This window comes from Neosynechococcus sphagnicola sy1, assembly GCF_000775285.1.
Taxonomy (GTDB): domain Bacteria; phylum Cyanobacteriota; class Cyanobacteriia; order Neosynechococcales; family Neosynechococcaceae; genus Neosynechococcus; species Neosynechococcus sphagnicola.
Map to the genome: position 1 here is coordinate 1 of NZ_JJML01000018.1, position 57,671 is coordinate 57,671.

Annotated in this window: 45 protein-coding genes and 7 pseudogenes (1 of these 52 running past the window's edge); 30 read left to right on the plus strand and 22 right to left on the minus strand. The window is 51.0% G+C overall.

Going from position 1 to position 57,671, the window contains the following annotated elements:
• The 3 genes and pseudogenes from DO97_RS09340 to DO97_RS09350 form a co-directional block, all read right to left on the minus strand.
• Positions 1-217, minus strand: a pseudogene (locus DO97_RS09340) (adenylate/guanylate cyclase domain-containing protein); the annotation flags it as partial.
• A gap of 399 nt (positions 218-616) precedes the next feature.
• The gene (locus DO97_RS09345) at positions 617-862 is read right to left on the minus strand and encodes a ferredoxin-thioredoxin reductase variable chain (protein ID WP_036532798.1); all 246 of its coding nucleotides are present in this window, start codon (positions 860-862) and stop codon (positions 617-619) included.
• A gap of 74 nt (positions 863-936) precedes the next feature.
• Positions 937-2,940, minus strand: a complete 2,004-nt coding sequence (locus DO97_RS09350; protein ID WP_081980693.1) for a protein phosphatase 2C domain-containing protein — start codon at positions 2,938-2,940, stop codon at positions 937-939.
• Positions 2,941-3,317: 377 nt separating this feature from the next.
• Here DO97_RS09350 and DO97_RS09355 point away from each other — a divergent pair, with 377 nt between their 5' ends.
• The 4 genes and pseudogenes from DO97_RS09355 to DO97_RS09370 all read left to right on the plus strand — a co-directional run bounded on the left by DO97_RS09355 (position 3,318) and on the right by DO97_RS09370 (position 6,750).
• A complete protein-coding gene (locus tag DO97_RS09355; RefSeq protein ID WP_036532800.1) occupies positions 3,318-3,755 on the plus strand; it encodes an NfeD family protein in 438 nt (145 codons plus the stop codon).
• A gap of 112 nt (positions 3,756-3,867) precedes the next feature.
• Positions 3,868-4,800, plus strand: coding sequence for an SPFH domain-containing protein (locus DO97_RS09360; RefSeq protein ID WP_036532803.1), 933 nt, complete (start codon positions 3,868-3,870; stop codon positions 4,798-4,800).
• A gap of 237 nt (positions 4,801-5,037) precedes the next feature.
• Positions 5,038-5,142 (plus strand): cytochrome b6-f complex subunit PetM, encoded by a 105-nt coding sequence (gene petM / locus DO97_RS09365; RefSeq protein ID WP_036532805.1) that lies wholly within the window; start codon positions 5,038-5,040, stop codon positions 5,140-5,142.
• Positions 5,139-6,750: pseudogene (locus DO97_RS09370) on the plus strand (DUF2079 domain-containing protein). The gene petM and the pseudogene DO97_RS09370 overlap by 4 nt, the downstream one beginning before the upstream one ends.
• A gap of 7 nt (positions 6,751-6,757) precedes the next feature.
• Here the strand turns inward: DO97_RS09370 and DO97_RS09375 are convergent.
• Positions 6,758-7,201 carry a secondary thiamine-phosphate synthase enzyme YjbQ gene (locus DO97_RS09375; protein ID WP_036532809.1) on the minus strand — a complete coding sequence of 148 codons (444 nt, stop codon included), beginning with the start codon at positions 7,199-7,201 and terminating at the stop codon, positions 6,758-6,760.
• A 27-nt stretch (positions 7,202-7,228) separates the two neighbouring features.
• On the opposite strand from DO97_RS09375, the gene rnc reads away from it, so the two are divergent.
• Positions 7,229-7,909 carry a ribonuclease III gene (gene rnc / locus DO97_RS09380; protein WP_036532811.1) on the plus strand — a complete coding sequence of 227 codons (681 nt, stop codon included), beginning with the start codon at positions 7,229-7,231 and terminating at the stop codon, positions 7,907-7,909.
• A gap of 23 nt (positions 7,910-7,932) precedes the next feature.
• Here rnc and upp read toward each other — a convergent pair.
• Positions 7,933-8,587: pseudogene (gene upp, locus DO97_RS09385) on the minus strand (uracil phosphoribosyltransferase).
• A 154-nt stretch (positions 8,588-8,741) separates the two neighbouring features.
• Between upp and DO97_RS26270 the strand changes: the two are divergent.
• From DO97_RS26270 to DO97_RS09395, 3 genes are all read left to right on the plus strand, one after another.
• Positions 8,742-9,104: a hypothetical protein gene (locus tag DO97_RS26270; RefSeq protein WP_239651604.1), complete on the plus strand. Its 363-nt coding sequence runs from the start codon at positions 8,742-8,744 to the stop codon at positions 9,102-9,104.
• Positions 9,028-9,687, plus strand: a complete 660-nt coding sequence (locus DO97_RS09390; RefSeq protein ID WP_239651610.1) for a DUF4349 domain-containing protein — start codon at positions 9,028-9,030, stop codon at positions 9,685-9,687. The genes DO97_RS26270 and DO97_RS09390 overlap by 77 nt, the downstream gene beginning before the upstream one ends.
• A 147-nt stretch (positions 9,688-9,834) precedes the next feature.
• Positions 9,835-11,922, plus strand: coding sequence for a M3 family metallopeptidase (locus DO97_RS09395; RefSeq protein ID WP_036532813.1), 2,088 nt, complete (start codon positions 9,835-9,837; stop codon positions 11,920-11,922).
• Positions 11,923-11,950: 28 nt separating this feature from the next.
• Here DO97_RS09395 and DO97_RS09400 read toward each other — a convergent pair whose 3' ends face one another.
• Both DO97_RS09400 and DO97_RS09405 read right to left on the minus strand, forming a co-directional pair.
• Positions 11,951-12,385, minus strand: a complete 435-nt coding sequence (locus DO97_RS09400; RefSeq protein WP_036532815.1) for a DUF4079 domain-containing protein — start codon at positions 12,383-12,385, stop codon at positions 11,951-11,953.
• 246 nt (positions 12,386-12,631) lie between these two features.
• Positions 12,632-13,012 carry a DUF1830 domain-containing protein gene (locus DO97_RS09405; RefSeq protein ID WP_036532819.1) on the minus strand — a complete coding sequence of 127 codons (381 nt, stop codon included), beginning with the start codon at positions 13,010-13,012 and terminating at the stop codon, positions 12,632-12,634.
• A 489-nt stretch (positions 13,013-13,501) separates the two neighbouring features.
• On the opposite strand from DO97_RS09405, the gene DO97_RS09410 reads away from it, so the two are divergent.
• Genes DO97_RS09410 through DO97_RS09420 form a run of 4 tightly spaced genes read left to right on the plus strand, consistent with a single transcriptional unit; the run spans position 13,502 to position 17,150 of the window.
• Positions 13,502-15,082 carry a photosystem II high light acclimation radical SAM protein gene (locus tag DO97_RS09410; RefSeq protein ID WP_036532822.1) on the plus strand — a complete coding sequence of 527 codons (1,581 nt, stop codon included), beginning with the start codon at positions 13,502-13,504 and terminating at the stop codon, positions 15,080-15,082.
• 6 nt (positions 15,083-15,088) lie between these two features.
• Positions 15,089-16,504: a DICT sensory domain-containing protein gene (locus DO97_RS09415; protein WP_052128572.1), complete on the plus strand. Its 1,416-nt coding sequence runs from the start codon at positions 15,089-15,091 to the stop codon at positions 16,502-16,504.
• Complete coding sequence (locus tag DO97_RS26275) at positions 16,501-16,620, plus strand: pentapeptide repeat-containing protein (protein WP_239651605.1); 120 nt, start codon at positions 16,501-16,503, stop codon at positions 16,618-16,620. Before DO97_RS09415 ends, DO97_RS26275 begins: the two co-directional genes overlap by 4 nt.
• A gap of 59 nt (positions 16,621-16,679) precedes the next feature.
• Positions 16,680-17,150 carry a pentapeptide repeat-containing protein gene (locus DO97_RS09420; protein ID WP_239651606.1) on the plus strand — a complete coding sequence of 157 codons (471 nt, stop codon included), beginning with the start codon at positions 16,680-16,682 and terminating at the stop codon, positions 17,148-17,150.
• A 161-nt stretch (positions 17,151-17,311) separates the two neighbouring features.
• On the opposite strand, the pseudogene DO97_RS09425 reads toward DO97_RS09420, so the two are convergent.
• A pseudogene (locus tag DO97_RS09425) lies at positions 17,312-18,860 on the minus strand (cation:proton antiporter).
• 15 nt (positions 18,861-18,875) lie between these two features.
• A complete protein-coding gene (locus DO97_RS09430) occupies positions 18,876-19,115 on the minus strand; it encodes a hypothetical protein (protein ID WP_036532824.1) in 240 nt (79 codons plus the stop codon).
• A 297-nt stretch (positions 19,116-19,412) separates the two neighbouring features.
• Between DO97_RS09430 and DO97_RS09435 the strand changes: the two genes are divergently transcribed.
• The 5 genes from DO97_RS09435 (at position 19,413) to DO97_RS09455 (ending at position 26,454) form a co-directional block, all read left to right on the plus strand.
• A complete protein-coding gene (locus DO97_RS09435; protein WP_036532826.1) occupies positions 19,413-20,663 on the plus strand; it encodes an efflux RND transporter periplasmic adaptor subunit in 1,251 nt (416 codons plus the stop codon).
• Between the two features lie 12 nt (positions 20,664-20,675).
• Positions 20,676-23,870 (plus strand): efflux RND transporter permease subunit, encoded by a 3,195-nt coding sequence (locus tag DO97_RS09440; protein ID WP_072016410.1) that lies wholly within the window; start codon positions 20,676-20,678, stop codon positions 23,868-23,870.
• Positions 23,871-24,048: 178 nt separating this feature from the next.
• The gene (locus DO97_RS09445; protein WP_052128573.1) at positions 24,049-24,375 is read left to right on the plus strand and encodes a hypothetical protein; all 327 of its coding nucleotides are present in this window, start codon (positions 24,049-24,051) and stop codon (positions 24,373-24,375) included.
• Positions 24,376-24,430: 55 nt separating this feature from the next.
• The gene (locus DO97_RS09450; protein WP_036532828.1) at positions 24,431-25,789 is read left to right on the plus strand and encodes a hypothetical protein; all 1,359 of its coding nucleotides are present in this window, start codon (positions 24,431-24,433) and stop codon (positions 25,787-25,789) included.
• Positions 25,786-26,454, plus strand: coding sequence for a potassium channel family protein (locus DO97_RS09455; protein WP_036532830.1), 669 nt, complete (start codon positions 25,786-25,788; stop codon positions 26,452-26,454). Before DO97_RS09450 ends, DO97_RS09455 begins: the two co-directional genes overlap by 4 nt.
• 82 nt (positions 26,455-26,536) lie before the next feature.
• Here the strand turns inward: DO97_RS09455 and DO97_RS09460 are convergent.
• Positions 26,537-26,842: pseudogene (locus DO97_RS09460) on the minus strand (alpha-hydroxy-acid oxidizing protein); the annotation flags it as partial.
• A gap of 332 nt (positions 26,843-27,174) precedes the next feature.
• Between DO97_RS09460 and secA the strand changes: the two are divergent.
• Positions 27,175-29,943 carry a preprotein translocase subunit SecA gene (gene secA, locus DO97_RS09465; protein WP_036532835.1) on the plus strand — a complete coding sequence of 923 codons (2,769 nt, stop codon included), beginning with the start codon at positions 27,175-27,177 and terminating at the stop codon, positions 29,941-29,943.
• Positions 29,944-29,956: 13 nt separating this feature from the next.
• On the opposite strand, the gene DO97_RS20905 is transcribed toward secA, so the two are convergent.
• Positions 29,957-33,340 carry a PAS domain S-box protein gene (locus DO97_RS20905; protein ID WP_052128574.1) on the minus strand — a complete coding sequence of 1,128 codons (3,384 nt, stop codon included), beginning with the start codon at positions 33,338-33,340 and terminating at the stop codon, positions 29,957-29,959.
• A 510-nt stretch (positions 33,341-33,850) separates the two neighbouring features.
• On the opposite strand from DO97_RS20905, the gene DO97_RS20910 reads away from it, so the two are divergent.
• Complete coding sequence (locus tag DO97_RS20910) at positions 33,851-35,521, plus strand: glycosyltransferase family protein (RefSeq protein ID WP_052128575.1); 1,671 nt, start codon at positions 33,851-33,853, stop codon at positions 35,519-35,521.
• 12 nt (positions 35,522-35,533) lie between these two features.
• Here DO97_RS20910 and dcd read toward each other — a convergent pair whose 3' ends face one another.
• On the minus strand, positions 35,534-36,133 hold the full coding sequence (gene dcd, locus DO97_RS09485) for a dCTP deaminase (protein WP_036532871.1): 600 nt from the start codon (positions 36,131-36,133) through the stop codon (positions 35,534-35,536).
• Between the two features lie 352 nt (positions 36,134-36,485).
• Here dcd and DO97_RS22125 point away from each other — a divergent pair, with 352 nt between their 5' ends.
• The 4 genes from DO97_RS22125 (at position 36,486) to DO97_RS09500 (ending at position 42,364) form a co-directional block, all read left to right on the plus strand.
• Positions 36,486-36,635, plus strand: a complete 150-nt coding sequence (locus DO97_RS22125) for an isochorismate synthase (RefSeq protein ID WP_072016411.1) — start codon at positions 36,486-36,488, stop codon at positions 36,633-36,635.
• A 165-nt stretch (positions 36,636-36,800) separates the two neighbouring features.
• A complete protein-coding gene (locus DO97_RS09490) occupies positions 36,801-39,461 on the plus strand; it encodes an O-antigen ligase family protein (RefSeq protein WP_052128576.1) in 2,661 nt (886 codons plus the stop codon).
• Between the two features lie 99 nt (positions 39,462-39,560).
• Positions 39,561-40,265: a class I SAM-dependent methyltransferase gene (locus DO97_RS20915; protein ID WP_052128577.1), complete on the plus strand. Its 705-nt coding sequence runs from the start codon at positions 39,561-39,563 to the stop codon at positions 40,263-40,265.
• 239 nt (positions 40,266-40,504) lie between these two features.
• Positions 40,505-42,364 carry an O-linked N-acetylglucosamine transferase, SPINDLY family protein gene (locus tag DO97_RS09500; RefSeq protein ID WP_156120508.1) on the plus strand — a complete coding sequence of 620 codons (1,860 nt, stop codon included), beginning with the start codon at positions 40,505-40,507 and terminating at the stop codon, positions 42,362-42,364.
• A gap of 133 nt (positions 42,365-42,497) precedes the next feature.
• On the opposite strand, the gene bioD is transcribed toward DO97_RS09500, so the two are convergent.
• The 5 genes from bioD to DO97_RS09525 form a co-directional block, all read right to left on the minus strand.
• Positions 42,498-43,184, minus strand: a complete 687-nt coding sequence (gene bioD, locus DO97_RS09505) for a dethiobiotin synthase (RefSeq protein ID WP_036532837.1) — start codon at positions 43,182-43,184, stop codon at positions 42,498-42,500.
• An 18-nt stretch (positions 43,185-43,202) separates the two neighbouring features.
• Positions 43,203-45,116 (minus strand): serine/threonine-protein kinase, encoded by a 1,914-nt coding sequence (locus DO97_RS09510; RefSeq protein ID WP_036532839.1) that lies wholly within the window; start codon positions 45,114-45,116, stop codon positions 43,203-43,205.
• Between the two features lie 135 nt (positions 45,117-45,251).
• The gene (locus tag DO97_RS09515; protein ID WP_052128579.1) at positions 45,252-46,736 is read right to left on the minus strand and encodes a serine/threonine-protein kinase; all 1,485 of its coding nucleotides are present in this window, start codon (positions 46,734-46,736) and stop codon (positions 45,252-45,254) included.
• A gap of 4 nt (positions 46,737-46,740) precedes the next feature.
• Positions 46,741-46,971 carry a GatB/YqeY domain-containing protein gene (locus tag DO97_RS09520; RefSeq protein WP_052128580.1) on the minus strand — a complete coding sequence of 77 codons (231 nt, stop codon included), beginning with the start codon at positions 46,969-46,971 and terminating at the stop codon, positions 46,741-46,743.
• A 276-nt stretch (positions 46,972-47,247) separates the two neighbouring features.
• Positions 47,248-48,633: a metal-dependent hydrolase family protein gene (locus DO97_RS09525; RefSeq protein ID WP_036532841.1), complete on the minus strand. Its 1,386-nt coding sequence runs from the start codon at positions 48,631-48,633 to the stop codon at positions 47,248-47,250.
• Between the two features lie 358 nt (positions 48,634-48,991).
• On the opposite strand from DO97_RS09525, the gene DO97_RS30195 reads away from it, so the two are divergent.
• Entirely contained in the window at positions 48,992-49,288 is a 297-nt protein-coding gene (locus tag DO97_RS30195) for a transposase (protein WP_420805867.1), read from the plus strand.
• Positions 49,289-49,365: 77 nt separating this feature from the next.
• Positions 49,366-49,542: pseudogene (locus DO97_RS27575) on the plus strand (transposase); the annotation flags it as partial.
• A 21-nt stretch (positions 49,543-49,563) separates the two neighbouring features.
• On the opposite strand, the gene DO97_RS09535 reads toward DO97_RS27575, so the two are convergent.
• Entirely contained in the window at positions 49,564-50,442 is an 879-nt protein-coding gene (locus DO97_RS09535; protein ID WP_036532846.1) for a DUF6473 family protein, read from the minus strand.
• A 422-nt stretch (positions 50,443-50,864) separates the two neighbouring features.
• On the opposite strand from DO97_RS09535, the gene DO97_RS09540 reads away from it, so the two are divergent.
• The 4 genes from DO97_RS09540 to DO97_RS23840 are packed head-to-tail and all read left to right on the plus strand — an operon-like array spanning position 50,865 to position 53,496.
• Positions 50,865-51,842, plus strand: a complete 978-nt coding sequence (locus DO97_RS09540; RefSeq protein WP_204368556.1) for a hypothetical protein — start codon at positions 50,865-50,867, stop codon at positions 51,840-51,842.
• Positions 51,842-52,783 (plus strand): sulfotransferase family protein, encoded by a 942-nt coding sequence (locus DO97_RS09545; protein ID WP_036532851.1) that lies wholly within the window; start codon positions 51,842-51,844, stop codon positions 52,781-52,783. Before DO97_RS09540 ends, DO97_RS09545 begins: the two co-directional genes overlap by 1 nt.
• Positions 52,773-53,162, plus strand: a complete 390-nt coding sequence (locus DO97_RS23835) for a hypothetical protein (protein WP_156120510.1) — start codon at positions 52,773-52,775, stop codon at positions 53,160-53,162. Before DO97_RS09545 ends, DO97_RS23835 begins: the two co-directional genes overlap by 11 nt.
• A 37-nt stretch (positions 53,163-53,199) precedes the next feature.
• The gene (locus tag DO97_RS23840) at positions 53,200-53,496 is read left to right on the plus strand and encodes a hypothetical protein (RefSeq protein WP_156120511.1); all 297 of its coding nucleotides are present in this window, start codon (positions 53,200-53,202) and stop codon (positions 53,494-53,496) included.
• A 468-nt stretch (positions 53,497-53,964) separates the two neighbouring features.
• Here the strand turns inward: DO97_RS23840 and DO97_RS30200 are convergent.
• The 3 genes and pseudogenes from DO97_RS30200 to DO97_RS09560 form a co-directional block, all read right to left on the minus strand.
• Positions 53,965-54,049 (minus strand): annotated as a pseudogene (locus tag DO97_RS30200) (hypothetical protein); the annotation flags it as partial.
• A gap of 562 nt (positions 54,050-54,611) precedes the next feature.
• Complete coding sequence (locus DO97_RS09555) at positions 54,612-55,400, minus strand: ABC transporter permease (protein WP_036532884.1); 789 nt, start codon at positions 55,398-55,400, stop codon at positions 54,612-54,614.
• 59 nt (positions 55,401-55,459) lie between these two features.
• Complete coding sequence (locus DO97_RS09560; protein ID WP_036532855.1) at positions 55,460-56,443, minus strand: ABC transporter ATP-binding protein; 984 nt, start codon at positions 56,441-56,443, stop codon at positions 55,460-55,462.
• A gap of 396 nt (positions 56,444-56,839) precedes the next feature.
• Here DO97_RS09560 and DO97_RS09565 point away from each other — a divergent pair, with 396 nt between their 5' ends.
• Positions 56,840-57,058, plus strand: a complete 219-nt coding sequence (locus tag DO97_RS09565; protein WP_036532857.1) for a hypothetical protein — start codon at positions 56,840-56,842, stop codon at positions 57,056-57,058.
• A 22-nt stretch (positions 57,059-57,080) separates the two neighbouring features.
• On the opposite strand, the gene DO97_RS09570 is transcribed toward DO97_RS09565, so the two are convergent.
• Positions 57,081-57,671, minus strand: partial view of a zinc-dependent dehydrogenase gene (locus DO97_RS09570; RefSeq protein WP_036532887.1) — the 3' portion only. 486 nt of this gene lie beyond the right edge of the window; only the last 591 of its 1,077 coding nucleotides appear in the window; its start codon lies beyond the right edge, outside the window; its stop codon occupies positions 57,081-57,083.

Here is a 57,671-nt window from a genome sequence, read left to right on the forward strand (position 1 = left end):
TGTCATCCCAAGCCGAATAATCGGTGGAAGTCACTTGGAGGGTCTCCAGCTCATTTTGCAAAGCTTCCAATGTCCGGATGACATTCAGCCGCATTTCCTGCTCCTCAACCTGTTGATAACGATTGAGAACAATGGCAAATGAGGTGGCATAGAGCACGGCTGTTAAGCTCATCAGTGCTCCGCCAACAATCAGAAGTGTCTTCTGACGCAGCTTCACAGAATTGACACCTTAGGGGAATGAATTAACCTGATTTTTAAAGTGATTATCCATTAATTCAACGTTAGTTTGGCAGGCAGCTCCGCAAATGAGGCGGAACTTCACACCAGCTTTAAATAACAAGGTGAAAAGGCGACGATGCCGTGGAAATACGCAGCCTTAAAGCTGCGGAAACCTGAGGAAAAGCCATAGGAATTGTAGTAAAGCGCCACGAATTTATGGCCAAAAAAACAAATACTTGGGGCACCAGCACTACCGCAAATGGGTCAATGCAACCCAAGTTGTCATGGCGAATCTAGCCGGACAAAAACACGGGGTGAGGAGGTGCTAGTTAGGAGGGTTCCATCAGCGAACGGCTTAGCGCTTCCTCTGCCAATGCTGCCTGACAAGTACTTTAACTTAGGGCAACGTCTCTAACTCGCTGGCTTGGAAATGCCCCTTAAACTTGGGATAAAATTTCACCTGGTACGGTAAATTGGCACTGACAGGTCTCCCTTCCCATTCCTGAACTACCGCTTCCACCGTCCCCTCTAGACCCAGCACATCGAAGGGTTGATTGCGATGTTCTGGGTGATGGTAAACAACAACAGACTTCTTGACACGGACGCGCGTCCCTACCGGAAAAGCTTCAGCATCGTCACTCATAACCTTCAGGCTCTCTCCAAGGCAGCCTGCAACCCAAAAGGGTGCAGGAAATTTTTAGATATTCCAACAATTTTTTATCTTTGCATAGAAGCTGCCGTAAAATTCATGCTGCCAGCTCCAGCTATCTGTTTGAGAAAGGCAGGAACTTTAGACCGGGGGGATGAAAACCTCTGACGCAGGGGGTCGGATGGCTCCGGATGATTGGCCGCCAGTTGCCACCAGCCGATCAAGCCAACTACACTGCCAAGGACTAAGAGCGCTAAGAGCCGGAAGCTGCTGTTCCAGGTTGTCACCAGGGATCGAACTCTGCGAGGGGGTAAACCTGTGAGTTTCACCGCACCCCTATCCGTTGGAACAAGTATGTCTGTCCCCCAAGGCTTTGCCTCTCCTGCGGCAGGTGGGGGTGTCATGCTGGGTGAGGGAGGGGAATGGTTGGCAGAGGAAAAAACGGGGTCAGAAGTAGCCCGCCTACTAGAGGATAGGCTCACCCGCAGCAATACAGCCGAGATATTGTCGTGGCCATTTTTCTGGTTGGCTAAGGTGACTAAACGGGTCATGGCAGTTTCCAGGCTGATCTGATCTTTGAGGACGGGGCTCAAGTATTCAACTCCAAACTGCTCGACCAGATCATCCTCACTCAGACCATCGGAACAGAGGAGCAACAACCCTTCTTCCTCCAGAATGAAACGTTGGAGGCAAGGGCGGAGGAATTCAGCATCTTGCAGCCCCAGAACCTGGGTGAGTTCACCTGCCTCGGGGTGATCGAGGGCTTGACGGTAGGTACCTTGCCCCCATCGCACTGCCTGCACTGCTTGATCATCATCAACGGTTAACCGTTGACAGTTTTCAGGGGTAATCCAGTAACAGCGGCTATCTCCAATATTGATCAGATAGAGTTCATGGGAGTTCTCAATGCCGAGGCTGGGTATTTTCTGTGGCAGTTGCAAGGCCATCAACAGGGTCGTGCCCATGCGTTGTTGAGCCTGTCGTTGCTGGGCATCATTCTGAGCCGCAATGAGATTGTTTACTACCCGCACGATTGCCTCTAACTGCTCCATCACCAGTTCAGGCCGCAGCAGGTCAGGCTGGGCTGCCATCTCAGTTAAGAATGCCCGCACCTGAGGTTTGAGCGCCTGCATTGCCAGAAAGCTGGCAACCTCACCCCGTTCATGGCCTCCGACGCCATCACACACCAGCGCCAGGTGGGGGGTCAGATCCGTTCCTTTGAGTTGCCAGGACTGCCCTCCTGAACGGGACAGTGTCTCTGGGTAGCAACAATCTTCATTATGGGAGCAGTGGCGGCCTGTATCCGTAATGCCCACCACCTCTAAGTGGAGTGGCAATTGAGATGCTTGCTGGATCAACAGTCGGTTGAGGGAGGTACTGAGGGTTTCCAGGGACAGATCGGGATCTTGAAGTTTCCAGGAGAGAGGGGATAAGACTGCTGATGTCATTCCCTCTGGGAAGAGTCCCCGCAGCCATGTACTAGCAAGATCTGATAATCCTAGAGGCACTCCTTGATCTGGGAATAATTCTCGCAGGCGCACCCTCCACCCCTCGACGCGGACATTCTCTAGGTCAAGTAGGCTAGCCGTGACGCCCTGGCGACGTAGGGGGAGCCACAGTTGGAGCACTTGCCAGAGCCAGTATAGCTGCCGTGTTGGGGTGCCCAATTTCCAGGCACTGGCGATCGCTGGATAGAGCTGGCCCTTGGGGGTAATGGGGACATTTTCCAGCAACAACACTGAAGTCTCTCCGACCTGATAACCACCATAGACTTCCGGGACGTGCAGTTGCTGGGGGTAGAGGTAGAGATAGGGCAGCCAAGTCTGGGGTAGGGGTTGGGGCACCTGGGGCGCGATCGCAGGTTGGGTATCGAGCCAGATACGCGGAGCCACAACAGCGTAGCGATCGCCTACCAGTTCCCCGGCAGGTAACTTCGGGACTTCCCCCACGACCCAGAGATAGCGGTAGATCAGGGGGGATTGACAACCCTGGCACATCAGTTGACCTAAGGCATTCAAGGGGCTGGGGCAGACCGAATTCGGACAGTACATCAGCGGTTGAGAACTGCTCATGAGGTCAAACAGAAGGAAATAAAACAGAATTTGGGGCTGATGGCAAAACTCAGATCCACTGGGTCAAACTACGATGGTCATTGGCGTAGTGGCTCCTCGGTCGCTAGACTCACCTCCGGTGATCGTTCCCTCACTTGATCGGCTGTAATTCAGAGGCACTCCGCCTCAACCCATTACCCAGCATCAAGCAGAGGGTGTTCCCAGGAAGACACGGTCTTGAGGCTAAAATAGAACCGCTATCAATCGCTTTCTTGCTGTTGCCAGCAGTCTACTGGTTGTCATGCCAGTTCACAACACCATAGCAGTGGGAATCCGCGGTGTTGGCATTCTAATGAACCGAAACCTTGACTGGATGCGTCCACTTAAAGAATGTCGATATGACCCTTACCCCAGCGATTCTGTGGTTTTTCATAGGTGCCAGCCTCTGTTTACTGGAACTCCTGTTCCCCACTGCCTATGTTGCCTTTGTGATGGGGCTGAGTGCGTTGGCTGTGGGGCTGATTGCCTTAGTGCTCCCTCAGATATCGCTCCAGATTGGGCTGTGGATGGCTGGAGCAACTGCTTTGATTTTTCTGATGCCGCGATGGTTGCCAAAATCCCAGGGCAGAGTGATCCAAGAAGAGACGGCGGGGAAGACCCTTACTGCTATCCAACCTGGACAGGTGGGTCGAGTGCTTTACGAAGGAAATTCCTGGCAGGCGCTCTGTGAAGATCCCAAGTTGGCGATCGCCGCTGATCAGAAGGTCTACGTCCTCCGGAGAGAGGGAACCACCCTGATTGTCTTGCCCGAACACTTGCTCCATGCTGAAGGGTGATGAGGTAGTATCGCCAGTTCTATATTTAGTTCAGCATTTAGTTCAGCTATTCAATTGCAGTGTTCTAACTTGACAAGTTGAGAATTACCCATGGGACAGTTCGTTTTTTCTAGTGGTGTTTGCGGCGTTTGGCTTCTGGCGTTCTGTGAAAGTCATTAACCAGGGAGATGAAGCCTTGGTGCAAAGTTGGGGGCGTTACAAGCGGACGCTGAGTGCCGGTCTCAATGTCGTCAACCCCCTGACCGAAAGCGTAGTTTACCGGGAAACGATTCGCGAGAAAGTGCTGGATATTCCGCCCCAGCAGTGCATCACCCGCGATAACGTCTCGATCGCCGTCGATGCCGTGATCTACTGGCGAATTGTGGACATGGCGAAAGCCTTTTACAAAGTGGAAAATCTGCGACTGGCCATGGTCAACTTGATCCTTACCCAAGTTCGAGCTGAAATGGGCAAACTGGAATTGGATGAAACCTTCACCGCTCGTTCTCAAATTAATGAAACCCTGCTGCAAGAACTGGATGTGTCCACTGATCCCTGGGGCGTGAAGGTGACGCGGGTTGAACTGCGGGACATTGTGCCCTCCAAAGCGGTGCAGGAATCGATGGAACTCCAAATGTCAGCGGAACGGCGTAAGCGAGCGGCGATTTTGACCTCAGAAGGGGAACGGGAATCGGCGGTCAACTCGGCTCGTGGTAGGGCTGAGTCTCAGGTACTGGATGCGGAAGCTCGTCAAAAAGCGGCGATCCTGGATGCAGAAGGGCAACAAAAAGCCCTGATCCTCAAAGCGCAGGCGGAACGCCAAGAACGGGTACTGAAAGCTCAGGGAACGGCAGAAGCAATGGAAATTATTGCCAACATGTTGAAAGCAGATCCCAGCACCCGGGAAGCGTTACAGTTTCTGGTGGCTCAGAGCTACATTGAGATGGGACAAGTTGTGGGCAGTAGCGACAGCAGCAAAGTCCTATTCATGGACCCCCGGAGCCTTCCAGCGACCCTGGAAGGGATGCGATCCCTGGTCAGTGATGCCAGCAAAGTCGAGGACTGAGGCCGTAAGCGAATCGGCATTCATTTTTCCAAGCTGATCACCTTGCTGCAAGGATTCCACGCCTAGTCATCTGTGGTTTGGATGCGCAACACCTTAACCCCTGCCCAAAGGTTGGCCCTGAGGCTAACCGATGAGACTGCCCAACCGCGGATTGGGTGATCAGCCCCTTCCGGGAGTCTGATAAAATACTCCCTGCACCTTGCATCTAGACGCAAAATAATCTGGAGTCCCCCAACCATGAGCCCTGAATTTGTCAATGCTGCGGTTTTGTCTTTTAGCCTGATTCTCGTGGGCTTGGGAATGGGCTTTGTGCTGCTGAAGATTCAGGGTGGCGAAGATTGAAGCTAGGGCTGCCTCGGGTGGTCACGGTTGTAGCCAGTCTCTTTTTCGTTATTGCCTTAACCCTGACCCTACATCGGTACTTTACCTTCTATGCTTCCTACGATCAGGGAATCTTTAATCAGGTTTTCTGGAATGGGCTCCATGGGCGGTTTTTTCAAAGTTCTCTTTCCTCAGCGCTCTCGACCAATGTGGTGCAGGCGGGGGGAGTATCCAGATGTCTCCTATCATCGGCTCGGGCAGCACTTTACCCCGGCGCTGCTACTTTGGTTGCCGATTTACGCCCTGTTTCCCTCACCTGTCACCTTGACGGTGATTCAGGTAACCCTGATTACGGCGGCGGGAATTGTCTTGTATGCCTTGGCTCGGCATTATTTGCAGCCTCCCCTGGCCAGTCTGATCACCGTCAGCTTTTATGGTGCCAATGCGGTCGTCGGCCCGACTCTGGCAAACTTCCATGACAGTTGCCAGACCCCCCTGTTTGTTTTTAGCCTGCTGTTGGCCCTCGAAAAACGGAGGTGGGGATGGTTCACCCTGATGGCAGTGCTGATTCCCCTGGTAAGGGAAGATGCTGGCATTATTCTCTTTAGTATTGGCTTTTATCTAGTGGTGAGTCGGCGCTATCCCCGGATTGGCTTGCTCCTCTGCATCCTCAGCTTTGCCTATATGATGGTGCTGACCAATTTGATTATGCCGCTGTTCTCCGCCGATATTTCCCGGCGGTTTATGCTGGAACGCTTTGGTCAATATGCCACCGGAGAGGAAGCCTCTACCCTCGATATTTTGCGGGGGATGCTGAGTCAACCCTGGCGGTTGGTGGTGGAGTTGGTGACCCCTTTTGACCGCACCGCCCGTTATTTGCTTGGGCAATGGCTTCCCTTAGCCTTTGTTCCAGCGATTGCGCCAGCCTCCTGGCTGGTGGCCGGGTTTCCCCTACTGAAACTGCTGTTGGGTCGAGGTGATTCGGTTCTAGCCATTAATATCCGCTATGCCCTGACGGTGGTTCCGGGCCTATTCTACGGCGCAATTCTTTGGTGGTCGCAGCATCCGCGATTTTGGACGCCCTGGTTTCGTCGTTTCTGGATAGGCTGCATTGGTTTGTCCCTGGCATTCACCCTAACTTCTAATCCCAATCGCACCCTCTATTTTCTGGTGCCCGATGCCCTCGACCCCTGGGTGTATGTTTCCCTGCCTCGGCAGTGGCAACATGTGGAACAGTTGCGCCCCTTGTTGAGCCAAATTCCTCCGCAGGCTAGCGTTGCCGCCACGACCTATCTGGTGCCCCATCTCTCCAGTCGGCGGGAGATTCTGCGGTTTCCCGATCTGCTGCAACTCCGTAATGATGTCGGAGCAGTGGTGAGTGTGGACTATATCGTGGCCGATCTCTGGCAAATGCAGCAGTATGAGGCAGCTTTTAAGGGCGATCGCCAAACCTTGAAATCCAGTATTGAGCGGATTGATCAACTGACCCAAACTCATGCCTATGGGATTATTGGCTGTCGGGACGGGGTGATCTTGCTACAACGAGGAGTGCCCTCCAATCCCGAAGCCCTCGCTGCATGGTTAGCCTTTCGCCAAACCGTGGCTCCGCTCCTGCAAAAACCGATCTAGGACTCACCTAGTCCGGCTCCCCCATTAACTGTACTGAGACGGTGCGCTGGCGGGGGCCATCGAGTTCCACCAATAGGACTGACTGCCAGGTTCCCAGCGCCAACTTGCCGTCAACAATCGGTACGACTTCACTGGTACTCAGCAGCATTGCCATCAAGTGGGCATGGGCATTCATGGGTTCATCCTCCAGCACCGTTCGCAGATGTAGATCATTGTGCAAGTAGGGAGCCGCCGCAGGGACTAATTTTTGCAGGAAGGTCTGAATATCGCTGCATAGCCGCACTTCAGATTCATTGATCACCAGCGCCGTGGTGGTGTGGCGAGAGCAGATGAGGGCCTGACCCTGACGGATCGCTGTGGTGGCTATCCAGTCTCGAATCTGGGGGGTGAGGTCAAAGATTCCCATGGGGGCATTGGTGGTGATTTCAAAGATCCGATACAGAATAGTCATGGCTCTGAGCTTGTTACGATCGCGATTATGTCTACCATCTTGAATCTGCCCCCCTTTCGAGATCAATCCCTCTATCAACGGGCATTAACCCACAGCTCTTACCACAATGAACATCCCGAGGCGGGCGGCGACAATGAGCGCCTAGAATTTTTGGGTGATGCCCTCCTCACCTTTCTCAGCGGCGAATATTTATATCAACAGTTCCCCCAGCACTCCGAAGGGGAGCTAACCCAACTGCGGGCAGCCTTGGTGGATGAACGGCAACTTGCGGTCTTTGCCGGCGCTCTCAACCTCGGAGCCTCTCTCCGCTTGGGCAAGGGCACCGATCACCCCCAGAGTCGCACCAACCCCAATCTCCTCAGCAGTGGGTTTGAAGCCTTAATGGGTGCCTATTTCCTGGACTGTGGTTCTGATATCAATCCAGTACGGGAGTACATCACCCCATTTTTTCAATACTTTCTAGCCGACTTGGCTGCCCCAGTGCCGCCCACCAACTACAAAGGACGACTGCAAGAATGGGCACAGAACCATTTCGGGCAACCGCCCCAGTATCTGCTTGTGGATGAATTAGGGCCGGATCATGCCAAGCAATTTGTTGTGCGGGTGCAAATTGCCGATCAAGCCTATGAATTGGGGCAGGGACGGAAAAAACAGGAGGCGGAAAAGGATGCTGCCAGAAATACCCTAGCAGCCCTGGGACTGATCTAGGGTGGGGTGTTAGATTCAGTTGCTCAGGTGCCAAAGGTGCGATCGCCCGCATCTCCCAACCCCGGCACAATAAAACCCATGATGATTGAGGCTTTCATCAATGCCTGCGGTGTAGATATTTAAGCTTGGATAGGCAGCACTCAGCTGTTGCAGTGCCCGGGGGAGCCGCAACGACGGTAATCATCCGAATCAGGGCTGGATCGGCCCCCCGCTGGGTGAGTTCTGCCATCACGGCCATAATTGTGCCCCCCGTTGCCAGCATTGGTTCACAAATCAACACCCGAGTTTCCGGGGCAAATCGTTCGGGGAGTTTATTCAAGTAGCAGCTGGCTACCAGAGTCTCCTCATTCCGTACCATGCCAATATGGTAGATCGATGCCAGGGGCAAGAGGCTCTGTGCTCCCTCTAAGAGGGCTAGTCCTGCTCGCAAAATTGGGATCACCGCCACCGGGGTTTCTGGGTTGATAACCACAGCAGGACAGGGAGCCAAAGGGGTCTGTACTGTGGTTTCTAGGGTGGGTAACCACTCCCGCATCGCCTCGTAGGTCAACCACCGACCCAGTTCCGACATGGCACTGCGAAACAGTACATAGTGGGTGTCCTGGTCACGAGCCACTGCCAGCCAGTGCTGAATCAAGGGGTCGGGGGGGAACAGTAAACACGCAGTTGCGGAGGCATGGGGCACCGAGAACCATACAGGGTGCAATATATCACATCAAGATTCCATGGCCGCTGCGGTTTATGCAGACAGAATCCGGTTGCGGTTTGTGCAACCGCTGACCCCCCCAAGAGTGGCATCAGACATACTAACCGTAACGAGCATTTTGGTGTTATGCACAAATCTATCCCCCGATTTTCTACGGATGTTTCCCCCCTGTTCCATGCCCTCCTCAGTGGTGCCTTACTGATTGGCTGTGCTTCAACCCCTGTGGGAAAGCAGGCAACCCTGTCAGCACCAGGAGCGGAGGGGCGAAATGCGGCGGTGATGGCAGAAGCCCCCCTGAGTGATGCCGCCGCCCTAGCTCCTCCAGCTCCAACGACTCAAGCGCTGAAACCCAAGGCCCCAACTGGTGAAAACCGCCGAGATCACCCTGGTTGTCTCGTCGATTCAGGACAGTATTCGGGCTGCCACCCAGGTTGTGAAAACCCAACAGGGGGATATTCTGGGGTTGCAAAGCCAAACTCTGCCCAATGATCCCGTGCTACCGACGGTTTCCCTGCAAATTCGCGTTCCTGCGGAACGCCTAGACGCAACCCTCGCCCAGTTAAGTCAATTAGGAACCGTGACCAATCAGCGTCTGACCGCCGAGGATGTCTCCGATCAACTGGTGGATTTTGATGCCCGCCTGCGCAATCTCCGCAAAACCGAGGAGACCCTGCTGCAAATTATGGAACGCTCCGGTTCCGTTGCTGATGTCCTCAAAGTTGCCCAAGAGCTGAGTAATACTCGGCAAGCCATTGAGCAAACCGCTGCCCAGTTGCACCGCCTCAACAGCCAGGTTGCCTACTCCAACATTACGGTGGTGATGGAAGCCTTATTACCCCTGGCTCCCAAACAGCGATCGCTGGCGGTGCAGTTACAGGAAACCTGGGATCGCGCGGTTCAATCCATGGGTAATCTCACCATCGATCTGAGTAAATTAGGGATTTGGTTGATAGCCTATACGCCCTATTGGGTGATCTTGGGTCTTGGGATTGTCTGGGGTCGTAGAACTCTGAGACGCCGCCGCATGGCAACCACCTCACCGCCGATTCCCCCCTGCCCACCAACCAACTAGGGGAGAGTCGTTACACTGGAATACAGCCCAGGCATCGATTGGCGATTCATTCACTGGGGCGCACCCCTGATTGCCGTCCCCCGCGATCGCAACTCCTTCAGGGAGTAGCCTGAGGCTGGAAACCCTGTAATTCTAATCACCCCGACAATGACAGAAAACCCGCTGCTGATTGGTCAAGGACTTCCCCCCTTTGATGCCCTACGTTCTGAAGATGTAGAACCGGGAATAACGACCTTGCTGGCAGAGTTGGAAGCCATCCTCACCCACTTGGAAGCCACTCTCACCCCTACTTGGACTGGACTGGTGGAACCCTTGGATCGGATTCGAGAGCGCCTGACCTGGAGCTGGGGCATGGTTAGTCACTTGATGGGCGTTAAGAACAGCCCGGAACTCCGGACTGCCTTCGAAACCGTTCAACCCCAAGTGGTGCAGTTCTTGAATCGGTTGAGCCAAAGCCAACCCATCTACGAAGCCTTCAAAGCCCTGCGGCACAGTCCTACTTGGGGGAGCCTGGATCAGGCCCAACAGCGAATTGTCACCTCAGCCCTGCAAGATGCTGAATTATCGGGGGTGGGACTCAGCGGCACGTCCAGGGAACGGTTTAATGCCATTGAGCTAGCCCTGGCCGAACTGGCAACGCAATTTTCCAATCATGTCCTGGATGCCACCAAAGCCTTTAGCCTCACCTTGACCGATCCGACGGAGGTGGAGGGTTTGCCCCCTAGTCTCCTAAGCTTGGCAGCCCAGGCAGCTCGTGCCGCTGGTGTAGAAGGAGCGACGGCTGAATCCGGCCCGTGGCGGATTACCCTGGATTTTCCTAGCTTTGGTCCCTTCATGCAGCACAGTACCCGCCGGGAACTGCGGGAAACTCTCTATCGTGCCTTCATTCGACGGGCGGCAGATGGGGAGTTCGATAATCATCTCCTGATTGAGCAAATTTTGCGCTTACGACTGGAAAAGGCCAACTTACTCGGGTTTCAGAGCTTTGCCGAACTGAGTCTGGCGCGGAAAATGGCTCCCGATGTTGATGCCGTTGCAGCCTTGCTGGCAGAGCTACAAGCCACTAGTTTTCCGGCGGCCACCCAGGAATTTATCGACCTACAAAGATTTGCAGCGGCTCAGGGAGCCCCTGAAGCCGCCCATCTCCAGCACTGGGATCTGAGTTTTTGGTCAGAACGACAGCGAGAGGCCCGTTTTGCCTTCAATGCTGAAGAACTGCGACCCTATTTCCCCCTGCCTCAGGTGCTTGATGGGTTATTCCAGTTGGCACAGCGTCTGTTCGGGGTGACGATTACCGCTGCCGATGGTGAGGCTCCCGTTTGGCATGCCGATGTCCGCTATTTCCAAATTGCCACTGAGTTGGGGGAAAAAATTGCTCACTTTTATCTCGACCCCTACAGTCGCCCTGCGGAAAAACGCGGCGGGGCTTGGATGGATGAGTGCCTGGGGCGAGCCAAGATTACCCACAACGGCACCTCCCAAACCCGTCTGCCCGTTGCTTACCTGGTGTGTAACCAAAGTCCCCCCGTGGATGGACAACCCAGCTTGATGACCTTCCGAGATGTCGAAACCCTGTTCCATGAATTTGGCCATGGCCTGCAACACATGCTCACCCAGGTGGACTACAGTGCGGCGGCGGGAATCAATAATGTCGAGTGGGATGCCGTCGAGTTGCCTAGCCAGTTCATGGAAAATTGGTGCTATGACCGGGCGACCCTGCTAAAAATGGGACGACATTACGCAACCGGAGAGCTATTACCAACCCACTATTACGAAAAACTGTTGGCCGCTCGCAACTACATGAGCGGCTCGGCGATGCTGAGACAGCTTTATTTTAGTACCTTAGATCTGGAGCTCCATCACCGCTATCAGCCCGGTGGGTCTGAAACCGTGACAGCAGTGCGCGATCGCGTCGCTCGCACCACCACAATTTTGCCCCCACTACCGGAAGATGCCTTTCTCTGCTCCTTTGGGCATATTTTTGCTGGCGGTTATGCCGCCGGATACTACAGTTACAAATGGGCTGAAGTTTTGAGTGCTGATGCCTTTGCGGCCTTTGAAGAAGTCGGCTTGGACAATGAACCAGCGATCGCCGCCACTGGACGCCGATTTCGAGAAACAGTGCTATCCCTGGGCGGTAGTCGCCATCCCATGGAGGTCTTCAAAGCCTTTCGAGGGCGAGAACCGAGCACAAAAGCGCTACTGCGCCACAGTGGGCTGCTCCAGGTTGCCTAACCAAACACAAGCACTGGACTCGGGAGGTCTACGGCAAGTATTTCTGTACCACCTCCCACCCGGTCAAGGTCACCAGTATCAGTCCGATGGCGAGTATCACATTGGTACTGATGTGGAGGGGACGAGCCCAGGGCGATCGCAAGATCTGGGTGGCGCTGCCCGCAGACAATAATACTAAACTGACCACTCCCAATCCCGCCGCCAAGTGCCAAGAGTGGCCGAGGGTGCCGTAGTGGCCGAGGGTGCCGACAATGCCCACGGTCAATAACAGTAGCACCAGACTGACTAAACCAATGCCTAGACTCCAATGGAGAGGACGCAACCAGTCTGGGCGGAGCCGTTGACTGCGACGGCCATAGAACATCCAAAGACCCGTGGCCGCCAACAAACCGTAGCTGAGGAGCGACAGTCCCATCGACCAGGCAGCGATCTTCCACAACCAAAGAAAAGAAGGCAGATTCAAAGACTTGAAACCAGGAATAACGTTTTCTTCATTATCCTCAGATTCAGCCCCCTGAAGCTGCCCTGCACCTAGGGTAAAGCAGATATGCTCAATTAAACGTTGTGTTTCTTAATGAATTTCTCAGACAGATACAATGCCGCTTGGCAGTGAAAAGTGGGGTTGTTTTTCCTCAATGAAATGATCGCGTTTGTTATCGTTGCAATGGATTAAATTGTTTTGAGCCATGAATTGCGGATAACTGTCCACTCAATCGATAGCGGTTAAAACAGTTGCTGTCTTAGGTTTGAGAGACGGATCATTGGCACCAGGCAGTTGTTCTCCTGCTGGTATGCCATCGAAGGTGGCTTCGGTTTCCAGAGAGGCGTTCAACTCATCGTACATACACAGGCGATCGCAGGGTATCGTATCAGACAAAATAGAGCTTGCCATCATCCCTGAATGGATTTCTAACTGAGCATCAGGGGCTGCTTCAAATACCAGTCGCTGCCCTGGAAACACCACCCGCTCAAAGTACCAGTTGACAACATTGGTAATCCGAACGACTTGAATTTTGTTGGTGGCATTCACATAGCAGCAGAGGAGCTGACCAGCATCACTGGAAGGGAGGGGGTCAAGGACTTGAGCCATAGCGATAGGATCTTGGCTAGCAAAATCAGGAAATTACCCCTGCAAGATAACACTCCCTGATCCCCACCAGCTGTAAACCCGATTACTAACTGAAAATGCTTTTGAAAAAATTATCTCAATTGCCATTGATCCCGCAACCGATCTATGGTCAGGCTCCCCTGACAGGATTTAGTTTGTAGCAAACATTTTTTGGCATCGGGACTGAATTACAGATCAGAAAATATGGGAACTCAAGCGTTGGCTGGATCGACGAAAAATCCCCGGAGTTGATTGCGGATGGGTCATTACCGTTCATTCAGTGGCTGGTAGAGACTTAAAATTCAGGGATTGAAATTGTCGTGATCTCTGAAGGCTGCTGATCACAGCAATTTCCTCGGCATTGTGAGGATAATCTGAGACCGGGGGCAATGGGACAAGCAAAATCGATGCTATCGTAAAGTTATATAACAAGCATCCTCAGCAAACACCTAAATCAGCCGGGGCTTCAATATGGCCGACCCGCGTATTCTTTACATCCGCCTTCCCTGCAACCCCATTTTTCCGATTGGGGTTGTGTACTTGGCCGATCATGTCCATAAGCTCTTCCCCAGCATTGAGCAACGCATCTTTGATTTAGGAACGGTTCCCCCCTTAGATTTTGCGCTGGCTTTGGATGCCTGCATCGATCAGTTTCGCCCCACCCTGTTGGTGTTTTCCTGGCGAGATATTCAAATCTACGCGCCGGTTGGGGGGCGGGGGGGCAATCCCCTGCAATATGCCTTTGAATTTTTCTATGCGCGGAATCCGCTGATCCGATTGCGAGGAGCCCTGGGGGGGGTGCGGGTTACCCAAGCCTATTATGCAGAGCTGTGGCGTAACCTGGGCTTAATTCGCCGGGGGCTGCGACGAGCGGGGCGGTATAGCTCCCAGGTGCGCGCCATCGTCGGGGGCGGTGCCGTTAGTGTCTTCTATGAGCAATTGGGGCAGAAACTCCCGCGGGGAACCATTGTCTCGGTGGGGGAGGGCGAGGCGTTGATCGAGAAGTTGTTGCGCGGAGAGGATTTTCGTGATCAACGCTGCTATGTTGCCGGAGAAGGTAGCCCCCGCGATCGCCTGATTCATGAACCCCCCACCCCGATTGAGAAGACGGCTTGTAATTACGATTACATCCCCCAGATCTGGCCGGAGTTTGAGTATTATTTGCAGGCACAGGATTTTTATGTCGGGGTACAGACCAAGCGGGGTTGTCCCCATAACTGCTGCTACTGCATCTACACCGTGATTGAGGGCAAGCAGGTACGGATTAATCCGGCGGATGAGGTGGTGGCTGAGATGCGCCAGCTCTATGACCGGGGGATTCGTAATTTCTGGTTTACCGATGCCCAATTTATTCCAGCTCGGAAATACATCGATGATGCTGTGGAACTGCTCCAGAAAGTCCTGGCTGCTGGGATGACGGATATCCACTGGGCTGCTTACATTCGAGCCGACAACCTGACGCCCCAGTTGTGCGACCTGATGGTCAAAACCGGGATGAACTATTTTGAGATTGGGATTACCAGTGGGTCTCAGGAACTAGTGCGAAAAATGCGCATGGGTTATAACCTCCGCACCGTACTCGAAAATTGTCGGGACTTAAAAGCGGCTGGATTCAATGATCTGGTGTCGGTGAATTATTCCTTTAATGTCATTGATGAACGTCCGGAAACAATTCGGCAGACGATTGCCTACCATCGAGCCTTAGAAGCGATTTTTGGGGCTGATAAGGTGGAGCCTGCCATTTTCTTTATTGGCCTTCAGCCCCACACTCACCTAGAGGAATATGCTTTTCAGCAGCAAATTTTGCGGCCCGGATATGACCCCATGAGTTTGATGCCTTGGACGGCGAAGAAATTGCTGTGGAACCCGGAACCCATGGGCTCCTTCTTTGGCGAGGTCTGCCTACAAGCTTGGCAACAGAATCCCAATGACTTCGGACGGGAGGTAATGGCTATTTTAGAACAGCGGTGGGGATGTGCTGATTTAGAATCAGCCTTAACGGCGGCAATCCCTTCCTCCCCACCCAAACCACTGGTCACGGCGGCTCGTTAGGTCACTATGTTAATCGGTTCGATTCTACAACAACTCCAGGCAGCTCACCTATGCGGACAGGTGGGCACCCGGCCTCTGAATTTTGGAGTCTACTACAAAAATACCCTGGTGGCTCTCTGCCATGCCTTGGAAGATGCGATTCTAGCGTCAGCAACGGCTCCCCTGGTGATTACGGCCTTTCAGCGGGGAAAGTGGTATTTAGAAGAGGCCGATCGCTATGGGGCGATCGCCGATCACGCCAGTCAGGTGGTGATTTTGGCAACGGCAGAGTCCGGTTTCCAAGACCACCCCACCAGTCAGAGATCGAATGTCGCCCTTGTGAGTCTCGATCCTGCCGACCCCGTGGCTCAGGAGTGGCATTTAATCATTTGCTCACCCAACTACACCGCTATGGTGTTATGCCAGGAAATATCGGTAGCTGATTATGGCGCGGCAGGCTTACCTGCGAATGACTTGGAACGGAAGTTCTATGGGTTTTGGACCTTTGAGCCGAGATTGGTGCAGGAGACCGTCGCCCTGGCGATCGCCCATGTGGGGCCGTATCGCCCTGACTTGCAAACCCAGTTAAACCAACAGTTGCAGGTGATGGCCGCCGCTGAGGCAACTCCTCCAAAAGGTTCCCTGGGGCTGGTGGTTTCCCGTGTGGTCGAATACCTGCAAACCAACCAACAAGCCCTACACCCGGAAACATTGGATCGGAATCTCACCGCCAATGAGCTGCAAGCCCTGCTAAGATTGGCTCAGATTATTGATCAAAGCGATCTGCAAAATCCCAACGCCGCCGCAGAGGTGGCCTCCTTGGCAGAGGCCATGGGGCAACTCCTCGATCTGCCCGCTTGGCAGTTGCACCGCTTACGACTGGCAGGACTCCTCCATCGGCTGGTGTTTCTGGAGCCAGAGAACTTTGGAGCCTCAACAGGCCCATCCCCCCTGGAGACTCCCCTGGTCTGTCCCCTGCATCCCGGTGCCCAAGTCTTACGCACCATGAACCGACTCCGGGCGATCGCCACCATCATCACCCATTTCACTGAACATTGGGATGGTTCGGGTTTACCTGGGGGTTTAGTTGGGGAGGCGATTCCCTTAGAGTCTCGGATTCTGGGCTTGGTCGCTGCCTTTCAGCAACGACTGACCCACCCCTCCCCTGCCCCCGGACACCCCACCGTCCTCACTACCGATCACAATCTGACGCAGGCCTTGCAGAGGTGTCAGGCCGAGCGCGGTGGTCATTGGGAACCCCTCCTGGTTGATACCCTGGAAGTCCTGGTCTATGCCATCAAACAAGGGCTGACCCTGCCCGTGGCGCTACCGAAGATAGCGGCTGGTATGTGGTTACTGGACTCCCGTTCTCAGGAATCGCTCTGGGCCATCCCCCCGGAAACTCAACCGCTGTCGGTGCCCGAAGGAGGGTCGGAATCATGACCATACCGCAACTCTACCCCGGTGCTCAACTCCCCGGTGCCCTCCTCGAAGACGTTGATCTCTCGGGTCAAGATGGGTCAGGTAGTAACTTGGCGGGGGTCAATTTTGAGGGGTAGCAATTCTGGATGGGGCGAAGCTGACCCAGGCACATCTAGAGGGCGCAAATCTCCTCGGGGTGCAGGCCATTGGCGCTGATCTGCGTGCCCATCTCCTGGGAGCTAACTTAATCCAGGCCAACTTAACTGAAGCGGATTTACGGGGTAGCAACTTGCGGGGGGCAAATCTAATGCAGGTGAGGATGCCCCGTTCCACCCTGGCAACCGCCATCTTGAGTGGGGCTAACCTCACGGGGGGCAATTTTCAGGGGGTGGATCTCCGGGGGGCTGATCTGCGAGGGGCGAACTTGCAGGGGGCAGATCTGCGCAGCACCAATCTCAACCAAGCCCTCCTCCAAGGTGCTGATCTGCGGGGAGCCAACTTGGAAGAAGCCGATCTCTGGGGCGCAGACCTCACGGGAGCCAATCTCCAAGGTGCAAACCTGCTGTGTACAGAGTTAGGATCGGCCATTCTCACGGGGTCAGATTGTCGGGGTGCTTGTTTGACCGGAACCGTGCTGGATTGGGGAGCTGTTGACCCTTCCCAATGAAGCCTAGACGACTGGGGCTGGATTGCTACGTCTGAAGCCTTAACGGGTGAGAAGGGAGAGAAGTCCCATATATATCGGGGCGCTGGCTTGTCACCCGCTTACTATTATTGTTCTACAACAGCAGTAAGCGGGTGGCCCGTCAACCTATCTGATGACACGCCCTAGTTAGCTTCCCGGAGAACTTCAGCTAGTAGGGGAGAAAGTTCCTGCTTGAGCAGACCTAGACGGACAAACTCTGCATAGGTATCCGATTCAATCGCTTGAATTTCCTGACTCAGTTTTTCAACGGCAAAAGCCTGTAGTTCCGGCTCTTCGTGGAGCAGCTTCTGACTTTCTGACTGCAAATTGCGGAGTTGCGCCTCCACCAAGTCAATCTGATAGCGATAAAACTCCAGTGAAATGCCAGGTCGCTGTTGCAGGGTTTGTAAGCGCTCCAGAACTCGCCCCAACGCCACCTGTCGAGCGAGAATTTCTAGGAAGTGTTGCCGCAGGGGTTGATCACCCAAGAGATTCAAGCGTTGTAAAAGCCATTTCATGGTCAGCCCCTCCACCAACAGGGTGAATAGAACGACGCCGAATAGGGTGGCAATGATTTCATCTCGCTGGGCGATCGCGACGGGAATACTCAGGGCCAAGGCAATCGTCACCCCACCCCGAAGCCCCCCCCGACCAGACTGCCAACTGGATCTTCCAGTCAATGTCAGACTTCACCAGCCAGTTGCTGATGGCACTGAGACTAAACACCGCCAGCAGTCGCGTCAAGAGCACGGCACCAATGGTGACGGCAATCAGAGGGAAGTTTTCCAACAACACCGAGAAGCGAATCTGATTGCCAATTAATAGAAAGACAATGGAGTTGACAAAAAAGGCGATGAATTCCCAAAACTCAGCGACGATCAAGCGGGTACGGGGACTCATGCCAATGCGAGAGCCAAAGTTCCCCAAAATCACCCCAGCTGTCACCACCCCAATGACGCCAGACCCACCGAGTTCTTCGGTTATCAGGTAAGTGCCATAGGCAGCCACCAAGGTCAGAGATTGCTCCACCAACGGCAGGTCAAATCGCTGGGTAAAGTAGGAAATCCCAAACCCAACCAACACCCCAACCGCAATCCCCAATCCAACAAACACGCCAAACCGGGCAACGGTTTCCTGGAGAGAAAATTCCTGTACCCCCAAGGGAATGCCCACCAGGAGGGTAAAGGCCACCACTGCTACCCCATCATTGAATAAGCTTTCGCCGTCCACCAGGGTTTTCAGTCGCTTCGGTGCTCCCAATTCCTTAAAGAGTGCTACGACCGCAACCGGATCGGTTGCGGCAAGGCAGGCCCCCACGACCAAGGCAATTGGCAGCGCCATCCCCATTCCCCAGTGAAGGGTAAAGGCCACCCCCAAAATGGTAATCACGACCCCAGCCACCGCCAACAGTGAGATCGGAAATAAATCGCGCTTCAAATCCGACCAGTCAAGATTCCAAGCCGCTTCAAACAGTAAGGGCGGCAGGAAAATGGACAAAATCAGCTCGGGGTACAACTCCACCAGATGGATATCCAGTAAAGCTAGACCCAAGCCGACAATCACGAGCAACAAGGTGTAGGGAATTTGGCGAACCCACGAGATCACCTGTGGCAGAGTGGCAACAGTCAGAGAAACTGAAGTCACCAGAAGGAACTGCTCTAATGCTTCCTCAATTGCTGCCCCTTCTGTCATCGTCCGCACACGCTGTTACGACCAGTCATAGTCCAGTTCACCCTTAGCAATTTTATCCAGTACGAAGGTTCGGTAAAGCCCTAACTCATCCACCGAAACCTTGCCATCAGACCGCGCCGCAGTCATAAAGGCAGTAACCTCAGCCTGGGAGATTTTACCATCGGCGATCGCCCACTCAAGCATTGCTTGCAGTTTTTTTAAGTCTTGGAGGGTTTCGGGGGAGGGTTCTTTGGCATGGGGACGGGAAACTTCCATAATAATGCCCTGCTTAACCTCAGTAGCTACAGCCTAGGCTGTAATAAAAGCATCTGTCAATTCCGCCGGAGGGCTAAAAACTTATACCTGCGGTTACCCCATCGGAAAAGCTTGATGGTAGTATCATCGCAAGCACTCTGGGAGGACTTTATATCCTCCCAGACAGGAGCTACTTGAAGACGTTGCCATCCCTCAATTCCGAATCAGTCTCCAGAGTTGCCTAGGAATAGGGGGGGGCATAACTCTTATAGAGTATCTCTGTCAAGTGTTAGCAAATTACACGCTTGAGATCCGTCTATGCGAAGAAATAACGGCTTTCTCTCAGGGAGATTGCTGAGCCTAGCACTGCTGGTTGCTACTCTGGCAACATCCTGCCAGGGTAAACCCCAAACCTCTGCGGCTCCCCCTGCCCTGCCGGTGAAATTACAATTGATTGAGCCGAACCAGGTTGAGGATAGTACTGAATATGTGGGTAGCTTACAAGCTGTCGAGACCGTGGAGCTGAGGCCCGAAATTGAGGGTCGGATTACTGCGGTTGCCGTCAAATATGGGCAATTAGTCAAGCCTGGAGATCTGATCTTCCAACTCCAGCCTGATCAGACCGTACCCCAATTATCCAGTGCGATCGCCAATGCCAATGCCTTCAATGCTAATGTCAAAACGGCTCAGGCTAACCTGCTAGTGGCGCGGGCAAATGTGGTCAAGGCTCAGGCAAATTTGGAGCTGCAGCAGGTCAACTATAGGCGGGTCAAATTGATGGTGGCTGAGGGTGTCCAACCTCAGGTTGATCTAGATGAGCAAACGAAATCTCTGGAAGAGGCGATCGCCACCCTGAAGGCAGATCAGGAGTCCGTCAGAGCAGCTCAATCTGCGGTTGCACAAGCCAAAGCAGATCTTCGCAATGCTCAATCAGCGGTGGTAACTGCGGTCGTACCCGTGCAGTTTAAATCGGTGCGATCGCCCATTGTTGGCATTGTTGGCAACATCAACCTCAAGGTGGGAGACTACGTTAACACCGGACAGTCCCTGACCACGATTACCCAAAATAATCTTCTGGATTTGTTGATATCTATTCCATCCAGTCGCGCTCCTCAAGTCAGGACAGGAATTACGGTTGAGTTACTTGAACCTAAAACCAATGAAGTCCTTTCCACAGGGGAAATTTTCTTTATTTCACCTCAAGTCAACTCGGGGGCTCAGTCCATTACCACCCGTGCGCGCTTTCCCAACCCCACCGGAAAACTCCGAAACGGTCAGTATGTCAAGGCCAGGGTGATTTGGAGCCGAAAACCTGGTGTTTTGATCCCCGCGACTGCAATTTCTCAGATCGCCGGCGAGAACTTTGTCTTTATTGCTCAGAACGGATCCTGTAAAAAGGGAGATCCACCAACAGAGGCGACTAAGATTGTCTGCCAACGACTCGTGCAATTAGGTACGGTTCAAGGGCAGAGCTATCAGGTATTAGAGGGGCTGAAAGCTGGGGATACTATCGCTGTGTCAGGTATTCTCAATTTAAGAAATGGCGTTGCAATCAAACCAGAGTCGTAGGAGTATCCCTGAATGGTGATGTTATCTATTGCCACCAATTTCATCAAGCGCCCGGTTCTGGCAACAGTTTGTACCTTGTTGATCCTGCTAGCTGGATCGGTATGTATACCCCTATTGCCAATTAGCTACTTGCCCCCCCTGACTCCGGTGACTGTCCAGGTGTCTGCCACATTAACAGGGGGAGATGCCTTAACCGTCGAAAATACTGTCACTACTCCCTTGGAGCGGCAGATCAATGGAGCTACCAACATGGAGTATATGACCTCCAGTAGCACCGCCACTGGCCAGTCCTTAATTACTGCCTATTTCAGCCCCAATCAAGATCAGAGCTTAGCTCAAGTGGATGTGCAAAACCGGGTGGGTATTGCCTCCCCCTTGCTTCCCACCCAAGTCCAACAACAGGGTGTGAGTATCCAGAAAACCTCGCCTGCCATTCTCTTGGCCGTTGGCATCTATTCCCCCGACGATTCCCTAAGCCCCAAATTTATCAGTAACTACGTTGACCTCTACATCAACGACGAAATTAACCGCATTCCCGGAATAGCTTTGGTTACTTACAGTGGCCAACTTCTCTATGCAATGCGGATCTGGCTAGATCCCAATGCCCTTGCGGGGGTTGAGTTAACAGCTCAGGATGTGATCACTAAAGTCCAACAACAAAACCCTTTGGTAGGGTTAGGTGGCTTAGGTCAACCGCCGACTCCTGATAGCCAGACCTTCCTGTTCACGATCCCATCTAACACCCAATTAACTGATGTTAAAGATTTTGAAAACCTCGTCCTCAAAGTAAAACCCAATGGAGACCTTGTAAAGCTTAAGGATGTTGGTCGAGCCGAACTTGGAGCGCAGAACTATACAAGTGGTGCTTATATTAATGGCCACGCAGGTGAGACAATGCTGATTTTCCAAGCAGCTACAGCGAATGCCTTAGATGTAGCCAATGCTGTCAAGGAGAAGTTGGCAGAATTGCAGCAGAACTTTCCTCCTGGACTCGTAGCTGAACCGGTTTTTGATACTACCTTATTTGTCAATGCTTCCACCAAGGATGTGTTAGTGACCTTGGCTGAGGCAATTGGGTTGGTTGTATTAGTGATCTTTGTATTTTTACAGGACTGGCGAGCTTTGGTAGTCCCGGTGATTGCAATACCAGTGTCCTTGATTGGAGCCCTAGCGATCGCCTTTGTGTTTGGGTTTTCTCTAAATACTCTGACCATGCTGGGTTTGGTTCTAGCCACAGGGCTTGTTGTTGACGATGGGATCGTCGTAGTTGAGGCTATCGCTGAAAAGGTGGAAAACGGCATCCCCCCTCGCCAAGCAGCTATTGAAGCCATGAATGAGCTAACTGGGGCGGTGATCAGTACCTCTTTGGTTCTGATGGCCGTGTTCGTGCCCGTTGCATTTTTCCCCGGTACCACCGGGCGAATTTATCAACAATTTGCTCTCACTATTGCCTTTTCCATTGCTGTCTCCACCTTTAATGCCCTAAGTTTTAGCCCTAGTATCGGTGGTATTTTACTTCGGCGAAGAGAACATGAAATGGGGGGACCCCTGGGCTGGTTCTTTAGGGGTTTTAACCAAGGATTTGATTGGTTCAAAGATCACTACATTTCCTTAGTTGAATTTCTGATTCGGATTCGCTATCTAGTACTTGTTTTTTTTGGGATCGGTTTAGCTGCAACCTTTTTTCTTTTTAAGACACTCCCAGGTGGATTTGTTCCTCAGGAAGATCAAGGGGTGTTTTTGGGGATCATTAATGCTCCTCCCGGTGTTTCCCTAACCTACACGAATAAAGTAGCGGATCAGATTTGGGAGAAATTGAAGAACTATGAGGAAATAGAATATGTGACGGTTCTACCCGGCAATAGCAACCAAGGGAGTATCCCCAACGTTGGCACCATGTATGCCTCCTTAAAACCCTGGGAAGAGCGCACAAAACCAGACCAGCAAATCGATGGTTTGCTGCGTCGGGTGAATCAAGACTTTGCCTCTATCACTGATGCTCGGGTGGTTGCAGTGAATTTGCCGGCCATTTTAGGTTTGGGAAACTATGGCGGAAATGAGTTTCAGTTTCAAGATCGCACAGGTGGCAAATTGACCTTCGATCAATTTTTGGAAAATGCCGCCTCTATTATTGCTACAGCTAATAAGGAGCCCATTTTTAATATCAGAGGTAGGGGTACTGTATTTTCACCCACTCCACCTAGCGCTCCTCAAATAGAAATTGATATTGATCGCGATCGCCTTGAGGCTCTTAATGTCAATTTTAACGATGCTGTGACCACCCTGGGAACCTATTTGGGTTCTAACTTTGTCAGTCAGTTCTCCTATGGCCCCCGGTATTATCAGATTTATGTCCAGGCGGATGCTCAGTTTCGGGATTCTCCAGAGGATATTGGGCAAATCTATGTCCGTTCCCAAGATAACCAGATGGTGGCATTGTCGGAATTGGTAACCATAAAGAGAACCAGTGGTCCCCAGGTGATTAACCATTTCAATATTTACCGTTCCGCTGATATTGTTAGCACTCCGGCACCGGGCTTCAGTTCTGGGCAAGGCATTCAGGCAATGCTAGAGGCCAATAAGGAAGCTGCTATTCCTGGGACTGGTTATGAGTGGTTTGGGCCTGCTAGAGAGGAACTCACAGCGGGTGGATTGGGCCCAATTATCTTTGGCTTAGGGCTGATAGTTGTCTTTCTTGTTTTGTCAGCTCAGTACGAAAGTTATGTTGATCCAGCCATAATTATGCTTACAGTGCCGTTGGCAATGCTTGGGGCATTGGGGTTCACTATGGCTAGAGGGCTAGTAAACAATGTTTACTGCCAAATTGCGCTGATCATGCTGATTGGTTTAGCGAGTAAGAACGCAATTTTGATTGTGGAGTTGGCTAACCAATCCCTGTCTCGGGGAATGAATTATACCCAAGCAGTGGTTCATGCCTGTCGTGAAAGAGTACGCCCGATTTTAATGACAGCCTTGTCTGGGTTGGCAGGTTTCTTTCCGCTGCTAGTGGCCTCAGGAGCAGGGGCAAATTCCAGATGGTCAGTAGGCTATGCTGTATTTGGTGGGTTGTTCGTTGCAACATTCTTGAGCTTGCTACTGGTACCCGTTTTGTATGTGGTGATCAAGAACCTTGCAGAGCAGTTATTTTCTGGCCCCCCTTCTCAACCACCCAGCTTGCCCCCATCCCCTGAGGCTCCTCCTTCTTAACTAGAAGTTCTGATGGGGTCTAGTAATCACCACCTAGATTTCAACGTGATACCTTGAGCTCAAGAGTTGGAACCATTGTTACCCAATGAATCGAAATATTACGGGAGTTGAAATTTACTCTGATCCCAGCATGACCCTTGAGAAGATGGGGATGTGAGCCTTTAAAGGGGGCACGGTAATGAACTATAAATGTGTGGCCTGTTCAGCTTTGATTGTTGCAGCTGCGGGGGCGTTAATTGGTCTGGCGATCGCCGAAATTGCCAGCCCGCCTTTTCACAGTCGATTCTACCGGGATCTGCGCCATCGATATTTCTTGATTGGTGCGGGGGCAGGATTACTGTTTGGTGCGGGGCAGGAGTCAGTGCGACAACTGAAGAAACAGCAAGATCAAGAAGAAGCAGCGGAGCGTCTCCGTCAAGATTTGGTGGTTGCTCCCTCTGAACCCCTGACGAAGGCTTCCTTACCCTCTCCAGAGATCGAGGGCAAAGCTGATTCGGCAAGTTGACACGCAGGATCTGGTTTAACATAAAGCCTGAAGTTCTATTGCCGCGCCTGTGACGATGAAAGTCTGGCAATTCCCGATCCATCGGTGGGTGAATCAGATCGCCCTCGATCGCCTAGAAGATGCCTATCAAGGTGCCTTGGTGATCAAAGAAATTGAGGACAAACACTTTGAGGGCGATCGCATCGGTTTGCGGCCAGGGAAGGGCAAAACAGTTTGTGACTACTTTCGTACCCAACTGGAGCGAGAACTTGCCAGAATTCGCCTAAGTCTGACTCAATTTAGGCTGAGTGGTTTTTTCATATCCCGGCCTGCGGGAGAGCTAGGGGTGGCCGCGAGTGATGGGGAGGGAAATGGTGCAGCGCTTGCCTCTACAACCGATCCAGAAACGCTGATTCTGGAAAAACTGACCTTCATTGAGACAGTAGTCTCAAAGTATCGGCAGTCTCAACTGGGAACGAACGCTTCACATAAGCTCTCTACCCCTCCTGATTTCGAGAGCCTAGAGGCGATCACCCCTGAGGTGCTGACACCGATCTCCGCATCCACCGAGGCAACCAACTTCGAACCCGAAAACAAGGCATCGACCCCAAGTATGGTGCCCTTAGAATCAGTCTTGAAACGCATCCACCCCGAACGACCCAATTCATTTTTGGAACGGATGGCTCAGATTGGCAAACAACTCAGCCCTGAGTATGAGCAGGAGGTGATTCGGGAATTACGAGCCCAACGTCAGCAAAACAGAACAGCAATCCGCTGGTTACTATTGCTCCTCATCCTTCCCCTACTGGTGCAGGTCCTCACCCACAACTTAATTTTTGAGCCCCTCTTGAATGCCTATGGCAAGCAGAACTATGCCCAAATTGAGCTGAATGAAGAGATTGTTGAAGAATCTTTGGCAGAGTTTACCCGGCTCAAAGAGACCTTAGAAGTCAAGGAACTACTGGGATTGATTCCCCCTCAGAGCCAATCAGAGCAAGCAGATCACCTCACAGAAGCTGCTAGGGAAATCATGACCAAGGCGCTTTATCGTTCTCTAGATGGCTGGAAAAATCTTCTGTCAGATGGGGTATCGTTGATGGCATTTGCCGGCCTGGTCTATCTGGGGCGCGATAAACTCATGGGCCTCAGACGCTTTTCGAATCAAACCTTCTTGAGTTTGAGTGATCCCGCGAAAGTTTTTTTGTTCATTCTCGTCACTGACATGTTTGTCGGCTTTCACTCGGCGGAGGGGTGGGAAGTCATCTTAGAGGGGACGTTGCGTCATTTCGGTTTGCCGGAAAGCAAGGGATTTATTTACCTTTTCATTGCTACGATTCCGGTGATTATGGATTCCTGTATTAAGTTCTGGATCTTTAATTACCTGACGCGGTTCTCCCCCTCAACCTCCGCTATCTATGAACGGATGAATACATGAAGCTACTCCAGCTGGCAGAGAACAAGTACAATCAGCTGCTATTAACTCTGATTGCCACCTTCTTAGCGGCTCCCTTTTTCACCAATAACCTGATAACTAGCTTGCTATTTCCACTGACTTTATCGGTGGTACTGGTTTTGATTGTCAACCGGATTAAACCAAATCAAGCGGTGTTCAGGCTCTACTTAGTGTTGGCGGGGTTGTCTTTTCTTTTGCAACTCCTGGGGAAGCTGGGACTGATTGGATTCAACCTCAGTAATTCTGGGGTGGTGATCAGCAGTCTCATCTTTCTGTTTCTTCTGGGCATTCCCGTGCGGTTAATTACGCAGGAAATCTTTAATACCCCCAAGGTGGGAGCCGACACCCTCAAAGGTGGAGTCTGTGTTTATATCCTCATTGGGCTCTTTTGGGGAGAGTTATATTTTACGGTTTATTATCTGCATCCTGATGGTTTTAGAGGCGTCTCTGCCTTCCAGAGCTTGTCAGATTTGTTCTACTTTAGTTTCACCACGTTGACTACAGTGGGCTATGGTGACATTACCCCAGCGATCCCAATTACAAGAATCCTGTCGAATCTAGAGGGGATCACTGGATTGATGTATCCAACCATTTTTATCTCTCGACTGGTGAGTTTGTACAGTAGTGAACGGGATACTCCCCCTTAAAGAGGTAGATCCAAAGTTTCCAGAAGCAGACTGGTAAGGTTATTGAAAACGTCGAGATTGTCGCGCCTCTCACGAGCTGTATCTACCAAGTTTGTGCAGCCAGTCGCTGGCACAAACTGGCATCAATATCCGCCAGACAGGGACAGCCACTTAAGGCCATGGCGAGGTCTAGTTCTTGCCGTAATAGCCCCAGAACCCGTTCTACGCCCGCAGATCCACCCACCGCCAGCCCCCAAAGTATAGGTCGCCCCAGCAAAATCGCCTGAGCTCCTAAGGCCAACGCTTTCAGGACATCGGTACCCCGACGAATTCCCCCATCCATCAGGACTTCAACCTCCCCATGAACGGCTGCAACAACCTGCACCAAGGCATCTAGGGTGGCGATCGCAAACAAGATGAAAAACGTCGCTATCGCTTTGAGTTTCAGATGCAAACCTTTGTCTATACAACCGAGTAGCTACTCTAATCGCAGATCTAAAAAGGGTTTCAAGCTTTTATACTCAGCTTTTGTCAGTCAACGAGACCCTATGCTCTGGGAAATGCCCTCCAGGGAATAGATCGTCTTGGAAATTAGTTAAAGCCTTACCCTGAGAGGGTTACAATAAAAAGGCCGAGCCAATCCAGTTTTATTCTTCCAGGCAGTCTACTATAGATAAGCTAGGCCGAATCCCTTCGACCTCATCCTTGATAGCTGCTGAATCATAGGTTTTCCTTCTTGCCATGCTGAAGACTCTGCTGGGTGATCCCAATGCCCGCAAACTCAAGAAATATCAGCCCTATGTGGTTGACATCAATCTCCTGGAAGACGAGATCCAGAAACTATCGGAACAGGAACTGATCGGCAAGACTGCGGAATTTAAGCAGCGTCTTGAGAAAGGAGAGTCTCTGGATGACCTCTTGCCAGAGGCCTTCGCCGTGGTTCGAGAAGCAGGGCAACGGGTATTGGGGATGCGGCACTTTGATGTGCAGTTGTTGGGGGGCATGGTGCTCCATGATGGGCAGATTGCTGAGATGAAAACTGGGGAAGGCAAAACCCTGGTGGCTACCCTACCTGCCTACTTGAATGCCCTATCCGGCAAAGGGGTTCACATTGTTACCGTCAATGACTACCTGGCTCGTCGGGATGCAGAGTGGATGGGACAGGTGCATCGCTATCTCGGACTCAGTGTGGGGCTGATTCAGCAGGGCATGGGGGCCATGGAACGGGAGCGAAATTATGCCTGTGACATTACCTACGCCACGAATAGTGAGTTGGGCTTCGACTATCTGCGGGATAATATGGCAACAGCCATGCCAGATGTCGTACAGCGGCCCTTCAATTTTTGCATTATTGATGAAGTTGATTCGGTGCTGATTGATGAAGCCCGGACACCGCTGATCATTTCCGGTCAGCTAGAGCGCCCCACGGAAAAATATTTGCGCGCCTCAGAAGTCGCCTTTTTGCTGAAGCAGGAAGAGCACTATGAGGTTGATGAAAAAGCGCGTAATGTATTACTCACCGATGAAGGCTTTGAGGCCGCCGAGCAATCCTTGGGGGTACAAGACCTGTTTGACCCTAAAGATCCGTGGGCACACTACATCTTTAACGCTATTAAAGCCAAGGAACTGTTCATTAAAGATGTGAACTACATCATCCGCAACAACGAGATTGTGATTGTGGATGAATTTACAGGACGAGTGATGCCAGGGCGGCGTTGGAGTGATGGCTTACACCAAGCAATTGAGGCCAAGGAACGGGTCGATATCCAGAATGAGACCCAAACCCTGGCAACGATTACCTATCAAAATTTCTTTCTGCTTTACCCCAAGCTGGGGGGAATGACGGGAACTGCTAAAACAGAAGAAGCAGAATTTGAAAAAATCTACAAACTAGAAGTTACTATTATCCCCACCAATCGAACCACCAAGCGCCGGGATCTCTCGGATGTGGTCTATAAAACGGAGGAGGCGAAGTGGCGGGCTGTGGCTCAAGAGTGTTCTGAAATGCACGAACTGGGTCGTCCGGTGCTGGTGGGAACCACCAGTGTCGAGAAATCGGAGGTACTGTCCCGTTTGTTAGCCGAATTGGATGTACCCCATAATTTGCTCAATGCCAAGCCTGAAAATGTGGAGCGGGAGTCGGAAATTATTGCCCAGGCCGGACGCAAGGGAGCCGTTACCATTGCCACCAACATGGCCGGTCGGGGAACGGACATTATTCTCGGGGGCAACGCCGACTACATGGCACGGCTGAAAGTTCGGGAGTATTTCATGCCGCGGATTGTGCAACCCGAGGCAGAAGAGGGCTTCTCAGTCCTGAAAGTGCCAGGTATGGGAGGCTCCCAAGGGGGACAGGGCTTTGCCACCGATCAAAAAGTCAAGACCTGGAAGGCCTCACCGCAGATTTTTCCCACAGCGCTGGTTCCGGACACTGAGAAGCTGCTGAAGGCGGCGGTAGATTTTGCTGTGAAGCAGTATGGCGAGCGATCGCTCCCGGAACTGGAAGCGGAGGATCGGGTGGCGGTGGCAGCAGAGAAAGCACCGACGACAGACCCGGTGATTGAAAAACTCAGAGAGGTTTATAAGTGTATCCACCAGGAATATGAAACCTTTACCAGTCAAGAACATAGAGATGTTGTACAGCTGGGGGGACTGCATGTAATTGGAACTGAACGCCATGAGTCCCGTCGCATTGACAACCAACTGCGAGGTCGTTCGGGGCGGCAGGGTGACCCTGGTACCACGAAGTTCTTCCTAAGTTTGCAGGATAACCTGCTGCGAATCTTTGGGGGCGATCGCGTTGCGGGTTTGATGAGTGCCTTCCGCGTCGAAGAGGATATGCCCATTGAGTCAGGTATGCTTACCCGTTCCCTTGAGGGAGCCCAGAAAAAAGTCGAAACTTACTACTACGACATCCGTAAACAGGTGTTTGAGTACGACGAGGTGATGAACAACCAACGTCGTGCTATCTACGCAGAACGGCGGCGCGTATTAGAAGGTCAAGACCTGAAGGAACAGGTGATCAAATATGCCGAGCTAACCATGGATGACATTGTGGAGGCCTATGTAAATCCCGATCTCCCCCCCGAAGAATGGGATCTGGGAAACATGGTAAATAAGGTCAAGGAGTTTGTCTATCTCCTTCAGGATCTGGAACCGGATCAAATGGAAGATTTGAACATGAGTGAGCTTAAAATCTTCCTCCATGAGCAGGTGCGGATTGCCTATGACCTGAAGGAGGCGCAAGTCGATCAAATCCAGGCCGGACTAATGCGGCAGGCAGAACGCTTTTTTATCCTGCAACAGATCGACACCCTCTGGCGGGAACACCTGCAACAAATGGATGCCCTGCGGGATGCCGTGGGTCTGCGAGGTTACGGTCAAAAAGACCCGCTGATTGAGTACAAGAGTGAGGGCTATGAACTGTTCTTGCAGATGATGACGGATATTCGCCGGAATGTCGTCTATTCCCTGTTCCAGTTTGAACCTCAGGTGCAGCAACCCGTCTAGTAATCGTGAACCCCTAACGACTAGCTGGGGGACGACTGCCTAGGGATGCCACTGCACGGTTGAGGGTCTGTTGCAGTGCCTCCATTCTCAGGGGTTTACTGAGATAGTCATCCATCCCCGCAGCAAAACAGCGATCGCGGTCTTCCTGCATCGCATTAGCGGTCAAGGCAATAATCAAAGGGCACTGCCCAGGGTTCTGCTGCTGTCGGATTTGACGCGTCGCTTCTAGACCATCCATTTCTGGCATTTGTACATCCATCAAAATGATGTCGTAGGGAGATGCCGCCAAGGCCGAGAGTACTTCGAGTCCATTTTTTGCCAGATCTGCGGTATAATCCAATTTCTCTAACATTCGTAGCCCCAGTTTTTGATTTACGGGATTATCCTCGGCGAGCAGCAGTCGCAAGCTGGATGCAGCAGTCCCCGTTGGGGAGGTGACGGCAGGCAGACCTTGGGGGAAGACATCTAGAGCCGTTTCAGCAGGGGGCTGGATCAGTACCGGAATCTCAAAGGAGAAGGTGGTCCCGACCCCGAGGACACTACGAACTTGAATCTTGCCCCCCATCAACTGGACAAATTTTTGACTAATGGCCAGCCCCAACCCGGTGCCTTCTTGGGATTGGCGGCCCGCATCTGCCTGGACAAAGGGGGCGAAAATCGTTGATAAATCCTGGAGGCTAATCCCCATTCCAGAGTCTGTGATCTCAAAGCTAATCAGGGGGTGAGGGGGAGACTTCCCAGGGTGGACAGTGCAATCCACTGTTAGGGTCACTGCCCCTGTGGTGGTAAATTTAATCGCATTGCCCAACAGATTAATCAACACCTGACGTAATTTCACCTCATCCGTATGAATTAACTGGGGGACTGTGGGCGATCGCTGGACGCAGAGGGATAAACCCTTAGCCTCTGCCTTGAGCTGCAACATATTCTGCAAACTGGTGAGCAAGTGGTGCAAATCAAAGGTCGTTGAATTTAACGTAATTTGCCCTGACTCAATTTTGGACATTTCCAGGACATCGTTAATTAAGGCCAGCAAATGCTCCCCACTGCGAGTAATGATGGTGAGATGCTCCTGCTGCTCCGGGGTCAGAATGGCTTCGCATTGCATCAACTGGGCAAACCCCAGTACGGCGTTCAGGGGGGTGCGCAGTTCATGGCTCATCCGCGCTAGAAATTCACTTTTGGCATGGTTGGCAGCTTCTGCAGCTTCTTTGGCCTCTTGGAGCGCAACAGTGGCTAATTGTCGTTCGGCTTCCACACGCTGGCGCTCGGCCTCAGAGTACTTTGCGTCGCTGATGTCCTGAAGTTGGGCGATAAAGTACAACGGTTGTTGTTGGGAATTACGAATCAGAGAGACACTGAGATGCACCCAAACCGTCTGCCCCGACTTGTGGAGATAGCGTTGCTCGATATGAAAGTAGTGAATCGCCCCCGCTAAAAGTTGCTGCTGCGGGATCGTCGCGAATTCTCGATCCCCTGGATGGGTAATGTCCTGGAAGTGCAGATTCAACAGTTCTGAAGCCGAATAGCCGACAATCTGACAGACCGAGGCATTAACCCGCAAAATTTTCCCGTCAATGGAAACCAGACACATGCCAATCGCCGCTGTCTCAAAGGCGCTTCTAAACTGATTTTCACTTTGGCGGAGCGCCTCTGTCCGGTGGGCGATTTGGTTCGCCAGGGTGCGATTATAGTCTTCTAGCAGCCGTTGGGTCTGTTTGCGTTCACGAATATCTTGAAACACCACCACCGCATAGATAATTTCTCCGGTGGCATCACGAATGGGAGTTGCCCGCAGTTCAAAGGGAATCACCCGGCCATCATGGCGAAATTCAATGTCCTCAATGATGACGTTTTCACCCCGGAGTGCCCGCAGTGCTGGCAGGTCTTCTAAGGGATAGAGCTGATCGGTACCGATGCGATAGAGGTGGTAGGTATCAGCCAAGTCTGCACCGATCGTCTCAGGAATCACCGATAAGCCCAACAAGTGAGCGGCGGTTTGATTGCAATAGGTCACTTGACCCTCAGTACCATGAACCACAACCCCTATGGGCAATGCTTCTAAAAATTGAGTGAGCCGGTGTTCGCTCTGGGAGAGGGCGCGGTTCAGCAAGGTCATCTGGGAAAACGAGGCTTGCAGTTGGGCCGCCATCTCTTGAAACGATTGGGCTAGCTCCCCCACGGCATCGACTCGCTCCAAGGGTTGGGGATGATGCCATTCCCTTCGGGCAATTTTTTTGGCCGTGGCATTCAGTTGTAAAATCGGCTGGGTAATCCACCGGGCTGTTATCATCCCCCCTGCGATCGCGACCATGAAGGCAATCCCGCACAACACGATCGTGACTTGGGTGTTGGCATAGATATGTCCCATGAAGTCAGACTCTGGAACCACCACCACAATCAGCCAGTCCAGTCCCTGCTGATCCTGCCACGGGGTCACTTGCACAAACTGCCGCCCCCCGGCAAAACGAGGGGTCAGCTGCTGGGACTGCTGAATGGCACCGAGACCGCCAAACTGCTGCACCAAGTATCGAGCCGTGGCTTGGGTCAGGGGATCGGCGCTATCGATGGCTAAGAGTCGGTGGGCTTCTCCGTGGTCAACACTAAAGACTGGGTGCCCACTGGAACCAGCAACCAGGAAACCGTTCCGCTCCACTATAAAGGTGCGACCATGGGAACTGATCTGCAAGCTCCGCAGCATTTCACCGATCTTGGGTAAGAGTAGATCCACGCCAATCACACCCACCAACTGCCCCGTTTTGCCATAGACAGGGTAGCTGGATGAAATGGAGAGCACTTCGGGTTTATCCTGCCACTGGTAAATCTGACTCCAGACGGGGTGACCCGCAGCGACGGCTGCCGTGTACCAGCCTTCCTGGCGGATATCACCGGTGTGATCATCAACCTGAATCAGGTGGGTTCTTCGCCCCTGAGCATCGGTGGTGTAATAGTAAGCCTTAGCCGTTCCTTGCTTCAGCGTGGTCTCAATCCGCTGCAACGTTCCATCCTCTAGGCGTTCCACGCCCGAAAACTCTTTTTGTTGATTTCCAAAGTTGATATAGCCGACATTGAAAATTTGCATCTGCTTCCAGAAGAAGCGTCCCATGGTTTCAAAGTCTTGGAGGTTTAACATCCCCAGTTCAATGGCCTCAAGATTGAGTTGATTAATTTGATGGGGGATGGCCAGGTAGTGATTGAGTTCTTGGTTCACCCGTTCTCCAACGGCAGTACTCAACTGGGTCGCCATTTCATTCACCACCTGTTGCCCATTTTTAAAGGACAGGTACCCCACCAAGCCAACTGCGGCGACAATTTGCAGTACAAAGGGGACGATCAGCACCGCTTGTAGGGGGAACTTGCCAGCAAACCTGGCAATGGAGCGTTGAAAACCGACCATGGACAAAACCTATGGAGCGTTAAACCGAGGGTTACTCAAAAACTCTCTTTGGATCGATGCTACGGCAAGATAGGTCATTTAGGGTTGGCCGAAGAATATTGCCTGATGACCCACATCAGCCTTGAGGCAAGCCTTTAAGGGGCGGATCGGCTCTCGAATTGGTATCCTTGATTTCCTGCAACGTGTTGAATTGCTCAAAAGATTACTCTTAGAGGCATCGGTGGGAAAATCCAATGGGTTTTTAGGGATTTTCCCAGGGATCTATTCATCGACGCGATCGCTCTGATGCTGATCCCAGGGGGTACAATTCAGGAATCCTGAATGTATATGACGACTTCGGTTTCTACACCAGTTTTTGTCGTCAAAAAACTGAGGTTTGCTGGGGAATCAAAGACCAATATGAATGCAGATTAATGCCAAGACTATACAAGTTTTTAAGCATTTTTCAAGAAAATATAATAATTTATTTCTGTTGATTTGACTTGATATTTTCTGCCCCTACTTCAGCCTATGGACACCCAAACCCTGAGCTTTCTTCTGGAGTATTCTCCGACGCCGATTTACCAACGGATTATTCATTGCTATGAGGTGACACTCCGGGAATTAGGATATGGGGTGGTGACGCTGAATCCCGGCGATTATCCCCACCTTCAGGATTATCTGCACGCCATTGCGCACAGTGGAGTAGACGGTTGCTGGATTACCAATTCAGAGGCAAGGTTAGCCTCCTATGTACCGGAGCAGAATCGGTTTTTGTATGAGCTGATTGATCTGCCTCTCATCTTTATTCACCATGACAATCTTTTCGGCAGCTTTAGTGTCTATCGCAATGAAGATCAACGCCTGCCAGCCTTTTATCGCACCCGACAGCGAAGCTGCCACTTTTGCGTCGAAGCATTTAATCTTCAAGACCTGAAAACCTTAGGGATTCGCCAGAGCTATCCCATCCGTCATGCCTCGGAATTCACCTACACGCCACCGGATGCAACTGAGCGCTATCCCCTGTCCTTTGTGGGACATGTGCTGCCGGAGATTGACCCGGAGTATTTCCAACTCCCCGCAGCAACACAACTCCAAGCGGACTTGCAAAAACGCCTCTCCAACTTCGCTACGGAACTCCAATCCTCTGCGATCGCCTATGCTCAACAATCCTGTGAGCAGGCTGAAAACGTCTTTGAGTGGTTAACTGCCAAGTACTACTACATCTTCTTACTAAATCTCCATTCCAATGCCTTCCGGGGAGCTTTGATCCAACGTCTGTGTGCTCCTGAGATCCATATTTTTGGGGGCGACCCTGCTGCTCTCGTTGGCTTAAGCCGCGATCGCCGCCTCTCCTGCCCTGGGGTACGCTATCATCCAGCAACCTGTGATCCTGCGGTCACACAGCAGATCTATGCCAATTCGACAATTAACCTCAACATCACCTCCCTCCAGTTTGATCAGGCCGTGAATAATCGCATCCTTGATGTTGCAGCAGTGGGTGGTTTTGTGCTCACGGATTGGAAATCGGATCTAGAGGAAATGACATCGGTTCATGCCGAAATTTCCTACCGCACGATTGATGAACTCGAAGCTAAAATTGCCTACTACTCCGCCCATGAGGCAGAACGGGCAGAAATTGCTCAGCTGTTTCATAGGGAAGTCAGTCAGCGCTATTCCTACCAAGCAACGGTGATCCAGATACTCTCCCATTTCTTAACCATGCATACCCGTGAACCTAGCCCCTATCGGATCGATTTAGGATGTGGTCCCTTCAAGTCAGCAGGATTTATCGGGGTGGACATTGCTGCTGTCCCTGGCGTTGATGTTGTCGCGGATTTGACCCAGGCGTTTCCTTTTGCCGACAGCAGCATTGATGAAGTCAGAGCCCATGATGTCATTGAACACTTGCCTGACAGTATTCACACCATGAATGAAATTTGGCGAATTTGTAAGCCGGGGGCTACCGTTGATATTCGAGTTCCCTCAACCGAAGGTCGGGGAGCTTTTCAAGATCCGACCCATATTAGCTTTTGGAATCTCGACACCTTTCGGTATTACTGCATCGAGTTCCCAGAGCAGCTAGCACAGGGGCAACACTACGGCTTTCAGGGCGCATTTCAGATTCAAACCTTAACCCAGGAAACATCACCGGGACAGGTGATTCATGTGCTCGCGAAGCTGACCGCTATGAAGCCTTAAGCCAGACAACTATTACACTTTGGCAACAATGACCTCACAGGGTTGATCCTGGTACTTCCCAGAGCGAGCAGCATAGGTGGTCTGACAGGGTTCGCCTTCAAAAAACAACAGCTGGCAGACCCCTTCCCCTGGATAAATCCGACAGTCAGCACTGGAGGCATTGGAAAACTCCAGGGTTAAATGCCCCCGCCACCCCGCTTCAGCAGGGGTAAGATTGGCAATCAGACCCACTCTGGCATAGGTACTCTTGCCAATACAAAGCACCGAAATATTATCGGGAACCTCTAGGCGCTCTAAGGCCACACCAAGACCATAGCTGTGTGCCGGAATAATAAAGTAATCGCCATCCTCATCGGTATGCAAAGGGACAGATTCTAAGTTATGGGGGTTGAAGCGTTTGGGATTCACAACCGTACCGGGAATATGACGAAACACCTTAAACTCGGCAGGTGCTAGACGTAGATCATATCCGTAGGATGAGAGTCCATAACTAATGATCTTGCGGAATTCACCCGTGAGTGCTCCTTCCACTTCCCTGACGAGGTGGGGAACAAAGGGGCTGATCATGCCTTTTGTGGCCTGCTCAATAATCCAGCGATCGTTTTTTAGCATCGGATTGGGCTTAATCAATTAATAATAGAGGGCTTACAGGCGTCTTAATTTTATCAACAAAGCATTTTAGATTTTTATTTCCTGATTTTTATTGCCAAAGGTAAAGTGTAAAGATTAATAGATCATCTGAGAGAAAGTTTGATGGCTCCCAGTATGATGAGATTATCAAAGAATAAAATCAAGTTTTGGGTAGACACAAAAAGCAACTTCAGTTTATTCATCCCTCTAGAGCTTAAGGTGACCCCAGTAACAAAGGCCTAAGGATGGTAAGTGCAGGCAGCTTTAGGTTTTGATTGCCCACTAGGTAAAGTGTTTCAGCTTTAAAACAATTCTAATCCCTGAGGTGAGCATCATGAATATTTCTAGAATGCTTGACACAACCTTGCAGTATCTCTCAGGAGCCATGGCTCGGATATTTGGGCCAACGGACGATAACTACCCTGCCACGGGGGTGCAGCCCTTTGAAGATAAGCTCCGGAAGCGTTCTCGTCGTCGGGATTAGTCCACTGGGGTGACTTGTTTGAATAAAATCAGGGTGGAGATACAGAGATGATTACTCTGTATCTCCACCCTTTTGTTTAGGCTCATTAAATCAGCGATCGCAGGATTTCTGGGAGCACCATCAAGGGGACGTATTATACGGTGATGAGGTTGTAGCCAGAATCCCATGAAATCTCGACGTTTTTCTGCCAAGGGCGATCGCGCCAGCGCTGAGAGCAATCCATCCTCCGAGGGCCGCTTGATCGCTCTCTTAGTAGCTGGGTTTTACGGGTTATTTACCCTTGCACCCGACAGTAGTACCCTAGGCATGACCTGGCCTTGGGTGTTCATTGGGCAGGTAGCTCTACTCTGCCCAATGCTTTGGTGGCTGGCAATCCTCTGGTCACAGCAAAAAATTCAGGGCTTGGGTCGCGGGCTGGACTGGATCACACTTTTAGTCATCCTGGGGTTAGTGGTGTCCAGTGGCTTTGCGGAGTTTCCCCAGCAAGCGCGCTGGTACAGTTGGGGAACCTTGGGCTTCCTCGCAGCTTTGTACGGCCTCAATTCCTGGTTATCCACCCCTGGGCGACGCTATGCTCTCATGATGGGGCAGGGTTGGCTCAGCCTCGCTTTCATCATCGCCAGTCTGTGCCTCTGGACAACGCAAACCCTGTTACCGGAACTCAAGCGCTTAGAGGGTCTGCGCCCCTACGGTGTCGATCTACCCTTCAATTTTGCCGTGCTGGAATTACGGAACTGGGCACCGATTGGCCACCAAAACTATGTGGCAGGCTACCTGTTATTGGCACTTCCCCTTTTCGTCGGACTGAGTATTTTACAAACAGGCTGGCGGCGTTGGCTATGGATTGGGGGAATGGCGCTGGGACTGCTGGATCTCTACACCACAAGTTCCCGAGGGGGCTGGCTGAGTTTGCTGGCCTTACTGCTGATCATCTGGAGCCTTTTACTGTGGCGACAGCCTTTTCCCCACTTCTCACGGCTGTGGTTGGCACTGGCTGGTCTTGGTGGTTGGGTGCTCCTGATTGGCGGATTGATGACCAATAACCGCTTCCAGGCTTTCATCGCTCAATTTTTAGCAGGGCAAAGCAGTGGAGAGTCTACCTACCGACAGATTACTGCCAGCGTTGGCTGGGGGATGGGCCGTACCCATCCCGCCACTGGGGTTGGCTTAGGCGGGGTGCCGTTGCTGTATCAGCATTATCATCCGGTCTGGGCGGGGCGAGAAGCAGAACTCACCCATCAACTACACAATACCCCGGTGCAACTATGGGCTGAGTTGGGGGTCTGGGGAATCCTGGCTCTGGTAGCAGGCAGCCTCTGGTTTCTGTATTGGGGGTGGCAATGGCTGGTGAACCCTTCTGCGCAGGCTATTCCCAAAACGGATCAGGTGCTGTTCTGGAGTGTTTTTGCCGGACTATTTGCCTACGGTCTTAACAGCTGGAGTGACTTTCAACTGAATGTGATCTGCATCAGTGGCCTGTTGACGATCTTCCTCGCAGTCCTGGCAAGCAGTGTCCGTGCCTATCTTCCTGATCTCTCGAACAAGGCAATTCCCCGAACGGTTCCCGCCAAACCTCCGTCGCTAGATCGGCCGTCGGCGATCGCTGCGCAGATTTCCCATCCTCGTGTGGTTCGAGGGGTTACCTTGACGATGGCGGGTCTGATCATCGTCGTCAGTCTGTGGATGATTCCCATCCATCGGGGATGGCAACTCTCTAGCTTGGGGTTTACCGCCTTGAATCGCAGCACCCGTGATCCTGAACAGCAGGTAGCTTTAGTGAAACTGTTTGAACAGCGACTGACACAAGCGGCAGAATTGGTGCCTTGGGAACCTTACTATCCCCTGCAACTGGGCTGGAATTTGGGCAATCTCAGCCTGCAAACCCCCGATTTACAGCGACGGCAAACCCTCACCGATGCCAGCATCGCTTGGCTCCAGCAGGGAACTCAAGTCGCTCCCTTCCAAGAATTTGGTTATACCAATTTAGGTTGGTTGCTCTCCAATCGCGATCCCCAAAGAGCAACGCAACAATTTATCCGAGCAGCACAGTTACTTCCGGCAAAGCGAAGTATTTTCTTTGGGCTGGGTTTTAGCCTCCTGGCTCAGGGAAAGACAGATCTGGCTATTCAGGCATTCAAGCTGGAAGCCCTCCGCGACCCCTTAATGATCACCAGTCCCATTTGGAAACCCTTGGAATTGCAACCGATCTTTCAACAGGTACTGCAGCAAATGCAGATCACCTATTCCCAGCTATTAAAACAGCCCTCACAGCCCCCTGGGTTCATTACCTATCTGCATCAGTGTCGCGGCGGGGTGAGCTGGTGGCAAGGTAAACGAGACGCAGCTCGTCGCGACTGGCAACCCCACGGAACTCAGCTGAGTCGATGGATCTTGCAGCTAGCAGCCCAGAAATCCCCACCATCTTGGAAATTATCCACCAGCGCCAGTGACTTGACCTTAGCAGCCTGGGTTGACCCAAAACATCGCCCTGCACTCTTGCAACGAGCTTGGGTGACGGCGACTCAGACGGTCCCGCCGCCGGAGTTTTTACAGGAACTGGTAACCAGCATGGCGAAGTCCAATAGCATTGACCAGTGGCTCCAGCTTAATGCCCCTGTCCAGCAGTATCGTCGGGCACGCTTGGGGTTTGATGTGGTCAGCGGTCATGGAGATGGGCCGAATCCGGTGGACTTGCTCACAGTGGTCGAAAATGCGGTCATGACAACCTTGATGCCGGAACTCCTGCCATCACCCATTTTTGCCCCGGAGCTTGATCTAGCCTTACAGCCCGAGCGAGACCAGCTACTGAAGCAGATTACTCAGTAGCATGCCCCTAGATGCAGCGCTGCCCCCGCTAAAAATGGGTAAACTACTGCTGGGATAGATCGTTATCGTCGTCATCCGCAGTTTCTGGCAGAGTACCGAATGCAGTCTTACTATGCAACCCGCAAGCTACGTCTGGATTTGGGATGTGGTGGCAGTCGATCGCAAGGATTTGTGGGAGTTGATTGCTATCCAGCCCCAGGGGTTGATATTGTTGCCGACTTAACCCGCACCTTCCCATTTTCAGATTCCTCAGTTGATCAGATCAAAGCCTATAACATAATTGAACATTTGCCCGATCGCATTCACACCATGAATGAGATTTGGCGAGTGTGTAAACCAGGGGCAATCGTAGATATTCTGGTGCCTTCAACGGATGGTCGGGGAGCCTTTCAAGACCCAACCCATATAAGTTTTTGGAATATTAATTCCTTTCTATATTATTGTATTGAATTCCCCCCTTACTTAAGCCTCTGTCATCAGTATGGTTTTCAAGGTACTTTTCAGGCAACTCGCCTAGAGCAAGTTCTCTCTCCGGGTGAAATTATCTATGTCATTGCCCAACTAGTGGTAGTCAAGCAAGGTCAGGGTATCAATGCCGCTCTGCCATTGACCTGTAATGATGCGTTTATTCAAGATCTGTATCAACAATACGCTCAACTCAGCGCCACACAGCACCAGCAGCGACCCATGATACCGCTACATCCACTGCTGCCTTGCCTGGAAGATTATTGGAAAAATCCACTGAATTTAGGTGCACGGGAAACCTTAAAAAAGCGCGTCAGCGAATTGCTCAGCTATTTCTAGATACCCCGCCAGATCAACTTCAGGCTTTATATCAAAGTTTGACCGGAGCCGATCATCAAGCATTATCAACTAGTTTACTAAAGCAAGAACCCCTCACCTTAGAAGAACAACAATTGGCTGATAAGCTCACACAGTCCATCAGAGAGAGATGGCAAGATTCTCCATCATCAATCAACCACTTGTTAGCAGCCACTTTATATCGCTATGCGTATCAACTTCAGCTGCCACTTGATCTCTCAATGATTCCATCTTGGTTTCTCAAAGATTATCTCAAGTTTGTGCTGGCTATTCTGCCTTTCCTAGCAACAAGGGAAGCATTAGATCGCTACTCTCAGCACATTCACAGCTGGATCAACTATTTACACATTAACATTCTCAGCCATCCTGACTCGGATTTTTGGCAAGCAGTCGCCGTGGAATTCACCGAAACAGCCTGTCTCGTGAATTTGTACTTTACAACTGCCAACTTAAAAGGGATCTTCAGTCAACGGGCTGACATTTTAGCATTTACCCTTCAGCAACAAGGCTGTGAGCTCGATTATGAATTCTCAGCCTTTGCTCCGGCGAGAAAGAAGATTCGGCTGGGCATCTTAGCAGAGCATTTTATTAACAAGGCTGAAACCTTTGCAGCCTTACCCTTTTATGAATTTATCAGCCGAGAATTTGAAGTCATCCTCTACGCACTGCATCAAACCCATCATCCCCTAGAGCAGTATTGTCAAAGTTGTGCTAATGCCTTTGTGGAACTCCCCGAAAATCTGCTGGAGCAGGTGAAGATCATCCGGACGGATGATCTGGACTTTCTATTGATTGCCACCAATGTGACCTTGGATGCCCATGGGGTTTCCCGTCTGGCGATGCATCGTCTGGCACGAGTGCAACTGATCAGTGTGGCCTCCGTCATAACGACGGGTTTTCCCCATATTGACTATTACGTATCGAGTCAATTAACAGACCCTGAGGTGGAGGCTCAACAATCGTATCGAGAAACTTTGGTTAGGCTCGATCGTAGCGTTCATTGTTTTAGTTATGGCACTGACGCTGAAATCATTCACCATCGACCCCAGCGATCGCAGTTCAATATTCCAGAAAACGCTGTTGTCTATATTTCAGGTGCTAATTTCTTTAAGCTCACCCCTGAACTATTGGCAACATGGGCTGCGGTAATTGCCAAGGTTCCCGATGCGGTGTTGGTGCTACTCCCCTTTGGGCCTAACTGGTCAGGTAGCTATCCCAAAAAAGCGTTCATTAAAGATGTGCAACAGCAGTTTTCCCAACAGGGGTTGACACCGGAACGGTTGATGATTCTAGATCCACAACCCACACCCAATCGGGCAGACATCAGGGAGTACTACCGCCTTGCGGATATCTATCTGGATTCCTATCCCTTTGCAGGCACCACCTCCCTGATTGAAGCCTTAGAGGTAGGGTTACCCATCCTGACGATCCAGGGATCTTGTTTTCGCTCGGGGATGGGAGCAGCCTTGATGCAAGCTTTAGGGCTTCCTGAGTTGGTTGTGGATAGCGAGAACGCCTATGCAGAGTTGGCGATCGCTCTGGGAACGGATCTGGAACGACGCCAGCATCTAGGTGAGAAAATCCAGGAAAAAATGCAGGAAAATCCCTGTTTTCTCGATAGTCGTGCCTATGGCAGTCAAATTGGTTCGCTGTTGCAGACCTTGCTCTCGGAATATGATCGCAAGACATTAGCGACGCAGCTGAACCTCCGAGAGACTAACTATCTGGCATGCCCAGACTGGCAACAACCAGAAGAGGTTTTACAACAAGATCTTTCCCAGCTCCTCAAAGATCTCATGTCAACGCCAGATCCAACCCAGGTGACCCTCCTCTTAGCCAATACCCAGGTAAGTGAGGAAGATGCCTATCTCTTGCTTTCAGGGGCTGCCATGCAACTGATGATTGAAGCGGGTATCGACATTAGTGATGGTCTTGAAATCACCTTATTGGGGAGTCTGAATCCCCGACACTGGGACGTTTTAGTGCCCTTGATTGCCGGAAGAATGATGCTAGAGCACGAAGACCCTCGGATTTTTACACCCCCTCAAATCAAGCAGATCCCAGTGATCAGCCCCTCGTGAAGCAGCCAGGGTCGTCGTGAGAGTTTTGACGCAGGATATCGATGGTAGCCAGGGTCACAGGCCAGTCCGGCAGATTAGGAGAACATTCAACTGCCAAGCGCTGATGTTGAGAAACTCCATGATTAACCTCGCCCTAAGCACTAAGAGGAAGCAACCGTTCGATGTCTAAATCAGCGGCTGCCTGGGTGAGTTGGGCGAGATTGGTGGGGTCGGTTAGGTGAGGAATACGCCCCAAGATCGGGGTATTGGTCAGGGATTGGATCAGCTTCGTTGGCGTCCAATTGGCTACTTCCGTCTCGGAACAGGGATGCACACAATTGAGGATCATGCCCTTGAGATAGGCATGGGCAACCTGAGCCAGAGCAACATTGGCAACCGCTTGGGAAATCGCCCCCAGTCGCACCGGCACCACCAGTACGGTGGGTAAGCGCCAATCCCAGGCTAGATCGGCCACCGTGGTTTCAGAGGTGAGGGGGCACCCCAGACCTCCCAGGGCTTCCACTAGGACGAAGTCGCAGCGACTGCTCAGGGTTTCAAAGGTTCGCCAGACAATTTCCAGATCGACCCGTCGCCCTTCTTGGGCAGCGGCCAAGGGAGGTGCCAGGGGAGCTTGAAAGTACAAGGGATTAAGTTCTTCCGGGGTTTGGTCTAGTTGGAACAAGCTGCTGTAAAGTTCGCGATCGCCCTGTCCGGTTTGGATCAGCTTCATCACCCCCAAGCGGCGGGGTTGACAGTATCGCTGCCAATAAGCAGCCAGAGCCATTGTTAAGACGGTTTTCCCCGCGTCAGTATCGGTGCCAGTAATCAGGAGTGCGTTCAAGGTAACTCTAAAAGGGAATTAATTCTGAAGACTAATCTCTAGGGTAAAGTCTGTGGGCTGATCGGCGATGATATCAATCAGATAATCGCCGTTGCTGGAGAGTTTCCCCTGCCAGGAGGGTGCTCCCGTAGCACCCGGTATCAGTTGCCCCGAGGTGTCGCGAACTTCCAAGGTCGCAGTCCCTTCTCGGATGTCTAGCTGGAGCATTTGCCCTTCCTGTCCACTCACCCGATAACGCTTGACCCGTTGACGGCTGGTTTGGCCCGATACCTGCGCCGTGTCACCTCCCCCAAACTGGACAGTTGACTCATCGTACTCGACGGCGGGAGGCAGAGACAGGGTAGGGGTTGGGGTGGGGCTTGGGGTGGGACTGGGATCCAGGGGACTGGGGCTAGTGGTCGGAGTCGGGGTGGGCTTGGCTGGATTGCTCAGGTCAATGTTGAGTTGATAGTCGCTTTCGGCAATGCCAGGGGCAGGACTGAGCTGGAGAGAGTATTGCCCCGTCAGGGGCAGGCTGCCCTGCCAATGTCGTACCCCTTCTGCTCGACGGTCTACCAGTTCTTGGTTGGGGTCTAGCAGGGTGATCCGTGCGGCTTTGCCGTCCACCGAAATCTTGAGGATTTGTCCCTTCGTTGCGGTGAACCGATAGATCAGAGGAGCACTTGCCTCTAAGACCCCCTCCTGAGACAACGGTTGCCCTGTCACCAATTCCAAGGGACGGATCTGTACGACGGGGATCACCGATACTGAGGCTTTGGGTGTCAGGGTCGGGAGTGGACTCGCACTATTCATCGGTGTGGGTTGGAGAGTTGGGCTGAGGTTACCCTGGTTGACCAAGGCATTCACTACAGACCAAGACGCATAGCCACTCAACACAGCGACAACGAGACCCGTGGGAATTAGTAACCCAGGATTTTCCCAAAAAGAGCGGCTGGGTAGTGGCACCATCGGATCGGGCGAGTGGGGAACACGATGGCTCTGGGGTAGGGGCTGCGGTCGCCCCCCAACGGCAACGGTCTGGAGATGGGAGAGAGCAGAGTGGGGCGGTTGGGTTCCGTGATTGATGGTGGCCGCTAGGCCATGGGGTACAGCCGTCATCAGGGGTTGAAGCGCTTGAATCACCTCTTGAGCAGAGGGGTAGCGATCGCTGGGTCTTTGGCTGAGCATCCGCGTGAGTACCTGGGTAAATCCGGGCTGGAGCGAAACCAATGCCTGCCAGTGCCAGGTCAGGGTGGTGTCGTCAAACAAATCCTGGGGTTCGTACCCGGTTAGCAACACCACAGCGGTGACCGCGAGGGCGTAGAGGTCACTACTGGGGTAGGTGCGACCCGTTTGCATCTGCTCAATGGGGGCATAGCCCAACTTCCCCACCGTCGTCACCGGGCTATGGCTGTGGGAAAACTGCAGGCGGGTGACCAATTCCTTAACGACCCCAAAGTCAATCAGAACCGGTTTGTGGTCAGCCTCGCGCAGCATCACATTGTCCGGCGCAATATCTCGATGGACTATCCCTTGGCCATGGATATAGACCAACACGGGCAGCAGATCGCGCAATAATTGCAGGACTTCAGCTTCTGAGAACACAAACCCCTGTTGGACGCGATCTTGCAGCAGAGTCCGATAGGTGCTACCAGCCACATAGTCTTGAACCAGGAAAAAACGCCCATCCTGCTCAAATAAAGCCCGAAACTGGGGTACCTGGGGATGCTGAATCTGATAGAGTACCGCCGCTTCTCGTTGGAACAGTTCCTGAGATTTTGCCAGGGAGTAGGTTCCTGATTGCAGGGGAATCCATTCTTTCAGGGCACAGCGTTCCTGGAAGCGCGCCTGATCTTCGGCTAGGTAAGTGCGCCCAAAACCGCCCTGCCCCAGAATTTTTAGCAGGCGATAACGACTCTGTAACAGGGTGCCAGACGGAAGAGAGGGTTGCATGGTTCGGAGGCGAGGCAAAGGGCAGACAACTAACCAGCGTATCCGGGGAACTGCCCACCTGTCAGGCTGCTGCCCAAGGACACAGCTACCTAGGGAACGGGAGAAGCCGCCGTGACGCTGATCTCCAGGGTATAGTCAGTTTCCTGAAAACGAGACAACGGTCACAGAATAAGAAGTGCTATAGCTATGGGGAGAGGATTGCCAAGACGAGCCAGAGCCGATGATCGGCCCTCCCATCTCTTGCACCTGTAAATTCACCGTTCCGGTTAGCAGGGTGGCGGCAACGGACTGTCCTGGCTGCACACTGACGGAATACCGCTTAGGACGTTGGGGGGTAACCCGGCCGGAAACCTGCACCCGTCCTGACTCCGATGAAAAGCTAACCGGCTCCGCCTCGATCTCTGGCTCCTGCGAGGGGGACTCAACGGGGGACGCCAGCGTTGGTGTTGGCGTTGCAGTCACCAGTGGGGTGGGAGGGGGTGTCTCCGGTACAATCACCACTGGGTTGGAGGGGGGGGTTGGGGCGGGCGATCGCGGCAGCAGGGAAGGTAACAACAGCACGATCCCAACCATGACCACCCCGAGTCCAAGGGCAGGAACTAACCAAGGCTTACTGCTGGTTGCGGAAGGCGTTACCGTTGTCAGCTTGGCACGGGGAGCGATTGCTGTCGGGCGGGGGCTGGCACCCACTGAGGGGGTTGTTTTACCAGGGGGTGGTGGGGGCGGGGCGGGGCGATKGGGGGCGACTGAAGGCCGGGGCGATGGGCAGGGGGTGAGTCCAGTGAAGGAGCGTAGGGTTTGCAATACTTCGGTTGCTGACTGGTAGCGGTTCAGGGGACGGTTGTTGAGCATCCGATTTAACATCAGCACCACCTGGGGAGTCAGGGATGGTAGCCACTGCTGCCAGCGCCAAGTCATCGTCACCTCATCCATCAAATCTTGGGGTTTGCGCCCCGTCAATAGCACTACTGCAGTAACAGCAAGGGCATACAAATCGCTATTAGGATAGGCTTTACCCGTATGCAGTTGTTCGCTGGGAGCATAGCCCAGTTTACCTACGGTGGTTCCCTGAGCCGCTTCCTCTCCCACCCCGATGTGATTGGCCAGTTCCTTGACAATGCCAAAGTCAATCAAAACCGGCAGGCGATCGCTCTGGCGCAAAATAATGTTATCAGGGGAAATATCCCGATGAATGATGTTCTTGCTATGGATGTAAGTCAAGACGGGCAGCATCGTCTCCAAAAAGTGCAGTACCTCGGGTTCCGAGAACAGTTGCCCTTGACTGATCCGCTCATCCAGCAGCAGACGATAGGTTTTGCCATCGACAAAATCTTGTACCAAAAACAGGCGTTGATCTTGCTCAAAGGTGGCTCGAAATTGGGGAATCTGGGGATGCTGCACCTGGTAGAGCACTTGGGCTTCCCGCTGGAACAACTCCTTTGATTTGTTCAGAGCATAGGTACCAGAGGTGGTGGGAATGTATTCCTTCAGGACACAACGCTCATTAAACCGGCCCTGATCTTCTGCGAGGTAGGTACGCCCAAACCCACCCTGCCCTAAAATTCGGTGCAGGCGGTAGCGGTTTTGCAGAATCGTTCCGGGGGGAATTGGTGGTTGCATAGTTTCATCCAGTAGCAGTGGTCTGCGCCAAGCACTCAAGCTGAGATTTCACAATTCCTTGCACCTGTTTGCCATCAGCCTTACCCTTTAATTGCACCATGGCGACTGCCATCACTTTACCCAGATCTTTGAGAGATGTTGCCCCTAACGTCATTATTACTTGGGCGATCGCCGCCTCCACCTCTGGGGTTGTTAACGGTTGGGGCAAGTACTCCTCGATAGTGACAACTCCCACCCCTAAGCGCAATGCGCTGTAACGGAGCTTCCAATCTCACGACTGAAAATTGCTGATTCATAAGCAGGGTATCCCCTAAGCCTCCACAGCCAGCTAACGGTAGAGTTGAGCAGCGCCAGGTAACTTGAAAATGCAAGTGAGGTAATGTGTTCGCCTCTCCTGCGCAGTGTTAGCCTGCTGACTATAGGTCCGCTGATTGAGGCTGATTGAGATGGAGCGGCAGCGCTAGCAATATTGCACAGCTGTAAATACTCAAGCGACAAGCTGAGCCTTCAATCAACTGAGGAGATTTTTGTAAAGCTTGCCATCTTTCATGATCACGACGAAGTTCTTTGCTGGATCCTCGATTAACTGAATGTTCTCCAGTGGATTACCATTCACCAGTAACAAATCAGCAAGTGCATCTTCTTCAACAACCCCTAACCTACCCGGATAAGGATTGCGGGGGCCAGACAATGCCAGCAGTTCAGCATTCGTACTCGTTGCCATTTTCAGCACTTGAGCGGGTGTATACCAGCGAACCATTTTGGCAAGCTGTGCCCCCTGTCGAGTCGCCAGTCTCGGATCGAACTGCGTGTCTGTGCTCCAAGCAGTCTTGAGATTATATTTTTTAGCCAGAGTGTAAGTGGTATCAGTACCCTGGAACAATTGCAGTTGTTTGCTGCGACTAGATTCTAGTACTGGAATTGCATCCTTGTCATCTAAAAATGGCTGCATCACCAGCCAGATACCTTTTTCAGCCATCAACTTGGCTGTCGCTTCGTCCATCAGATGACCGTGTTCGATCGCCTTAACTCCTGCCCGGATCGCAAGCTGCATGGCGGTAGGGGTATAGGCATGAACAGCCACGTAGGTATTCCAACTTGCTGCGGCTTCAACAGCAGCGTGCAATTCGGACTCTGTGTACTGACTCACATCCAGGGGGTCGAAGCTCGATGCCACACCACCCCCTGCCGCTAGCTTGATCTGGGTGGCACCCTGCATCAGTTGCTCACGAGTGCGGCGGAGGACTTCATCTACCCCATCGGCAATAACACCTGCTCCCATTAGTTCCCCGCGGCTGAGAGGAGTTGTTGGGGTTCTGGGCAACTCTGAGAGGACGCGGAAGTCACCGTGCTCACTCGTCTGAGAGATCATCGCACCCGAAGGAAAGATCCGAGGACCCACAACCTTTCCTTCGTCGATTGCCTTTTTCACCTTAAAGACTGGGCCTGCCATATCACGAGCGCTGGTGAACCCACGCAGCAGCATATTTTTCGCGGTGATTTCCACGGCTTTATCGAGGGCTTCAACGGATGTGTTGGGAGAGATGAGGGTTTCAATTGGGGTATTTTCCCAGTACAGATGGGTATGGGCATCGATCAGCCCCGGCATCAAAACACGCCCTCCGCCGTTAATCCGGGTAACGCTTGTGCCCAGAGGTACAGAAATTGATTCAGGCGAAATCTTCTGAATTTTGTTGCCCACTACTAATACATTGGAAGGGGAAGACAGTTGTTCTGCGGTGCCATTGAAGATCTGCACATTCTGAAACAAGATGCTCGTGGGTTCCTGACTCTGCACATTAGGAGGTGACTGAGTTTGAGCAAAGCCCACTTGTCCCATAAATCCGATCAGTATCAGGAGCAAAGTTCCTAAAATAATCTGGTAGCGAAATCGCATATGTACAGCTCCTCATGGGCGACAGATGTAGATGCTTAAGGCTAGATTCAATAGTAGGAATTAGCCGCAAGAAAAAACTTTATGCATAGAATACATCTAACTCTTCTCGCTACAAAGAACTTGTTACATGGTGCAAACTAGCCCCAGAAAAACGACTAAGCTTACCAGACGGCGATAACTTTAGCAACTCAACAAATAGGCTATGTACCAGGGGCATTTCATTCAAGATTTAGCTAACGAGCCTAGGGGGGGGTCAGCCATCGAAACATAAAATCTCTGTAGCCTGGAACGGCACATCTTTGTAGATGCATAAAATGTCAAAATTTAGAATGAAACAGCCCTGGAGTTTCAAGCCATTATCAACCATAGTAAATATGCCTTATTAAAACTAGAGAAATGGCTAACTGAGAAGCAGAAGATAAAATTGAAAGAAGTCAAGAAAGCTTTTCCGAAGTTAGCTAAAATGCATCGCCATAAGGAATCATTTCGGACTATTTTCGAGGATGCGAAAGATTGGAGGGATGGAGTCTTGCAGATTCTAGATTGGCTGCAAGATGCCCAAAAGACGTTTCAAGATATTAGAGGATGTTTTAAAAGGGTCGTCTTGAGCCTCAAATACGACTCAGTGGTGCAATCTAAAATCCATAAACCCTGATTCTGTCGTAGCGGTCTCTAGGTGGTCTGAGTGGTTGGATACACCCAGGAAGACTTTTAAAACATCCTCTTACCCCTACCATCGGTCGGTGTTTTGAGGAGATCACCAATTATTTTGAATCTCGAACAACGAATGGTGCAGTGGAAGGGATAAACAATCGATTGAAGCTCATCAAGCGTTCAGGCTATGGGTTTAGAAATTTTGTCAATTTTCGTTTACGATGCATGATTTGTTGGCATCTCACTATTAGCTAGACATACTCTAACCGGGAGAGCCTATAGATCGCGGCTCAAAAATCCTTGGCAAATTGGCACAAGCATTTTAGCTGCATCTTCATGCATCTCAGGGGAAGCATAATAAGTGTTGTGAGAGATAACCTTTCCACCAAAGATACTACCTTCTGAAACAGTCGTGGGTTTGCCTGTAAATCGGTTGATCAATGGTTGCGGAATACCGCGCTCAGTTACACATTCAACATAGGCATCACAATAGGGTTTAATGACCTCAATCATCTCGGCATTGACCAATTGTGGAAAACTTCCAAATAGCTTTTGGGCATTGGTATATTTCTCAACATACGCCGGTCTTCGCTTTGAGAGCCACAATAACACCTTCGGTTTTTGAATTAAAGATAGGAGAGCTTTGAAATGTAAAACCCAATTTCCCCGAGTTTCTGATACTATTTTTTTGATTAGGTCAAGATCTCCATCTTTTAGAAGTTCCTCATAAGCATTTGAGGCAGCAATTTGCTGACCATCTGAGATACGACGATACATTCCTGTTCCGAAAATACTTTCAAACAAAGAATTACTCTCGCTGCGTCCCGACATCACCAACACAATCGCAAATCGTGCATGATTGATGTACCCCAATAGATCCTTTTGGTTTCTCAAAAAGTAATCAGGTCCTGCACCTGCAAAACCGAGATTTAATGTGGGTAAACCCAACCTCTCCTGGAGCAACGTTCCATAAGGCTTTTCGCAATAGCAGCCAAATGTAGAAGCTGGGCCTATACATGCAAAATATTGATCCGGCTCCAGGGTCAATGGTCGCGGACCTCTCGTTACGAAAACACGCTTTGATACAGGAGAGAGCAATGGATATAACTGATAATCTACTACTTCCAAATCTCGCTTTTGGTAGCCAATACTCATCTTTCAATTCTCCCAAACATATATGCCTGTTTTACCGGATATGCTTTATTATCTTGGCAGATTCTACGAGTAGATCATGGACTCTTATGTCAGCCAATGATACCCAGTAAATAGTTGAATCTAATAGTGATAATCATGAAGCTAAAACCTTACAATTTTGTACCTTGCCCATCACTATAACTTAATTGTCACTATTTTCAATAACGAGAGCTTATTCTCAATGATTTTGATTCGATTGTGGTGTCCCATAGATCTAATTTTACAACTTGTTTGCACTCCTCAAAATTTCAAGATTAAACAAACTGTAATAACTATTATTTGTTCATTTATTTTGATCATTCCCTACCTCCTGTCAATTATCACTTTACTGTTAACCATTTTTGCTGTATCTTAAACAATAAATTTACACCTAATCACCTTCCTTGGTCAAGATTGTTTTACATATAGGGCCTCACAAGACTGGTTCAACTTACATACAGAAGCAGTTCTCTAGTCATCGTGAGACATTAAGGCAGGCTTCTGTTTACTACCCGACAACCGGGGTGACCCTGGAATGGGGACACCACGGGGTTGCACAGCAACTAATGAGGAACCAACCCTCCGAGTTTTTGAATCTAATTCTCTCAGAGTCAGAGGATTTTGAGAAGACTATTATTTCTTCTGAGAATTTCGACCTCCTGAACTATAAACAAGTCTGTGTACTTGGAGATCAGTTGGACGGGCTTGATGTGACGGTCATTTATGTGTATCGTCGGGCTGATGAATTATTGCTGTCGAATTGGCAGCAACTAGCTAAACAGGGCAACACCGACCCTTGTTCTGACTTCTTCTTTTGGCATTTCTCACGCCCATTACGGAGTCCGATCCTCAACCCCTGCGCATTGCTGGATTACTATCGGAAAGCTTTCAGCCCAAGAATACGCATATTGGACTACGAGACTGTACGGCAAACCGGCGATTTGGCACAGGCGGTTCTTTCTCTAGTGGCCTCCAATGTGCAAATCCCTTCTTCCCCTGAAAAGGTTAATGTATCACCTAGTGTCACGGATTCAGAGATACTGCGTGCTCTAAATGTCATTTATTCAATGCGGCATCGTTGTTCGCCACGCAATAGGGTGCTCAAAGTTTTGACACCCGCCTTCAAGAAAGCACACGGTGCACAATTTGCTGAACTCGGCAATTTAATCCAAGCCTGCACTGTTAAGGTAGATATAGGTGGTTCGTACCCGATCACCACCATGCAACGGCGACTGTCTGAAGTCTATGCTGATGATATTATCGGAACATTATCATCAGCAAAAGTTGTCAACTCCTACGATGTGCCAAGCTCTAACTGGTTGCTGGCCCCAGAGGCAGTCAGACTAATAACTGATCTCTATGACAGTGCCTTCCCCAATTGATGCAATATTCACAATCTTATGATTTACAACCAAGGAAACCAGCAGGAAGGGAGGACAAAGTGAAAGAATATTTGTTCGTATGTGGATGCGCTCGATCCGGTACATCAGTCCTTCGTAAACTTCTTGTAGCACATCCCAAGGTGGTAATCGGGCTTGAAAGATACATCAACCTTTACCGCAGTAAAGGTAAACTGACTCCCGATCTGTTTGAGAAAGAACGTTTCCTTAATTTACAGACAGGCGACACTTTCTACCAGAGTTTGGATCACTTTCCTGAAGCTTATTCTGGATTTAAAGAACGATATGAGAATGCGACCTTTTTTGGCGACAAGATCCCGTTACTCTATCGCGGATATGATGCAATTTTCACAGAGTTCCCTCAGGCAAGAGTCATCTTCATTTCCAGAACTTTGGAGGACGTAGCAGTGTCGTTCAAACGCCGTGCTAATGATCCGTCCGACAAAACCTGGGGAGCTAAGCGCGGTGTAGAAGCAGCCATCGAAGAATGGAATGCGGCCCATCGTCTGACTGTACAAGCTCTGGAAAAATATCCCAGACGTATTTTAGTTGTCAACTACGAGATCATGTTTGGAACCTGGGTTGGTGTGCGTGAGATGTTTAACTTCCTTGAGCTCGATCTGCCAATAGAAGTTCGACATGAAGTTAGCAGACTTAAGGAAGGGAACTTACGAAAAAAAACCGACAAGACCACCAGCTTGTCCGTCTCTGAGCGACTTTCTATCTGGCAACGAATGAACCTACAAGCCTGGCGTGAAGTAAATCGTGACTGGTTGGTGCCAGAGGGTCGATATGCCACCTTACAGCCACTGAGTCCACCCCACATTGAGAAGATTGTTTGTCTGATTGGTTTACCTCGCTCAGGTACAACTGTTATGGCAGCGGTACTGGATGCTCATTCTAGGGTTTTTTATGGTTTATGAGCCATGGAATGCATCAAAGAAGAATCCAAAACCCTTTGATTTAGATCTCGGTAATTTTCTGGATTCCTTTAGTATTGATTTGCAGGGTAAACCAATTCTAGCTATTAAAGAGACGTCTACACGACTAGATTATATTAGGGCTATTGACAACTTGCTTTCCGGAGTTAAAGAACCCATTAAATCAAATCTAATTTGGATTATTCGCAATCCATTTCATGTATATCTTTCAGAGGTTTCAGCACGCAAGGATTGGTGGGGTGAAGATAAGCTTGAACACACATCTGAGGTTTTTGAGGGTTGGGCTCGAAAAAACCATCACTGCTATTTTATTGCTTTTGTCAGTTGTCAAAAAATACAATGGCATCTGCATTTCATATGAAAAGCTGACAGAGAATCCCGAGCTTCTCAACAATTTGATGCCCTTAATTGGTGAGGCTTCTGAGTCATCACAATTCAAATTTAATCAGGTAGTTGATCGTTCAAAAATTCGTGGAGATATTAATGTATCAAAAAACGCAGCCGAGCTCTCTAGAAAATCGACCGATAAACGTGAGCTTGAACTTACAGAGGTGATTTCAGTAATCAGATCTGCTAACGGTTTCAATAAGATTTATGAGTTTGCAGGCTGGGTCGATGATTTCACAGCTGAGGGTATTGCAAGGGCTGATAATCAAATCCTTGAACGACTCTCTAATATAGTTAAAAAGTGGTAGAAGAGTCGAATTTTTACTTCACTAAAATGATTGCATTTCAACAAGTGAAATCTTGATAATTTTGATTATCAAGAGAAGCTATTTCTTTGATCTGATAGATATTTAGAACTAAAATTTAACCTTTCGGTGAAGTTGTGAGCCGTCTGAAAAATCTTTCGTTAAATTTAGAAGGAAAGGACTTCAACCCTCATAGAATCTAAGTTGTAGCTCATAGTCAGGAATTTTGAAACCAATTCCGGGTATTTTCCTCCGACCAAAAATTGGATGTCATCAGAAGCAGATTTGGTTGACTGACAAAAGATGCAGCCGAAGTGCTTGAGATGCTTGTTAGACGGTATTGAGATTGTCAGTCTACTAAAGTGCAGTAACAGCAGTAAGTAAACCAATCCACTAAATTCTCTACTATTACTACTGCGAATTCGACATCTAATGCTTTGAGTCAATCAAGATTGTTTCTGGTTCCGATCCGACGGAGAATGCTCTTCATCTTCGACCAATAGTTTTCGATAGGTGAAAAGTTGGGAGAGTAGGGGTACAGATAAATCAGACGGGTTTCGGCAGCAGTAATCAAGGCTTCAAGCTCCGCACTTTTAGAGCTAATTTATCAAGTAAAGCTGAAGCGGGAGGAGAAGGATAGAGAGCAGGGATAAGCTTAGGGTTACGATTTTGGCCAATGAAATACCTGAACCCTTCTACCCCAGAGATCTGAGTGATGATAAATGGGAAATTATAGCGCCCCTTATCCCCTCTGCCAAACCAGGTGGACATCCCCCTGCAATTCTCAGTATGAGAATGATTCTTAGAGGACGTTTTAAAAGGGTAGGCTTTAGCCTCAAATACAACTCAGAGGCGCGATGGTCTCCGACCAGCCTTCGGCTATCGCAAACCCTGTAACCCTGATTCTCTCGTATTAGCTTCTAAGTAGCTAGGGTGGTGAAACACACCCTGAATGACTTTTAAAACATCCTCTGAAAATGTTCTGCTCAATGACTGTTCGTTTCATCATTACCATTGCTACAAAAAGTTTTGATTGTCGCTAATTGTGTCTCTTTCCCCACTCTTGATTTGTGCCTTTGCCTCCGCGATCGCCATTGGGTTTCCCCTCCCAAATCGGTTCAAGCACCCATGCCAGAGTATTGTTTTAATCCCTGACGCCACAGCCAACGATTCCAGACAAAAAATAGAGTTGTCCAGCCGACAATTGCCAAAAACCCCTGTCCTACCTGGACAGGAAAGCCTAACAACAGGGCACAGGGGAAGTAGATCAAGTAGGGAAACGGAGTCCACAACACCACCTCACGAACCAGCGCTGGAAAAATTTCTAAGGGAGCTAGCATCCCCGACAAAAATAAATAGAGTAAAAACCAAAACTGCTCTAAAGCACTGGCTCTTTCTGTCCAGAAGGCAAACAGAGCAAAGGTGTACTGGATTAAAAACCGCAGCGCAAACCCTAAGATCACGGCGAAGGTCGATAACACCACTCCCTGCCAGTGAGGAATCCAAAACGCCTGGGGATAGAGGATAAAGAAAAATCCCACCAAGGCGATCGCAAAGGGCATGCGTGCAAGTCGTTCTGCCATATGGGAGGCCACATGGTGCCAAACCGGATCAATGGGTTGGAGTAAGCGTGGAGATAGACGACCTTCTACCACATCCTTCTCAAATTCCCAGATCACCCAGACAACCGTGAGCTGGCGGATGATAAATACCACCAGGAAGTAGCGGGCAAACTCCACCGGGGTGAGGCCAAACAGTCCACCCTGGGCAGCTTCCATCCAAACCCCCATGAGAATCATCGGCAGGGAACCTGTGAGTACCCACAACACCAGCTCTGCCCGATACTCCAACATATAGGCGTAGTAGACCACCAGCAGTGTGCTTGCTTGTCTCAAAATTCGGCGCAGTTGGCTCACGGTAGATACAGAAAGGGTATGGGTAAATCCGGTTCCGTCATTGGGCAACCTCACACCACTAAGCCCGTGTCAAAGACCCGCCCAATCACCTCTTCAATCGGTGGGTCTGTGATGGTGAGGTCGAGAATTTCCAGCTCCGCCAGCAGCCGAGCAACGGTTCGTGTCAGAGCCTCTCGTTGCACAAGAATCCGTGCCCAACAGCCTTCTAGTGCTGCCAATTCGCCGTAGGTGAGCAATTGTTCTGCCGAGCAGGCGGTTGCGAGTTCGACCTTGACTTCTCGATAGGGAGCGAAACGAGTCAACAACCGCTCCAGATTGCCATCGTAGATTAACTGGCCTTCGTGAATCAACAGTACGCGATCGCAGAGGGCGGTAATATCTGCCATGTAGTGACTGGTGAGTAAAATCGTTGCCTGATAGCGGCGATTATATTCCTTGAGAAACTCCCGGACACTAATTTGGGCATTGATATCCAAGCCCAAGGTTGGCTCATCTAAAAATAAGACTGGGGGCTGGTGCAATAGGGCGGCGAGTAGTTCCGCTTTCATCCGCTCCCCCAAAGACAGTTTACGGACTGGCTGGGTTAATTTGTCCCCCAGAGAGAGCATCTCGGTTAATTCTCCTAGACGTTGTTGAAAGATCCGCTCTGGGATGTCATAGACAGCCGCATTGATTTTCAAGGAGTCTAGGGTGGGAAGATCCCAGATTAACTGCTGCTTTTGACCCATCACCAGGGTGATTTTTTGCAGAAACCCCGCTTCCCGGCGAAAGGGATTGTACCCTGCAACCCGCACATGGCCACCGGATGGATAGACCAGTCCTGTTAGCATCTTCAGGGTCGTGGTTTTTCCGGCACCATTAGGCCCCAAAAAGCCCACCACCTCCCCTGGCTGAATTGCAAAGGAAACCGCTCGCACGGCTTCGATTGAGCGATAGGTACGGTGCAGGAAATGGTTGAGAGTCCCCTTGAGACCTGGTTCTTTGATGGCAACCGCATAAACCTTGGTCAGGGCTTCCGCCAGAATCATTGTCATAATTTCTTTACTGTACTTTAAGAACCTCGCCTCCATGACCTGCCTGAGATTGAGGTTAGTTTTGAGTGATCCCTGATGAGTTTTTGGCTCAATTCTCCTAAGTAGTGTTGCGGAAGTTGTGGGATTTTCTCATCATATTGAGCCGTAGTTCCCCGGTTCTGAGTCAGAGCTGAAAAGATGCATAGTTAAAAATATTCCCCTGTAGGTGTCCACGTATGCATCCTCACACCTCTGATCCAGTTGACTTCATTCGAGCGATTGCCTACTTCGACAGCAATGGCCTCCCCAATAAACAGATTGAAATTGCTGACATTAACTCAGAGGCCATGCATACCTGGATTCAGGGCAGTTTTTCAAACGTTAGGTCTGCGCTCTCTCTTAAGCAGTTCCCTCAGATTGAGCGGGTTTCGTTCGATTGTGTTGCAAGGCCCCCTGGGAAAGACCGTATTGATTCGTCGGAAGCAGGACTATCTCGCTGTGTTGTTTGCGACGGGGTTCGAGTTAACATCGATTGCCCTCGTTACTTGGGTGCAAGACCTCAACAGTGAGCAACTCCCTGCCTTGTTTCCTCACCACGGACATAGAAGAATTGCTCCCTCCCTAATGGCTGCGTGAGATTGCAACGATCCCCGGTACTCTAGCTGAGGCACTCCCGATGCAGCCCGGCTTCAGGGTAAAGCAAGATTTTATAGGTTTCGGGCGTGGGGGCGATCGCCCGTTCTACGGCGGCGGCTAACTCCTGGAGGGGGTAGCGATCGCTAATCAAGGCATCGACATCAATGCGCCGATTAAAAACAATATCCGCTGCCAAGGCCTGTACCCGGTAAGAAGAGCTATAGCTGCCCATGAGGTCAATTTCTCGACGGTAGAGAATGTTGGGATTTATCGGAATTTCCACCTCATCCGGAAACTCCGCAAAGAAGAGAATTTTGCCGCCCTTACGGGTACATTCCAGAGCCTGGAAAAAGGCTTTATCGCTGGGAACCGCTAGCAGAGTCGTATCCACGCCCATCCCCTGGGTAAGGGCGTGGATGTTGGCAGCCAGATGAGGATCTCGGGGATCAAAGGCTGCCTCCGCCCCCACTTCCAGGGCTTTTTGTAACCGCGCCGGGAGTAAATCCGTGGCGATCGCCCTGGCTCCGAAGTACTTCACCAACATCACAAACATCAATCCAATTGGCCCGGCTCCAGTGACCAGCACCGTCTGCCCCGGTGCGACTTGGGCTTT

Coding starts and splice junctions, on each gene's coding strand:
- petM (WP_036532805.1), top strand. CDS start 5,038: ATGAGCCCTGAATTTGTCAATGCTGCGGTTTTGTCTTTTAGCCTGATT.
- DO97_RS09435 (WP_036532826.1), top strand. CDS start 19,413: ATGCGAAGAAATAACGGCTTTCTCTCAGGGAGATTGCTGAGCCTAGCA.
- DO97_RS09445 (WP_052128573.1), top strand. CDS start 24,049: ATGAACTATAAATGTGTGGCCTGTTCAGCTTTGATTGTTGCAGCTGCG.
- rnc (WP_036532811.1), top strand. CDS start 7,229: ATGTCTACCATCTTGAATCTGCCCCCCTTTCGAGATCAATCCCTCTAT.
- DO97_RS23835 (WP_156120510.1), top strand. CDS start 52,773: ATGGTTTATGAGCCATGGAATGCATCAAAGAAGAATCCAAAACCCTTT.
- DO97_RS09440 (WP_072016410.1), top strand. CDS start 20,676: ATGGTGATGTTATCTATTGCCACCAATTTCATCAAGCGCCCGGTTCTG.
- DO97_RS09455 (WP_036532830.1), top strand. CDS start 25,786: ATGAAGCTACTCCAGCTGGCAGAGAACAAGTACAATCAGCTGCTATTA.
- DO97_RS09395 (WP_036532813.1), top strand. CDS start 9,835: ATGACAGAAAACCCGCTGCTGATTGGTCAAGGACTTCCCCCCTTTGAT.
- DO97_RS22125 (WP_072016411.1), top strand. CDS start 36,486: ATGAATATTTCTAGAATGCTTGACACAACCTTGCAGTATCTCTCAGGA.
- DO97_RS09510 (WP_036532839.1), bottom strand. CDS start 45,116: ATGCAACCCTCTCTTCCGTCTGGCACCCTGTTACAGAGTCGTTATCGC.
- DO97_RS09450 (WP_036532828.1), top strand. CDS start 24,431: ATGAAAGTCTGGCAATTCCCGATCCATCGGTGGGTGAATCAGATCGCC.
- DO97_RS09490 (WP_052128576.1), top strand. CDS start 36,801: ATGAAATCTCGACGTTTTTCTGCCAAGGGCGATCGCGCCAGCGCTGAG.
- DO97_RS09355 (WP_036532800.1), top strand. CDS start 3,318: ATGACCCTTACCCCAGCGATTCTGTGGTTTTTCATAGGTGCCAGCCTC.
- DO97_RS20915 (WP_052128577.1), top strand. CDS start 39,561: ATGCAGTCTTACTATGCAACCCGCAAGCTACGTCTGGATTTGGGATGT.
- DO97_RS09500 (WP_156120508.1), top strand. CDS start 40,505: ATGATTCCATCTTGGTTTCTCAAAGATTATCTCAAGTTTGTGCTGGCT.
- DO97_RS09545 (WP_036532851.1), top strand. CDS start 51,842: ATGCAATATTCACAATCTTATGATTTACAACCAAGGAAACCAGCAGGA.
- DO97_RS09345 (WP_036532798.1), bottom strand. CDS start 862: ATGAGTGACGATGCTGAAGCTTTTCCGGTAGGGACGCGCGTCCGTGTC.
- DO97_RS09375 (WP_036532809.1), bottom strand. CDS start 7,201: ATGACTATTCTGTATCGGATCTTTGAAATCACCACCAATGCCCCCATG.
- DO97_RS09430 (WP_036532824.1), bottom strand. CDS start 19,115: ATGGAAGTTTCCCGTCCCCATGCCAAAGAACCCTCCCCCGAAACCCTC.
- DO97_RS09525 (WP_036532841.1), bottom strand. CDS start 48,633: ATGCGATTTCGCTACCAGATTATTTTAGGAACTTTGCTCCTGATACTG.
- DO97_RS09410 (WP_036532822.1), top strand. CDS start 13,502: ATGGCCGACCCGCGTATTCTTTACATCCGCCTTCCCTGCAACCCCATT.
- DO97_RS26270 (WP_239651604.1), top strand. CDS start 8,742: ATGCACAAATCTATCCCCCGATTTTCTACGGATGTTTCCCCCCTGTTC.
- DO97_RS09560 (WP_036532855.1), bottom strand. CDS start 56,443: ATGACAATGATTCTGGCGGAAGCCCTGACCAAGGTTTATGCGGTTGCC.
- secA (WP_036532835.1), top strand. CDS start 27,175: ATGCTGAAGACTCTGCTGGGTGATCCCAATGCCCGCAAACTCAAGAAA.
- DO97_RS20910 (WP_052128575.1), top strand. CDS start 33,851: ATGGACACCCAAACCCTGAGCTTTCTTCTGGAGTATTCTCCGACGCCG.
- DO97_RS09415 (WP_052128572.1), top strand. CDS start 15,089: ATGTTAATCGGTTCGATTCTACAACAACTCCAGGCAGCTCACCTATGC.
- DO97_RS23840 (WP_156120511.1), top strand. CDS start 53,200: ATGCCCTTAATTGGTGAGGCTTCTGAGTCATCACAATTCAAATTTAAT.
- DO97_RS09350 (WP_081980693.1), bottom strand. CDS start 2,940: ATGAGCAGTTCTCAACCGCTGATGTACTGTCCGAATTCGGTCTGCCCC.
- DO97_RS09535 (WP_036532846.1), bottom strand. CDS start 50,442: ATGAGTATTGGCTACCAAAAGCGAGATTTGGAAGTAGTAGATTATCAG.
- DO97_RS20905 (WP_052128574.1), bottom strand. CDS start 33,340: ATGGTCGGTTTTCAACGCTCCATTGCCAGGTTTGCTGGCAAGTTCCCC.
- DO97_RS26275 (WP_239651605.1), top strand. CDS start 16,501: ATGACCATACCGCAACTCTACCCCGGTGCTCAACTCCCCGGTGCCCTC.
- DO97_RS09405 (WP_036532819.1), bottom strand. CDS start 13,012: ATGGCTCAAGTCCTTGACCCCCTCCCTTCCAGTGATGCTGGTCAGCTC.
- dcd (WP_036532871.1), bottom strand. CDS start 36,133: ATGCTAAAAAACGATCGCTGGATTATTGAGCAGGCCACAAAAGGCATG.